Source organism: Oryzibacillus soli (genome assembly GCF_051594765.1).
Taxonomy (GTDB): Bacteria; Bacillota; Bacilli; order Paenibacillales; family NBRC-103111; genus Paenibacillus_AR.
In genome coordinates this window covers 1-57671 of record NZ_JBPPGJ010000016.1, presented here as the reverse complement: position 1 = coordinate 57671, position 57671 = coordinate 1, and the positions used below count along the sequence as shown (strand labels likewise).

General features: G+C 59.1%; 36 protein-coding genes (1 of these 36 running past the window's edge). 24 read left to right on the top strand and 12 right to left on the bottom strand.

Annotation, left to right across the window (positions count from 1 at the left end; translation table 11 throughout):
* The 3 genes in view from nadE to ACSEXW_RS20535 are tightly spaced (at most 50 nt apart) and all read left to right on the top strand, a layout consistent with a single transcriptional unit that may run on beyond the window.
* A protein-coding gene (gene nadE / locus ACSEXW_RS20545; protein WP_438448126.1) for an NAD(+) synthase crosses the window boundary here: on the top strand, positions 1-257 show its 3' end. It extends 577 nt beyond the left edge of the window; 257 of the gene's 834 nt are visible here — the last part of the coding sequence; its start codon lies off the left edge, out of view; the stop codon is at positions 255-257.
* A gap of 50 nt (positions 258-307) precedes the next feature.
* Complete coding sequence (locus tag ACSEXW_RS20540; RefSeq protein WP_438448045.1) at positions 308-1756, top strand: nicotinate phosphoribosyltransferase; 1449 nt, start codon at positions 308-310, stop codon at positions 1754-1756.
* 13 nt (positions 1757-1769) lie between these two features.
* A complete protein-coding gene (locus tag ACSEXW_RS20535; RefSeq protein WP_438448044.1) occupies positions 1770-2657 on the top strand; it encodes an ADP-ribosylglycohydrolase family protein in 888 nt (295 codons plus the stop codon).
* 51 nt (positions 2658-2708) lie between these two features.
* Here ACSEXW_RS20535 and ACSEXW_RS20530 read toward each other — a convergent pair whose 3' ends face one another.
* The gene (locus ACSEXW_RS20530; RefSeq protein WP_438448043.1) at positions 2709-3395 is read right to left on the bottom strand and encodes a YfbR-like 5'-deoxynucleotidase; all 687 of its coding nucleotides are present in this window, start codon (positions 3393-3395) and stop codon (positions 2709-2711) included.
* 382 nt (positions 3396-3777) lie between these two features.
* Here ACSEXW_RS20530 and ACSEXW_RS20525 point away from each other — a divergent pair, with 382 nt between their 5' ends.
* The gene (locus ACSEXW_RS20525) at positions 3778-11616 is read left to right on the top strand and encodes a 5'-nucleotidase C-terminal domain-containing protein (RefSeq protein WP_438448042.1); all 7839 of its coding nucleotides are present in this window, start codon (positions 3778-3780) and stop codon (positions 11614-11616) included.
* A 72-nt stretch (positions 11617-11688) separates the two neighbouring features.
* Here ACSEXW_RS20525 and ACSEXW_RS20520 read toward each other — a convergent pair whose 3' ends face one another.
* A complete protein-coding gene (locus tag ACSEXW_RS20520) occupies positions 11689-12306 on the bottom strand; it encodes an NUDIX hydrolase (protein ID WP_438448041.1) in 618 nt (205 codons plus the stop codon).
* 33 nt (positions 12307-12339) lie between these two features.
* Positions 12340-12990: a histidine phosphatase family protein gene (locus ACSEXW_RS20515; RefSeq protein WP_438448040.1), complete on the bottom strand. Its 651-nt coding sequence runs from the start codon at positions 12988-12990 to the stop codon at positions 12340-12342.
* A 157-nt stretch (positions 12991-13147) separates the two neighbouring features.
* On the opposite strand from ACSEXW_RS20515, the gene htpG reads away from it, so the two are divergent.
* Positions 13148-15019 carry a molecular chaperone HtpG gene (gene htpG / locus ACSEXW_RS20510; protein ID WP_438448039.1) on the top strand — a complete coding sequence of 624 codons (1872 nt, stop codon included), beginning with the start codon at positions 13148-13150 and terminating at the stop codon, positions 15017-15019.
* Positions 15020-15151: 132 nt separating this feature from the next.
* On the opposite strand, the gene ACSEXW_RS20505 is transcribed toward htpG, so the two are convergent.
* The gene (locus tag ACSEXW_RS20505) at positions 15152-15535 is read right to left on the bottom strand and encodes a TfoX/Sxy family protein (RefSeq protein WP_438448038.1); all 384 of its coding nucleotides are present in this window, start codon (positions 15533-15535) and stop codon (positions 15152-15154) included.
* A gap of 181 nt (positions 15536-15716) precedes the next feature.
* Between ACSEXW_RS20505 and ACSEXW_RS20500 the strand changes: the two genes are divergently transcribed.
* The gene (locus ACSEXW_RS20500; RefSeq protein ID WP_438448037.1) at positions 15717-17390 is read left to right on the top strand and encodes a PucR family transcriptional regulator; all 1674 of its coding nucleotides are present in this window, start codon (positions 15717-15719) and stop codon (positions 17388-17390) included.
* Positions 17391-17541: 151 nt separating this feature from the next.
* On the top strand, positions 17542-18672 hold the full coding sequence (gene ald, locus ACSEXW_RS20495; RefSeq protein WP_438448036.1) for an alanine dehydrogenase: 1131 nt from the start codon (positions 17542-17544) through the stop codon (positions 18670-18672).
* A 97-nt stretch (positions 18673-18769) separates the two neighbouring features.
* Here ald and ACSEXW_RS20490 read toward each other — a convergent pair whose 3' ends face one another.
* The gene (locus ACSEXW_RS20490; protein WP_438448035.1) at positions 18770-19294 is read right to left on the bottom strand and encodes a hypothetical protein; all 525 of its coding nucleotides are present in this window, start codon (positions 19292-19294) and stop codon (positions 18770-18772) included.
* A gap of 400 nt (positions 19295-19694) precedes the next feature.
* Between ACSEXW_RS20490 and ACSEXW_RS20485 the strand changes: the two genes are divergently transcribed.
* Both ACSEXW_RS20485 and nspC read left to right on the top strand, forming a co-directional pair.
* Entirely contained in the window at positions 19695-20897 is a 1203-nt protein-coding gene (locus tag ACSEXW_RS20485; protein ID WP_438448034.1) for a saccharopine dehydrogenase family protein, read from the top strand.
* An 11-nt stretch (positions 20898-20908) separates the two neighbouring features.
* Positions 20909-22045 carry a carboxynorspermidine decarboxylase gene (gene nspC / locus ACSEXW_RS20480; protein WP_438448125.1) on the top strand — a complete coding sequence of 379 codons (1137 nt, stop codon included), beginning with the start codon at positions 20909-20911 and terminating at the stop codon, positions 22043-22045.
* Positions 22046-22093: 48 nt separating this feature from the next.
* Here the strand turns inward: nspC and ACSEXW_RS20475 are convergent, their stop codons facing one another.
* The 3 genes from ACSEXW_RS20475 to ACSEXW_RS20465 are packed head-to-tail and all read right to left on the bottom strand — an operon-like array spanning position 22094 to position 23953.
* Complete coding sequence (locus ACSEXW_RS20475) at positions 22094-22459, bottom strand: GntR family transcriptional regulator (protein ID WP_438448033.1); 366 nt, start codon at positions 22457-22459, stop codon at positions 22094-22096.
* Positions 22456-23106: an ABC-2 transporter permease gene (locus tag ACSEXW_RS20470; RefSeq protein WP_438448032.1), complete on the bottom strand. Its 651-nt coding sequence runs from the start codon at positions 23104-23106 to the stop codon at positions 22456-22458. The genes ACSEXW_RS20475 and ACSEXW_RS20470 overlap by 4 nt, the downstream gene beginning before the upstream one ends.
* Positions 23099-23953 carry an ABC transporter ATP-binding protein gene (locus tag ACSEXW_RS20465; protein ID WP_438448031.1) on the bottom strand — a complete coding sequence of 285 codons (855 nt, stop codon included), beginning with the start codon at positions 23951-23953 and terminating at the stop codon, positions 23099-23101. Before ACSEXW_RS20465 ends, ACSEXW_RS20470 begins: the two co-directional genes overlap by 8 nt.
* A 239-nt stretch (positions 23954-24192) precedes the next feature.
* On the opposite strand from ACSEXW_RS20465, the gene ACSEXW_RS20460 reads away from it, so the two are divergent.
* The 6 genes from ACSEXW_RS20460 (at position 24193) to ACSEXW_RS20435 (ending at position 32584) form a co-directional block, all read left to right on the top strand.
* Entirely contained in the window at positions 24193-25185 is a 993-nt protein-coding gene (locus ACSEXW_RS20460; RefSeq protein WP_438448030.1) for a C39 family peptidase, read from the top strand.
* A complete protein-coding gene (locus ACSEXW_RS20455; protein ID WP_438448029.1) occupies positions 25182-25811 on the top strand; it encodes a non-canonical purine NTP pyrophosphatase in 630 nt (209 codons plus the stop codon). Before ACSEXW_RS20460 ends, ACSEXW_RS20455 begins: the two co-directional genes overlap by 4 nt.
* Positions 25812-25904: 93 nt before the next feature.
* Positions 25905-26123: a hypothetical protein gene (locus ACSEXW_RS20450; RefSeq protein WP_438448028.1), complete on the top strand. Its 219-nt coding sequence runs from the start codon at positions 25905-25907 to the stop codon at positions 26121-26123.
* Between the two features lie 485 nt (positions 26124-26608).
* Positions 26609-28477, top strand: coding sequence for a site-specific DNA-methyltransferase (locus ACSEXW_RS20445; RefSeq protein ID WP_438448027.1), 1869 nt, complete (start codon positions 26609-26611; stop codon positions 28475-28477).
* 17 nt (positions 28478-28494) lie between these two features.
* Positions 28495-31584, top strand: coding sequence for a type III restriction-modification system endonuclease (locus ACSEXW_RS20440; protein WP_438448026.1), 3090 nt, complete (start codon positions 28495-28497; stop codon positions 31582-31584).
* Positions 31585-31708: 124 nt separating this feature from the next.
* Positions 31709-32584, top strand: a complete 876-nt coding sequence (locus ACSEXW_RS20435; RefSeq protein ID WP_438448025.1) for a radical SAM/SPASM domain-containing protein — start codon at positions 31709-31711, stop codon at positions 32582-32584.
* A gap of 486 nt (positions 32585-33070) precedes the next feature.
* Here ACSEXW_RS20435 and ACSEXW_RS20430 read toward each other — a convergent pair whose 3' ends face one another.
* Positions 33071-37843: a tandem-95 repeat protein gene (locus ACSEXW_RS20430; RefSeq protein ID WP_438448024.1), complete on the bottom strand. Its 4773-nt coding sequence runs from the start codon at positions 37841-37843 to the stop codon at positions 33071-33073.
* A gap of 310 nt (positions 37844-38153) precedes the next feature.
* Here ACSEXW_RS20430 and ACSEXW_RS20425 point away from each other — a divergent pair, with 310 nt between their 5' ends.
* The 7 genes from ACSEXW_RS20425 to qoxD all read left to right on the top strand — a co-directional run bounded on the left by ACSEXW_RS20425 (position 38154) and on the right by qoxD (position 45649).
* Positions 38154-38759 carry a DUF2087 domain-containing protein gene (locus tag ACSEXW_RS20425; protein ID WP_438448023.1) on the top strand — a complete coding sequence of 202 codons (606 nt, stop codon included), beginning with the start codon at positions 38154-38156 and terminating at the stop codon, positions 38757-38759.
* A gap of 158 nt (positions 38760-38917) precedes the next feature.
* A complete protein-coding gene (locus ACSEXW_RS20420) occupies positions 38918-39745 on the top strand; it encodes a hypothetical protein (RefSeq protein ID WP_438448022.1) in 828 nt (275 codons plus the stop codon).
* A 17-nt stretch (positions 39746-39762) separates the two neighbouring features.
* Positions 39763-40974 (top strand): YecA family protein, encoded by a 1212-nt coding sequence (locus tag ACSEXW_RS20415; protein WP_438448021.1) that lies wholly within the window; start codon positions 39763-39765, stop codon positions 40972-40974.
* Between the two features lie 850 nt (positions 40975-41824).
* Entirely contained in the window at positions 41825-42781 is a 957-nt protein-coding gene (qoxA, locus tag ACSEXW_RS20410) for a cytochrome aa3 quinol oxidase subunit II (protein WP_438448020.1), read from the top strand.
* Positions 42771-44723, top strand: a complete 1953-nt coding sequence (gene qoxB, locus ACSEXW_RS20405; RefSeq protein WP_438448124.1) for a cytochrome aa3 quinol oxidase subunit I — start codon at positions 42771-42773, stop codon at positions 44721-44723. The genes qoxA and qoxB overlap by 11 nt, the downstream gene beginning before the upstream one ends.
* A gap of 2 nt (positions 44724-44725) precedes the next feature.
* Entirely contained in the window at positions 44726-45349 is a 624-nt protein-coding gene (gene qoxC / locus ACSEXW_RS20400; RefSeq protein WP_438448019.1) for a cytochrome aa3 quinol oxidase subunit III, read from the top strand.
* On the top strand, positions 45350-45649 hold the full coding sequence (qoxD, locus tag ACSEXW_RS20395) for a cytochrome aa3 quinol oxidase subunit IV (protein ID WP_438448018.1): 300 nt from the start codon (positions 45350-45352) through the stop codon (positions 45647-45649).
* Between the two features lie 47 nt (positions 45650-45696).
* Here the strand turns inward: qoxD and ACSEXW_RS20390 are convergent, their stop codons facing one another.
* Complete coding sequence (locus ACSEXW_RS20390; RefSeq protein WP_438448017.1) at positions 45697-45948, bottom strand: hypothetical protein; 252 nt, start codon at positions 45946-45948, stop codon at positions 45697-45699.
* A gap of 227 nt (positions 45949-46175) precedes the next feature.
* Positions 46176-51356, bottom strand: coding sequence for a right-handed parallel beta-helix repeat-containing protein (locus ACSEXW_RS20385; RefSeq protein ID WP_438448016.1), 5181 nt, complete (start codon positions 51354-51356; stop codon positions 46176-46178).
* 378 nt (positions 51357-51734) lie between these two features.
* On the opposite strand from ACSEXW_RS20385, the gene ACSEXW_RS20380 reads away from it, so the two are divergent.
* Positions 51735-54989, top strand: coding sequence for a glycosyl hydrolase 115 family protein (locus tag ACSEXW_RS20380; RefSeq protein ID WP_438448015.1), 3255 nt, complete (start codon positions 51735-51737; stop codon positions 54987-54989).
* Here the strand turns inward: ACSEXW_RS20380 and ACSEXW_RS20375 are convergent.
* Positions 54881-55867, bottom strand: coding sequence for a DMT family transporter (locus ACSEXW_RS20375; protein ID WP_438448014.1), 987 nt, complete (start codon positions 55865-55867; stop codon positions 54881-54883). The two genes, ACSEXW_RS20380 and ACSEXW_RS20375, sit on opposite strands and share 109 nt — an antisense overlap.
* 112 nt (positions 55868-55979) lie before the next feature.
* On the opposite strand from ACSEXW_RS20375, the gene ACSEXW_RS20370 reads away from it, so the two are divergent.
* Positions 55980-57389, top strand: a complete 1410-nt coding sequence (locus ACSEXW_RS20370) for an aminotransferase-like domain-containing protein (RefSeq protein WP_438448013.1) — start codon at positions 55980-55982, stop codon at positions 57387-57389.
* Positions 57390-57671: the final 282 nt, after the last annotated feature.

Below are 57671 nucleotides of genomic sequence, written 5' to 3'. Positions count from 1 at the left end.
GCAAGATGCTCCTTCAGGAGCTGGGCTGCCCGCCTGCCCTGTACCTGAAGGAGCCGACGGCGGACCTGGAGGAGCTTCGGCCGGGACTGGCCGATGAGGAGGCCCTCGGCATGAGCTACTATGAACTGGACCGCTATCTGGAGGGGGCGGAGCTGCCGGGAGAGCGGGCGGAGCAGATCGAGGCCCGGTATCTGCAGACGGAGCATAAGCGGAGAGGACCGCTCACCCTGTATGAGGATTGGTGGAAGAGGGCTTAGTGAAGGATAGCAGGCAGGAGCAGGCATTCGAAGAGAGGGGTTACTCAACCATGATGAAATCTTACGGCAATCTGACCTTGCATACGGACAAATATCAGATCAATATGATGTACGCCCATTGGATCCACGGCACCCATAACGACCGCGCGGTGTTCGACGTGTACTTCCGGAAGCTGCCCTTCGGCAACGGCTTCGCCGTCTTCGCGGGATTGGAGCGGGTGGTGGACTACATCCGGGAGCTCCGGTTCGGAGAGGAGGAGCTGGCTTACCTGGCCGAGCAGGAGGAGGGCTATGACCCGGCCTTCCTGGAGGAGCTGCGGCAGCTCCGGTTTACCGGCGACCTGTACGCTATGGCGGAGGGGACGATGGTGTTCCCGAACGAGCCGCTGGTCCGGGTCGAGGCGCGGGTGATGGAGGCCCAGCTCATTGAGACGGCGCTCTTGAACTTCATTAACTACCAGACGCTCATCGCTACCAAGGCCGCGAGGGTCAAGCAGGTGGCGCCGGACGATGTCCTGCTGGAGTTCGGCACCCGCCGGGCCCAAGAGGCCGATGCCGCCGTCTGGGGGGCGCGGGCCGCTTATGTAGCCGGCTTCCACGCCACCTCCAACCTGCGGGCCGGCATGCTGTTCGGCATCCCGGCCAAGGGCACCCATGCCCACGCCTGGGTGCAGAACCACGACACGGAGGAGCTGGCATTCCGTCGGTATGCGGAGGCGCTGCCGGACCAGGTGACGCTCCTCGTCGACACCTACGACACGCTCCGGAGCGGCGTGCCGAACGCCATCCGCATCGCCAAGGAGCTGGAGGCCCGCGGCAAGCGGATGAACGCCATCCGGCTGGACAGCGGGGACTTGGCCTACCTGTCGGTGCAGGCCCGGGAGCAGCTGGATGCGGCAGGGCTCGACTATGTGAAGATTACGGCGTCCAACGATCTGGACGAGAACATTATCGCAGAGCTGAAGGCCCAGGGAGCCCGCATCGACGTCTGGGGCGTCGGCACCCAGCTGATCACGGCGGCGGACCAGCCCGCGTTGGGCGGCGTCTATAAGCTGGTGGCGCGGGAGAAGGAGGGCGCTCTGGTGCCGGTCATCAAGATCTCGGGGAACCCCGAGAAGGTGACCACGCCCGGCGCCAAGGAGGTATACCGGATCGTCAACCGGGAGACCGGGAAAGCGGAGGCGGACTACATCGCCCTGAAGGGCGAGCCGGCGATCGGGCCCGGCATCCCCCTGACCCTGTTCGATCCGCTGCATCCGTACCTCCGCAAGACGGTGGAGAACTATGAAGCGGTGCCGCTGCTTCAGGCGGTTTTCCGTGATGGGGAGCAGGTGCTGGAGCTGCCGCCGCTGGAGCGGATCCGGGACTACCACCGGGAGCAGCTGGCCTTGTTCTGGCCCCAGCACCTGCGGAAGCTGAACCCGCAGACCTACCCCGTGGACCTGAGCCTCGAGGCGTGGGAGCTGAAGAAGCGGCTGGTGGAGGAGCATCGGATATAAAGGGGGGACGGACATGGAGCGATCAATGACCGACCGGTACAACCGCATTCGCGGCGGACTCTTCGGGGTAGCAGTAGGCGATGCGCTGGGCGGCACGACCGAATTTTTGAGCGAACGGGAGATCCGGGCGAGCCACGGCTATCTGACCGAGATCACGGGCGGCGGAGTCTGGCGGCTTGAGCCGGGGGAGGTAACCGACGACACCATGATGACCCTGTGCGTGGCGGAGGGGCTCTTGGACAATCCGTCCGAGCCGATGGAGGCCATCGGTCTTCGCTTCCTGGAATGGTACCGGTCGCGGCCCAAGGATGTGGGCAATATCATCCGGCATGTTCTGGAGCAGTACGAGGGCAGCTGGTTCGAGGCCGCGTTCCTGGCGGACCAGGATCTGGGGCAGAGCGGCGGCAACGGCTCCCTGATGCGGTGCCTGCCGGCTGCGCTTCTATACCCGAGCGGGGAAGAGGTGGAGCGGGTCTCCCGCCTTCAGTCTAAGATGACCCATTACGACGAGCGCTGCAATGAAGCCTGCATCCTCTATAACCGGATGGCATTCCGGCTGCTGCAGGGGGAGGAGCTGAAGGCGGTGGTGCGGGAGGAAATCGCCGGTACGGCATACGAGGATGTGCTGCATGCCGGTCCCCGCTGCGAGCCCAGCGGCTTCGTAGTGCATACCTTTCGATGGGTGCTGGACCATCTGCTGCAGGCGGAATCCTTCGAGGAGGTCGTCCAACGGGCGGCCAACCTCGGCGGCGATTCGGACACCATCGGCGCCATCGCCGGCGGCTTGGCGGGGGTGTACTACGGGTATGACGGGATCCCGGCCCGCTACACGGCGGCGATCCTGATCAAGGAGCGGCTGGAAGAGACGGCGCGCCGCATTTTGGCTCATCACAAGGGATAATGGAATAGACGGATGTCAGCTGGGTGTGGCCCAGCACGACCGGAGAAGCCTTCAAACCTGCTTTCGCAGCGGGATTGGAGGCTTTTTATGTTCGATTGGTTCCGGAAAGGCGAAGGCGAGCGCTTCCTCGGTGATGGTCCGGATATCGACGGAGGTGAAGGTTTCCTCATTGACCATATCAGGAAGTATCCGGTGCAGAAAGTAGTCGACGCAATGCAGCCGGATTCCCTTGATCTTGATGAGCGCGTTCCGGTACATCTTCACGAATTCCTTCTCCGTATTCCCCCTCTGCATCTCCGTGAAAGCCTCGTAGACCTGGTCCAGCTTGTCGGCCACCTCCAGGATCAGCCCCTCCACCGTATCGTCCTTTCCCTCCCGCAGCTGATTGCGGAAGATGATCTTGAACTCCTCCGGGATATACTCCTCGATGAAGTGATGGACCATACCCTCCTCAACCTTCTGAATCAGCGCCCGCAGCTCCATGGAGGAGTGCTTCACCGGCGTCTTGATATCCCCAATGAAGATCTCCCCGTAATCGTGGCTGCTCGTAATCTCGTACAGCTTCCGCCAATCGATCCGAACGCCGTGCATTTCCTCTATATTGGCCAAGGTTTTGGCATACTGCACGACTTTCCAGGAGTGTGCCGCCACCGTGTGCTCCTCGAATTTGAATTTTCCCGGGCAGCGATAGATTCGTTCCAGCTCGTTCAGCGAGCGAAAATAGGTGTGAATGCCCATGCAGCGATCATCCTTTTGAGAGAGTGGTCAAGCCCGCGTCTTGCTCTGACCCTACTATATCCCGCCTGTGTTAAGAGGGGATTAACGCAATGGCTGCAATTCTGTTAACGCCTCACTCCCGGCCCTTCCATGCGGCTGTCAGCCTTACTCACCTAGGAGAAACTATGTTTTTGTCATAAAAGACAAACCTGGAGCGTTCTATGTGTAGGGTGACAAAAATAGGGTGCAACTACTAGAATAACCCAGAATCAAATGGTATAGTACCTATCACTTTATGATCAAATTTACAAAAATTTCATGAGAGGCGCAGATGTGAATTAACAATGGGATGATAATCTATGATGTGTCTCAGATGAGAAGGAGAGAGGAGTAGATTTGCAGGATGATTCAAGCTTTGGCTAAGTCTCGAAAACGGATCAGCGCATCCCTGGCGCTGCTGCTGACCGTCGGCGCGGTGCTGCCGGCTGTGCCTGCCGCTTATGCGGCGGCGGATGGCAGCGGTGTTCTGATCTCGCAGGTGTATGGCGGCGGAGGCAACAACGGTGCCGAGTTCAAAAACGACTTCATCGAATTGTTCAATCCGACGGACCATCCGGTATCCCTGGAAGGCTGGTCGGTTCAATGGACCAGCGCCTCGGGAACCTCCTATCAAGCGACACCTCTGACCGGCTCCATCGGCGCCAAGAGCTATTATCTGGTGCAGGAAGGGAAGGGCACCGGCGGAACCTTGGAGCTGCCGGCGCCGGATTCGTTCGGCACGCTGACCATGGGGGCGGGCTCCGGCAAGGTGGCTCTGGTCACCAATGGCGATCCCATTACCGGGAAGGCGGACCCGGATGTCATGGACTTCGTCGGCTACGGATCGGCCAACGAATCCGAATCTTCCCCGACTCCCGCTCCAAGCGCCACCTTATCCGTCATCCGCCAGGAGCTTCCGGCAGGCGGCGGAAGGGGGCTCGATACGGATAACAACAGCACCGACTTCGCAACCGGTACCCCGGCACCCCGGAATTCGTCCTATGGCAAGGTGGTTGCCGATGTGACGGCCAAGCCGGGGGCAGGGGCGGTGCCTCCGGGCACCCAAATCCAGCTTCAGACCTCCACCGTCGGAGCCAGCGTGTACTACAGCGTCTACGCACCGGACGGTTCGGTAAAGAATGGTCTGCAGCCTTATGCCGGAGCCATCTCCGTCAACGAAGCGCAGACGATCAAGGCATACGCTTCGAAGCCGGGCTTCACCGACAGCCCGGTAGCTGAATACGCCTACACCCTGCTGGCCAAGACAGACCTTGCGGCCGCCAGGCTGACGCCCAAGTCCCAGTATGTCTGGACCGAGGGTGTGGTCACCCACATCGACGGTCAAGAGATGTACATCCAGGATGACACCGGCGCCATCGTGCTGTACAGCTTCCCGTCCTTCGCCAAGGCGGGAGACCGGGTCAGCGTCAGCGGCGTCATGGACATCTACAACAACCTGCAGGAGATCAAGCCGGTCACCGGCTTTGCAGCCAGCGTCGTGACCCCGGATGCGGGAATCCCTGCGCCCAAGCTGCTGACCGCTGCCGATCTTGCGGCAGGCCAAGGAGAGCAGCACGAGGCGGAGCTGGTCTATCTGGAGAATGTGACCATCGACGCCAAGAGCGGCAGCACGGTCACCGCTTCCCAAGGGGGACAGACGTTCACCATCTATTCCGGACTCTCCAAGCTGGAGGCGGGGAAAACCTTCGCCCGGATCACCGGCGTCGTGAAGCAGTTCAACGCCGTGTACCAGCTGATTCCGCTGGGAGAGAGCTCCATCGTCGAAGAGCTTCTGTCCGTGACGGCCTCCCCTCCGGCGGGCCGCATCATCGAGGGAAGCAGCGTCACCCTGGCCAGCCCGATGACCGGAGCGGTGGTTCACTATACGCTGGACGGCTCGGAGCCGACTGCAGCCAGCCCCGTCTACAGCGGGCCGATTCCGGTCAGCCAGAATGTGACGGTCAAGGCTGTTGCGATTGCGGGCGGGCAGACCAGCAGCGTGTACAGCTTCGCCTACGTGGCGTCCGAGCAGCCTCGGATCCGGGACATTCAGGGCTTGTCCCACACCTCCGAATATGCCGGGCAAGAGGTGAAGGACATCGAGGGGATCGTCACCCAATACGGGTACACCTTCGCGAATGGTGCCTATAAGGGCTTCTTTATCCAGGATCCGACTCCGGACCAAAACCCGGCCACCTCTGAAGGCATCTTCGTCTTCACGACCAACGAAGCCGCCAAGCCGGCCATCGGGGATCTGGTGAAGGTGAGCGGAACGGTGGCGGAGTACAACGAGGGCAGCAGCTCCAACCTGACCTCCACCCAAATCACCGGCCCGACCGTCACGGTGGTCTCCTCCGGCAACCCGCTTCCGGCACCTGTTGTATTGGGGAAGAACGGACGGGTGCTGCCGACCTCGGTGATCGACAACGACGGCATGGCGCAATACCAGCCGGAGGAAGATGCCATTGACTTCTACGAGTCCTTGGAGGGTATGCTCGTCAAGCTGCCGTCTCCGGTTATCACCAGCCCCTACTGGACCAGCGGAAGCGGGAACACCCTGGTCTACAACATCGCCACTCGGGTGGACAATACATCGCCCGACATTCTGACCTCCGCCGGAGGCCTGGTGCTGAAGGGATCGGGCAACCTGAACCCGCAGCGGCTCCTGATTGCCTATGGGGATCCGGGCCAAGAGGTTGGAACAGGGGACCGGTTCACCACGGACGTGACCGGCGTCATCGGCTACAATAACGGCAATTATAAGGTCATCCCTCCGCTTGGCGGCCTGCCCACTATTCAACAGGGTACCTTCCAGCAGGAAACCACTACCCTGGTGCAGGATGCAGGGAAGCTGACCATCGCCAGCTATAACGTGGAGAATTTCAACCCGGGCGTCGGCGCCGAGAAGATCAACAAGATCGCCGATTCCATCGTCCATAACCTGAAGCAGCCGGATATTCTGGGGCTGGTGGAGATGCAGGACAACAGCGGGGAAACCGATAACGGCGTCGTGGATGCGGATGCCAGCTACCAGGCGCTGATTCAAGCGGTGAAAGCCGCCGGCGGTCCTGATTATAAGTACACGGACGTCGCGCCGGTGAACAATCAGGACGGCGGGGCTCCCGGCGGCAACATCCGCGTCGGCTTCCTGTACAATCCGGCACGGGTCACGCTGTCGGCCAGCGTGAACGGCACCAAGGGCGGCTCCACCGATGCGGTTGCGTACGATGGGGCGAACGGCAGGCTGACGTACAACCCGGGCCGGATCGACCCGACCAACAGCGCGTTCAGCCGGTCCCGGAAGCCGCTGGCGGCGCAGTTCGAATTCCAGGGCGAGAGCGTGATCGTGATCGCCAACCATTTTAACTCCAAGTCGGGGGATAACGGCCCGTTCGGCAGCACGCAGCCTCCGGTACTGTCCAGCGAGACGCAGCGGCACCAGATTGCCGATGTGGTCAACGGCTTCGTGAAGGGTGTGCTGGCGGCGAACCCGGAGGCCAACATCGTGGCGCTGGGCGATCTGAACGACTTCCAGTTCACGCAGACCGTGACCCGGCTGAAGGGTCAGGAGCTGGATGACCTGATCGACAAGCTGCCGCTGAATGAGCGGTACACCTACACCTTCGACGGCAATGCGCAGGTTCTGGACCACATCCTTGTGAGCAAAAAGCTGACCCCGATGACCGCCGTGGACATCGTGCATCTGAATGCGGACTTCCCGCACAGCCGGGGCCGGGTCTCCGACCATGACGCGGTGCTGGCGCAGCTGAATCTGAAGGGCGACACCTTCACGATTCTGCATACGAATGACACCCATGCGAATCTGGATACCTCCAGTGCGCCGGACACTATTCTCCGCCGGATCACCGCCGTCAAGAATGCCCAAGCCTCCACGGCGGGCACGCTCTTGGTGGACGCGGGCGATGTCTTCTCCGGTACGCTCTACTTCAACAAGTATGAGGGCCAGGCGGACCTGGAATTCATGAATCTGGCCGGCTATGACGCCATGACCTTCGGCAACCATGAGTTCGACAAGGGCTCAGAGGTATTGGGCCGGTTTATCGACCATGCGAAGTTCCCGTTCGTCTCCGCCAACGCGGACTTCTCCAAGGATGCCATTCTCGGTCCGAAGTTCGTCGGCAGCATTGGCCAGCCGGGGATGCCCGGATCGATTTACCCGGCGTTAGTGAAGCGCATGGGCGACGGGAAAGTCGGCATCTTCGGTCTGACCACCGAGGATACGGCCAACATCTCCTCCCCCGGCGACGTCACCTTCCAGAATGCGGTGGAGAAAGCGAAGGCCACCGTGGCGGCGCTGCAAGCCCAAGGGATCAACCGGATCGTGCTGCTGTCCCACCTGGGCTATGACGAGGACGTGAAGCTGGCCCAGCAGGTGGAGGGCATCGACGTCATCGTGGGCGGCCATACCCACACCAAGCTGGACCAGCCGGTGGTGGACCGCACCCACAGCGCGCCGACTCTGATCGTGCAGACCGGCGAGAAGGGCCAGTACCTGGGCAAGCTGCAGGTCACCTTCGATGCTCAGGGCGTGCTGACAGATTGGAACGGCGGGCTCATCTCCATCGAAGCCAAAAATTCCGCAGGCGCTTATGTCCTGGCCTCCGATCCGGAAGCCAAGGCGATCCTGGGGCAATACAAGCCCGGAGTCGAGTCGTTGCTGCAGCTCGCCGTAGGCGAGACCGAGGTAGCGCTGGACGGGCTCCGCGAGAATGTCCGCACCAAGGAGACCAATCTGGGCAACCTGATCGCCGACGGCATGCTGAAGGCAGCCCAAGCGGCGGGAACCGGAGCGGTTATGGCGCTGCAAAATGGTGGCGGCATCCGGTCCTCCATCCCGGCAGGGACGATTACTCAAGGTCAAGTGATGACTGTACTGCCGTTCAACAATGATCTGGTAACCATTACGCTGACCGGTCAAGAGATTAAGGAAGCCCTGGAGAACGGCGTGTCCAAGCTGCCTGCGGCAGACGGACGTTTCCCGCAGGTGGCGGGCCTGAAGTTCACCTACGACTCCTCGAAGCCCGCAGGTGAGCGGGTCAAGAGCATCCAGGTGAAGAATGGCGGCACCTATGCGCCGATTGACTTGTCCGCCTCTTATGTGATGGCGACCAATGCTTTTACGGCCAAGGGCGGGGATTTCTACAGCTCTCTGGAGAAGGCCTACAAGGAAGGGCGCGTCAATCTGCTGTACCTGCCGGATTATGACGTGTTCACCAACTATCTGAAGTCAGGCAAGGTGACGGCGTCTACCTCTCCGGTAGAAGGCCGAATCGTAGATGTGGCGGGACAGCAGCCGGAGGGCAATATTAAGCTTCAACTGCTCAGCGTCAACGACCTGCACGGCAAGATCAATGATTCATACACGGAGAAGTCACTGAATGTGGATGTCAATGGTGATGGGGTGATCTCCCCGGACGTGCTGGTCGGCGGAATGGATTATATGGCTTATGCCATGAAGCAGCGGGAAGCGGCCAACCCGAACACCCTGATCGTGCATGCCGGCGATATGGTCGGCGGCAGCCCGCCGGTGTCGGCCCTGTTCCAGGATGAGCCGGTGGTGGAGATCATGGAAGCCATGGGCTTCGACGTGGGCGTCGTGGGCAACCACGAATTCGACGAAGGCCGGAAGGAGCTGCTCCGGCTGGTGAACGGCGGAGACCACCCGAACGGCAAGAAGGGCTACGACGGCCAGAACTTCCCGCTCTTGGCGGCCAACGTGGTGGATAAGACCACGGGGGAACCCATTCTTCCCGCCTATACGGTGAAGGAAGTGGAAGGCGTGAAGGTGGGCTTCATTGGGGTCATTACGCTGGAGACACCGGATATCGTCATGCCGGCCGGCATTCAGACCCTGCGCTTCACCGATCCGGCTGTGGCCGTGAACAAGGCGGCGGCGGAGCTGAAGGCCCAGGGCGTGAAGGCCCTTGTGGTCCTGGCCCATATCCCGGCGAGCCAATCCGGTGATGCGGCGGCAGGAGATGCGGCCGATCTGGCCAACGCCGTGGATGACGAGGTGGACGTCATCTTCGCCGCCCATAATCACCTGCGGGTGAACGGAATGGTGGACGGCAAGCTGATCGTGCAGGCATGGGAATACGGCAAGGCTTTCGCGGATGTGGATCTGGAGCTGGACCGCACCACGGGAGACATCGTCTCGAAGAAGGCGGAGCTGGTCTACAATGTGCACAACGGTTATGATCCGGCTGTAAGAGCCATCATCCAGCATTATTCGGAGCTGGCGGCTCCCTATCTGAACCGCGTGATCGGGACGGCAGCCGTCGAGATGTCCAAGGATTATCCGGGAGTGGGAATCGGGGGTTACGGAGACAAGGCTCTCGGCAACCTGATCGCTGACGGCATGAAGGCGGAGATGAACGCGGACTTCGCCCTGATGAACGGAGGCGGCGTCCGGGAGAATCTGAACGCGGGTGAGATCACTTGGGGCGAGCTGTTCGGCGTCCAGCCGTTCAACAACGTGCTGGTGAAGCTGGAGGTGACCGGCGCCGATATGGAGGCGATCCTGAACGGCATGCTGGGCTCCGGAACGACGTACGGACCGGACTCTCATGTAGCGGGTCTCAAGTACACCTGGTACCGGGATGCGCAGAACAACCGTAAGGTGGTGGACATGGTGCTGCCTAACGGCAAGCCTGTCGATAAGAACGCCACCTATACCCTGGTCGTGAACAATTTCATGCACACCTCCACGGCACCGAAGTATGTGGAGCTGGGTAAACGCGGCAAGAACCCGGTCACCGGACCGGAGGATCTGACCGCTACCGTGAATTATGTGAAGAGCTTCTCCGGTCCGATCACTTATGTGCCGGAGGGCCGGATTAAGGAGATCGCTCCGCCAGCATCGGAGCCTTCCGATGACAGCAGTGATACTCCCGCACCTTCCAACCCGGCACCGTCCAATCCGGCTCCCGCCGCTCCGCCTGCCGGAGCGGGTGTGGTCACTCCGGTAGCGACAGACACTGGAGTTGAGCTGAAGATCGACCCGAAGGGGCTGAAGACCGAGACCGGCGCGGACGGCAAAACCATGACCGTACTGACGGTGAACGCCGATGCCCTGACGAAGGCGCTGGAGATGGCGGACGGCGCCAAGAAGAACATCGTCCTGGATCTGGGCGCCGCAGGAGGCGTGAAGGTCGGACTCCCGGCCTCGGCGCTGGCAGGCTCCAACGGCGATATCCTGAGCATCCGTTCCGGCGGCATGACCTATGATCTGCCGGTCGGCATCCTGAATGCGGGCTCCCTGGGCTCGAATGCGGTGATTACCGTGTCCATCGCCCCGGTTTCCGGCACCCAGTCGGAGCAGCTGAAGAAGGCGGCCGGCACGGCCGGAGCCGAGCTGCTTGCAGACGGGGTTAGCTACACGATTACGGCACAGACCGGAGGCGGGCAATCGGAGATCAACGGGTTCGGCTCCAACTACGTGACCCGGACGATCACGATTAACCGATCTGTAGATGGCAGCGGCGCGACGGCGGTCGTCTTCGATCCCGCCACCGGAGAGCTTTCCTTCGTACCGGCCGTGTTCGAGACGGCGAACGGGAAGACCGTGGTCCGTATCATACGGAATTCCAACAGCATCTACACCGTCGTCCAAGCGGACAAAACCTTCGCGGACCTGAAGGGCCACTGGGCCCGCAACGAGGTGGAGCTGCTGGCGTCCAAGCTGCTCGTGAAGGGGCAGACGGACACCGCCTTCGCTCCTGATGCCGCCATTACCCGCGCCGAATTCGCCGCCCTGCTGGTTCGGGCGTTGGGCCTGAAGCCGGATGCGGCGGGCGCTTCGACCATCGCGGATGTGAAGTCCGGCGAATGGTATGCCGGCGCCATCGGAGCGGCGGTGAAGGCAGGCGTCATGAAGGGCTTCGAGGACGGCACCTTCCGTCCGAATGCAAGCATTACCCGTGAGGAAATGGCGGTCATGATCGCCAGAGCTCTTGCTGCAGCTGGCAAGGGAGAGGCGCAGACGCAGACCGATGCCTCCCGCAAGTTTGCAGACGGCAGCCAGATCCAAGCATGGGCGCTGGATTCCGTAGGCCGCAGCGCGGCTGCAGGCATCGTGAACGGAACGGCGGACAACCGGTTCCAGCCTTCGGCCCAAGCCACCCGCGCGGAGGCTGCCGTGATGCTGAAACGGTTCCTGCAATACGTCGGCTTTATGAACTAAGGGATTAACCAAGAAGAGGCATACCGGCAGGGAAGTTCCCTGTCCGGTATGCCTCTCTTTATTATGGGACGTTCAGTCGCATACGACCGGCAGGCCCGGATCCGCATACAGCCGGAACATCAAGTGAATCTGCTCCGCCGTATTGCGGCTGACCGACAGCTCGGGCAGCTCCTCCGGACCGAAGAAACCGACCTCGGAGGTTTCCGTGCCCCCGGAGGCGGAGCCGCCTACGATCCGGCAGGCGATGAACAGCTTATAGATGTGGAAGGCGTCCGGCGGATGGTTATGGAACTGCTTGTCCAGCACGGCAAGCAGCCGTTCGGCCTCCACCTCGTACCCGGCCTCCTCCCGAACCTCCTTCGCGGCGATCTGGAACGGGGACAGCCCGATGTCCGCCCAGCCTCCGGGCAGGGACCATGCGCCGTCCGCCTTCTCCTTGACCATGAGGATGCGTCCGTCCTCGATGATGACCGCCCGGATGTCCACCTTCGGCGTCGCATAGCCCTCATCCGAAGCGAAGGCTGTCCGCAGCTTCTCGGGGCTGACCTCCGTGTAGTGGCTCATGATCTCCACGCTCAGCTCTCTCAGCTGCTCGAACCTCTCGATATCGTAGACGTCCCGTCCATAGGCCAAGCCCGTCTGGGCTATGGCTTGAATCTGCTTGGCCCAATCCAGCCAGCGCATGTTCATCTGCAATCAACCTCCATATTGTAATAAACCCGTTCAGGTATACTGGGCGGCGGCAGGCCCGTCCGTCCGCAGTGCGCTCAGATGGCGCAGATCGTTCACGGCCAGAACATGGGTGTACTCCGGCTCCAGCTGAAGGGTGGTGATGCCGCAGTTGCCGTGGTGCACGGTGAACGGGGACTCGAAGGGAACGCGGAGCAGGTGCTTGATCAGCTCATTCCCGGATCGCCCGTGTATGACGCAGGCGACGGTGGCGTGGGCGCCTTCTCTGCACAGCCCCAGCAGCCGGTCGGCGACGGGCTTCATGCGGACGAAGGTCTCCTCCCGGGTCTCGCCCTCCCGGTGGCGGGCCCAGCCCTCTTCATCGGCTTCGTCCGGGAACGGGAGGCCGGCATATTTGCGCTCCAGCGCGGAGCGGGGCAGTCCTTTTTCCTGATAGCAGTAGCCCAGCTCACACAGGTCGGACCAGATGCGCACCGGAATGTCCGCTGCTTGAGAGATCAATTGAGCCGTGTGCAGAGCCCGGTCCATCAGGCTGCAGAAGAGAAGCTCGATTCCCGCTCCCTGCAGGGCCTCGCCGGTCAACGAAGCCTGTTGTTCTCCCAGCGGGGACAGCGTGCTGTCTCTCGAGTCAATCAGGCCCGCGTTGCTCATGGATTCGCCATGGCGGATCAGATGAACTTTCATGGAAGGTGTCCTCCTAAGAATTGTTAATTTCATCTTAGCAGATCTTCGGTCCGAACATTGACACGAAAAATGAAAATATGATATAAAAAATGTGGAGTTAGCACTCGATGTAAAGGAGTGCTAATATACGTTCGGAACGGAAGGGAGACTGTCGATCATGGCGAAAAAGCAGTTCAAGGCGGAATCGAAGCGGCTCTTGGAGATGATGATCAACTCCATCTACACCCACAAGGAAATTTTCTTAAGAGAGCTGATCAGCAACGCCAGCGATGCCATCGATAAGATGTATTACAAGGCGCTGTCCGACGACAAGCTGGTTTTTAATAAAGAGGATTACTTCATTAAGATTACGGCGGACAAGACCAACCGGACGCTGACCATCACGGACACCGGCATCGGCATGACCAAGGAGGAGCTGGACAACAACCTGGGCACCATCGCGAAGAGCGGCTCTCTGGCCTTCAAGAGCGAGAACGAGGTGAAGGACGACCACACCATCATCGGCCAATTCGGCGTCGGCTTCTACTCCGCGTTCATGGTGGCGGACGAGGTGACCGTCGTGACCCGGGCCTACGGTAGCGAGGAAGCCTACGAATGGCGCTCCAAGGGGGCGGACGGCTATACCATCGAACCGGCGGCGAAAGATACGGTCGGCACTGAGATTACGCTGAAGATCAAGGAGAATACCGAGGACGAGCAGTACGACGAGTATCTGGAGGAGTACCGGCTCCGGTCCATCGTCAAGAAGTACTCGGACTTCATCCGCTATCCGATCAAGATGGACATGAAGCGGTCCAAGCTGAAGGAAGGCACGGAGAACGAGTACGAGGACACGGTGGAAGAAGAGACCGTGAACAGCATGGTGCCGATCTGGCGGAAGAACAAGAACGAGCTGACCCAAGAGGATTACGAGAACTTCTACAACGAGAAGCGCTACGGCTTCGACAAGCCGCTGAAGCATATGCATATCAGTGTGGACGGGTCGGTGGTGTACCGGGCGATTCTGTTCATCCCGAAGAACACTCCGTTCGATTATTACACCAAGGAGTACGAGAAGGGGCTGGAGCTGTACTCCAACGGCGTCCTGATCATGGAGAAGTGCTCCGACCTGCTGCCGGACTACTTCGGCTTCGTGAAGGGCATGGTGGATTCCGAGGATCTGTCGCTGAACATCTCCCGGGAGCTCCTGCAGCATGACAAGCAGCTGAAGCTGATCGCGAAGAATCTGAAGAACAAGATCAAGAGCCAGCTGGCCAGCCTGCTGAAGGACGAGCGCGAGAAGTACGAGGAGTTCTACAAGGCCTTCGGCCGCACCCTGAAGTTCGGCGTGTACAGCGACTACGGCATGAACAAGGACGATCTGCAGGATCTGCTGATGTTCACCTCCTCCAAGGAGAAAAAGTGGATTACGCTGGACGAATACGTGGCGAACATGCCGGAAGACCAGAAGTACATCTACTACGCCACCGGGGAATCCGCGGAGCGCATCGAGAAGCTGCCGCAAACGGAGCTGGTGCTGGATAAGGGCTACGAGATTCTTTACTTCACCGACGACATCGACGAGTTCGCCATCAAGATGCTGATGAAGTACAAGGACAAGGAGTTCAAGAACGTGTCGAGCGGAGACCTGGGCATCGAGCCGGAAGCCAAGGACGAGGCGGATGCGGAGGAGAACAAGGAGCTGTTCGAGGCGATGAAGTCCATCCTGGGCGACAAGGTCAAGCAGGTCCGTGCCTCCAAGCGGCTCAAGTCCCATCCGGTGTGCCTGACCACCGAGGGCGAGCTGACCATCGAGATGGAGAAGGTGCTCCGCGCCATGCCGGGCAGCGAGGACGTGAAGGCGGAGAAGGTTCTCGAGATCAATGTGGGCCACGACGTATTCCAATCGCTGAAGGACGCCCATGGCAAGGACCAGGAGAAGCTCAGCCTGTACACCAAGCTCTTGTACAATCAGGCGCTGCTGATCGAAGGCCTGCCGATCCAGGATCCGGTGGAGTTCACCAACGATATCTGCAAGGTCATGGTCTAAAAAAAGCCGCCGCGACCCCACTGGATTCGCGACGCTATTCATAGAAGAGGCACGGCCCCTGGTTGGGGACCGTGCCTCTTTGCTGTGCAAGCGGCTGCGACGGACCGCACGTCCGCCGCCACGGACTACCCGCTACGGCCGCCGCGGCGGGGTGTCGGCCTTCTTCTTGGGGGGCAGCTTCACGGGGAGGGTCTCGGCCCAGTCGAAGGAGCGCTGGAGCCAGGCGGAGATCCGTTCAGGCTCCTGCTTCCAGGCTGCGGGCAGAACCACGTACTCCCTCATGGGTCGCTCCGGCATAGGGGCGAACGGAGAAGTGCCCTCTGTATCGAGCAGCTCCCGGCGCTCCGTCTCAGGCAGACGCACGAAGAGGTCATCACCGAACAGCCCCGCGAACATGTTTCCGTTGATGAAGGCTCCCCAATTGCCGAACATGGGACGGATCTGGATATGCGGGTCACCGGGCAGCACCAAGGAGAAGAAGGCTCTCGCCTCCGGCGTTGGTCGTGGAAAAGACATGCGGCATCCTCCCCTGGTAATCGATTTATGCCCAGCATAAGGGATGATGAATCCCATTGCAACTTTCGAGAGACGGGACGTTTCGACGGCGGTTTTGCGGGATATGTCACTTTTGGTGGAAGATAACCTACTATACGTCTCACGCCGGATTCGGTACTATTAGCATATGAGGTGAGGAACGGTGGAGACGGAGTTTAAATTGACAGTGGCCGAGGTGCTGCAGAGGCCTCTCTTTCAGGGAGTCCGCATCCTGGCCGGAGAAAAAGGTCTGAACCGCCGTGTACGCTGGGTTCATATCGTGGAGGTCTCCCATTTCGAGATGCTTATGGACGGCGGGGAGCTGGTGCTTACCACGGGCATTGCCTTCAGCAGGGAGGTGGGCTTCTCGGTCCGTTACCTGGAGCAGCTGATCCAGCAGCATGCCGCCTGTCTCTGCATCGAGCTGGGCCACTCTCTCTTCGAGGTGCCCGACCAGCTCATCGAGGCAGCCAATGCCCATGACTTTCCGCTCCTGGTGTTCCCCGGGGCGGTGCGTTTCGTGGATATTACCCAGGATCTCCATTCCCTGATCATCAACCGGCACCACCGGATGCTGCAGGAACTGGAGATCATCTCAAGGAAGTTCCACCATCTGAGCCTGGGCTCCCAGGGACTGGCCGGGGTGCTGAAGCTCCTGCAGGTCAGCACCGGGAACCAGGTGGCATATGTGCCGGTGCAGGGGGCGCCGAGCTTCGTGCCGGTCCTTCCCGCAGCCCGGCAGAAGGAGCTGCTGGAGGCTGTAACCCGCTGCGTCGGGGAGCGGCAGGGCACGGCCGGTGGGTCGGACACCTTCCCTTATCACTCCTCCCATGGGGAGTGGTCGGTGATGCTGCAGCCGGTCCGGGCGCTGGGACGGATCTGGGGGTACGTGGCGATGGCCATGAAGGATCGGCTGCCGCAGGAATTCGACAGCCTGATTCTGGACTCCGCCTCCCTGTGGGCCGCCCAGGATCTCCTGCGGAAGCGGTATGTGGAAGAGCGCCGCATGTACACGGAGAACCTGTGGGTGGAGGACCTTCTGAACGGGAGGCTCCGGGATGAGGAAGAGCTGAAGTCTCTTCTCGGGGTTCATTATAAGAGGCTGCATGGTGCAGGCTGCCAGGTCTGTGTGGTGGAGTTCGAGCACCGGGGCGATCTAGAAGCGGAGGGAGGAGAGGAGGGGGCCGAGTCCATCGGCATCCATCTGTCCCTCTTGCTCCGATCCCGGCTGGAGCAGGCCTCCTTCCATCCGCTGATGACGGTGAAGAACAACCGCCTCGTCATCGTGGCGGCGGATCTGTATCCGAAGAGCCCGGCTAAGGGCAGGCTGGGGCATATTTTGGGGCAGCTGCTGGATGGCAAGGAGGAGGAGCTTCTGCAGCAGGTGAAGCTGACGGCTGGGGTCGGCAAGCCCCAGGCCCGGCTGATGAACGCACCGGCCAGCTATCAAGAGGCTGTGCAGGCGATGACCCTGCATCCGTGTATGGGCAAGTCCGTGCTATTCTTCGATGATCTGGGGGTGTACCAGCTGATCTTCCAGGTCTCGGACCGGGAGAGGCTGCAAGCCTTCGTGAACCGGTACCTGGGGCCGCTCATCGAGCATGATGCCCAGAAGGGCGGGGAACTGCTGCTAACCCTGAAGGTGTACCTGGATTACGACGGGTCCAAGCAGATGGCCTCGAAGAAGCTGTACATCGTTCGGCAGTCGCTCTACTACCGGCTGGATAAGATTGCGGAGCTGCTGGGACCGGGCTATATGGAGACGGAGAACCGTCTGGCGCTTCAGGTGGCGCTTCGGGCATACCAGCTGCTGCATGCGGATGATTCCGAATCATAGGTGTATGTCATATTATCTAACATGAAATCGAGGCTTGTAAAAGACGGTGACAGGTTTCCCTTACACGGTGTCCAATGCAACCCGTCTTCCGCATCCGTATAGTTAATGGTAGAAGAGGAAATCTAATACCAAGAAACGGACGGTGTTGACGATGATCATAGGGGTGCCCAAAGAAATCAAAAACAATGAAAACCGGGTCGGGATGACCCCCGGCTCCGTAGCTGCCTATAAGGCGGCCGGCCACGAGGTATGGGTGGAAACGGGAGCGGGACTCGGCTCGGGATTTGCCGATGAAGACTACGCGGCAGCGGGAGCCGTCCTCGTACCGGACGCGAAGACCGCATGGTCCGCGGAGATGGTCGTGAAGGTGAAGGAGCCGCTGCCTTCGGAGTACAAGTATTTCCGCGACGGGCTCATCCTCTACACGTACCTGCACCTGGCGCCGGAAGCGGAGCTGACCCGGGCGCTGGTGGACAGCGGCGTGACCGCCATCGCCTACGAGACGATTCAGCCGGATAACGGCAGCCTGCCGCTTCTCGTGCCGATGAGCGAGGTGGCCGGACGGATGGCCGTGCAGATCGGCGCCCGGTTCCTGGAGAAGGCCAATGGCGGCAAGGGCGTGCTGTTGGGCGGTGTTCCCGGCGTGGAGCCCGGCAAGGTCACCATCGTGGGGGGCGGCATCGTGGGCACCAACGCGGCCAAGATCGCCGTCGGCATGGGCGCCGAAGTAACCATTCTCGATATCAGCGCGGACCGGCTGCGCCAGCTGGACGATCTGTTCCAGGGCCGCGTCAAGACGCTGATGTCCAATGCCTATAACTTGGCCGAAGCGGTCCGCAGAGCGGATCTCGTCGTCGGCGCCGTTCTTATTCCGGGGGCCCGCGCGCCGCGTCTCGTCACCAAGGAGATGGTGGAGCGGATGGCTCCGGGCTCCGTCATCGTGGACGTGGCCATCGACCAAGGGGGCTCCATCGAGACCATCGACCGGATCACCACCCACGATCAGCCGACCTACGAGAAGTTCGGCGTGCTCCATTACGCCGTGGCCAACATGCCGGGCGCCGTCGCCCGCACCTCGACCCTGGCACTGACCAACGTGACCGTGGGCTACGGCCTGCAGATCGCCAATCGGGGCTATGCCGCAGCGGCTCTTGCCAACAAGGCTATCGCCCGCGGCATCAATGTAGTCGACGGCAAGGTGACCTACAAGGCGGTTGCTGAGGCCCACGGCTATCCCTACACGGACATTCACTCCGTCCTGAATGGCAAAGTATCCGTCTAAGCGCCGCCACATATATATAGTAGAAGCGAGCGAGCCTCCTGCGGAATATCCTTTCCGCAGGAGGTTTTTTACGCTATTCGACCACAAGAAAGACGCCTCATGAAGAAGACTTAAAGTTCATTTTGTTCAATAGGTGGGTAAACTGCTGTTTGGTCTCTGGGGTCTGATCGTTCATGGTATAACTTATGACATAGATCGTTTTATGGGCGATCGGGATGATCCCATAATACACATGATGGGTTCCAGTTAACCCTGAAGCGGCGGTTCCGTTATCCGCATCTAATGTAAATAAAGTACAACTGCCTATGGGGATATCAATAGACTCTTCTTTGCTCACTGTACTATGGTTAGGTTTGACATGTTTGAAATCAAAATCCTGCTCATAATCCATCGCAGATATATCACCGATGAACTCGTCGTTCACATTCAAAATGAAGGCATGTCTCCCTGATTCGATACTCATACGCCATTGTGGCGGCAAGGTAACATTCAATGAAGTTACATCTGGATTATGAGGAGCCGGGGATGAAGGTTGGTTTTCGGATGCGGCGCGATCATTCGAGCAGCCAACAAGAGAACCGCCTAGCAGCATGAGCAGCATCATTTTCTTTAAGGGAAACACCCTAATCATCTCCATATTGGGATAGCTATAGAGGCACTGATTATTAGACTATAAATATCTCTGAAAAGTTAAATCTTCTTAATAAAGTTCATGAAGCCGCCAGCTATGCCGGCGGGTATGATCAGGTAAGGGATTTCCGGTTGCCAGACAGGATATAATAGAGGAATTACGGCGTTTATTGACCTGGAGTCAGTAAAAAATCGGCCTTTCCACAGCCCTGACATGCCTCGTGAAAAATGCTGGAATACGAAGCATTTCGGTGATTTTCAGAGCATTTCTAAAAGTATTATGTACTTTTGCAAGGAAGTCATGATTTTTGTCGATTTTAATTGAACTTTTCCGAGTTTTTCTGTATAATCATCCTGTTTGCTAAAGGATTCCGAATGTGGAGGTAATGGAAGTGGGGAAAGCGCTCATTATTGGCGCTGGCGGCGTAGCCAGTGTAGTCGTTCATAAATGCTGTCAGAACCCGGACGTGTTCGAGGAGATCTGTATCGCCAGCAGAACCGTGGAGAAGTGCGATGCACTTAAGAATAAATTGGCCGGAGGTCCGACCAAGATCCGTACGGCCCAGCTTGACGCCGATAAGACGGAAGACATTATCGCGCTGATCAATGATTTTAAGCCGGACGTTGTGATTAACGTGGCTCTGCCTTACCAGGACCTGACCATTATGGATGCCTGTCTGGCAACCAAAGTCCATTACGTCGACACGGCCAACTACGAGCCGCCGGAAACTCCGAAGTTCGAATACAAGTGGCAATGGGCCTACCGCGAGAAGTTCGAGCAGGCCGGCATCACCGCCCTCCTGGGCAGCGGCTTCGACCCGGGCGTTACGGGCGTATTCTGCGCTTATGCGCAGAAGCACCATTTTGACGAGATTCATTCCATCGATATCGTGGATGCCAATGCAGGCGACCATGGCTATCCGTTCGCAACCAACTTCAACCCGGAGATCAACATCCGCGAGATCACCGCGAATGGACGTTACTGGGAGCGCGGCGAGTGGATCGAGACTCCTCCGCTGTCCGTCAAGCGCACCTACGACCTGCCGGAGATCGGACCGAAGAACATCTACCTGCTGTACCATGAAGAGCTGGAGTCCCTGGCCGTCAACATCAAGGGCCTGAAGAAGATCCGCTTCTGGATGACCTTCTCCGACAACTACCTGAACCATCTGAAGGTGCTGGAGAACGTGGGCATGACCTCCATCGAGCCGATCGAGTTCGAAGGCCAGCAGATCATCCCGCTTCACTTCCTGAAGGCGATCCTGCCGGATCCGGCATCTCTGGGACCGCGCACCAAGGGCAAGACCAACATCGGCTGCATCATCCAAGGTGTGAAGGACGGCAAGCCGAAGACTTATTATGTGTACAACGTATGTGTGCATGAAGAGTGCTATGCGGAGGTCGGCTCCCAAGCGATCTCGTATACCACCGGCGTTCCGGCTATGATCGGCGCCATGATGATCATGAAGGGCATCTGGAAGAAGCCCGGCGTGTACAACGTGGAAGAGTTCGATCCGGATCCGTTCATGGACGCTCTGAATAAATACGGATTGCCGTGGCAAGAGAGCCTCTCGCCCGTGCTGCTGGACGATTGACCATGAACGAGTTGAACATCGATATCAGCTCCCTGCCGTCGCCCTGCTTCCTTGTGGATGAGAGACTTCTCACGCGCAATCTGGAGATCCTGGATTCCGTCCAGCAACGTACCGGTTGCAGCATTATTCTGGCTCAAAAGGGTTTTTCCATGCATGCGTTGTATCCGCTGGTGGGAAAGTACCTGAAGGGCGTCACTTCCAGCTCCCTGTTCGAAGCCCGGCTGGGCTTCGAGAAGATGGGCAAGGAAGTGCACACTTATGCGCCGGCTTATGTGGATTCCGAATTCGATGAGATTATCCGCTACAGCGACCATATCGTGTTCAATTCCTTTGACCAATGGAAGAGATACAAGACGAAGGTGCAGCAAGCCGGCAAGAAGATCGAATGCGGCATCCGCATCAATCCGGAATATTCCGAAGGCAAGACTCCGATCTATGATCCCTGCTACAAGCACTCCCGCCTGGGCGTTACCTACGCCAACTTCCGGCCGGAGGAGCTGGAAGGCATCGACGGGCTTCACTTCCATACCCTGTGCCAGCAGAACTCCGATACCCTTGAGCGGACGGTCCGCGTCGTCGAGGAGAAGTTCGGGGAGTACCTGCACCAGATGAAGTGGCTCAACATGGGCGGTGGACATCACATCACGCGTCCGGACTACGATGTGGACCGTCTCGTGAACCTGATCAACTACTTGCAGGAGAAATACTCGCTTCATGTCTACCTGGAGCCGGGCGAAGCGGTCGCGCTGAATGCCGGCTTCCTGGTGGCCTCCGTCCTCGACGTCGTTGAGAACGGGATGCAGCTGGGCATTCTCGACACCTCCGCGGCATGCCACATGCCCGACGTGCTGGAGATGCCGTACCGGCCTGAGATTATCGGTGCCGGGGAAGCGGGCGAGTACCCGCACACCTACCGGTTCGGCGGCCTGACCTGTCTGGCCGGCGACGTGATCGGCGACTACTCCTTCCAGGAGCCTCTGAAGCCGGGCGACCGGCTGGTGTTCACGGACATGGCCATCTACTCCATGGTGAAGACCAACATGTTTAACGGCGTGAATCTTCCCGCTATCGCAACGTATAATGAGAAGGACGGAGTGAAGGTCCTTCGAGAGTTCCACTTCGAGGACTACAGCTCGCGCTTGTCCTAGAGATACGAATGCCCGTCCGGCTTGATGCCGGGCGGGCTTTTTTGACGTCTAATAAATCTTCCGAATCAGCTCCATCACTTCCTCGACAGTGAGACCGAACGACTTGTAATAGGCAGCATCCACCGCCATTTGCCTCAAGACCATCTCATCTCGTATTCGCTGCCGCTCCTCCGGGGAGAATTCGGCCACGAAGCACCCTTTGCCCGTAATCGTATGAATCAGGCCGCTGCGCTCCAGCTCTTCCCAAGCTTTCTTGACGGTGATGATACTAATGCGAAGCTCGTGAGCGGCTTGGCGAATGGGCGGCAGGCAATAGCCGCTTGCCAGCTCGCCCTTGAGAATTTGAGCGCTGATCTGTTCGAAGAGCTGTTGATAGATCGGTTTTTCCGAAGTGTTCGAAATGATGATTTTCATTGAATTTCCACACGCTGGAATCGATGGACTGAAATGCGATAGGCGATCCAGGTGAAGACGAGATAGAACGCGATTCCTCCTGCCAGAATAGCCCCATGAAGCGCTGTATGGCCGGAGCCGTTGAAGAAGTCGGACACCTTGGCGTTCGCGATGCCCACCCATTGGATGAGCGTGGCAAACGTGAGAACAACCGTTATCGCCGTGATCTGCGCGGGGCCGTATTTATAGGCCGTCTTGTAAAACATCGGGAACAAAATGAGGTTGTAGAGGGCGAACATGATCAGGCATAGTCCCCAAAAGCCCATGTGCGGCGCGAAGAATACGTAGTCCGTGTGGGGGTATAGGCGAAAGGTGAAAAAGCCAAAGATCATGGCGACCACGATCTGCAAGCATTCCAGGATGACGATGACGGATATTCGGGCCTTCACCATGTCCTTCTTGGTCACAGGCAGGATCGCGGTAAACAGCATATCGTTTTTCGCCCGGTACTGAGCGAAGAGGTTGGGCATGGTGATCCAGAAGAAGTACATCATGGCAATCAGATAGATCCAATTCGGAATAAGCATCAAGGCGCCGTACAGGAGGGGTAGGACGAAATTCAGCCAGTGCACACCTATTTTCAATTCCTTGATCAGTAAGTTATACATGAGCATCCTCCATCTTCGAGAAGTAAATCATGATTTCCTCCAGGCTGGGTGTAGCGGCCTTGATCCCGGTATGGGGATCGAAGTCACAGGAACGGATCAGCCCCGTGAAGCCGAAGGAATGGGTCTTGTAGGAGATCAGCCGGTCCTTGACCTGGCTCAGTTCTTCTTCGCTGCCGCTTAAGAGGCGATATGACTCCTTCAATTCTTCCTTCTCAGCACTCTGAATAATACGTCCGTTCTGGATGTAGGTGATATAATCCGCGCACTTTTCCAAGTCCGAGGTGATATGAGTGGAGAACAGAATGCTGATCTCGCCGTCCACGACAAGCTCCTGGAAAATATCCAGCAGGTCGTCTCTTGCGACCGGATCAAGCCCGCTGGTCGGCTCGTCGAAGACAAGCAGCTTGGCACCATGGGACAAGGCGAGGGCCAAGCTGTACTTGACCTTCATTCCCGTCGATAAGTCCACGATCTTCTTATTCTCATCGAGATGGAATCTTCTCAAGTATCGAGTATAGGTCTCCTGGTCCCAATGATGGTAGAACCTCTTGATTACATCGGTCAGCGCCTTTATTCTGTATTGCTTATAAAAGTCCACGCCGCCGAAAGCGAATCCGATCTGCTGCTTCAATTCAAGTTCATGCTCCGCCATGCTCTTACCCAGAATGTGAACCTCACCACCGTCCAGATGAAGCATATTCAAGATCGCTTTGATGGTGGTGGTCTTACCTGCGCCATTGGAGCCGATGAAGCCCATGATATAGCCTTGCTCCAACTGGAACGAAACATCCTGAAGCTGAAAATGGGGATAGCTCTTGCTTATATTGCGAATGTCTAAAGCCAGCATAGGGAACCTCCTCTTGAGAAATTGTGATTATCGTATATACACAATATATCCCCTTGTGATGAAGGAGTCAATGGCTCTTACAAATTTTGGGCCGGAAAATCATGCTGGGATTTCAATGTCTAGTGAAATGTCTGGAAATGCCCTACACTATAGAGTGTGCTTTTAACGGGAGAGAAAGAGATGGAGCTCCAGCAGCTGCAGAGGCTGCCGGCGGCTCTTCGGAAGGAGGGGAACACCCGATGGTGTGGAAAATGACGCTGCCGTCGTGGTTAATCGCATTCCTGGTCGCGCTGGTCCTGACCGGCTGCACGGAGGCGAAGGCCCAGCACGATCGCTCAACGGAGCCGGCGGTTGAAGAAGCCGCAGCGCTGGGGAATGCCCGGCTTGACCCGGAAACCGGGGGGCTCCCGAAGGGTCAGGCGGAAGGAACGGGATCACCGGCTGCGTCCGCTTCAGCGGCAGCACCAAGTGTTCAGGCCACGCCGGGTGCGGCAAGTGCTTCGGAGGCGTCAGATGGAAGTCCGCCAGATGCGCCCGGGGCGACTGATGCAGCTGCGTCAGGCCTGCAAGCAGCGTCGGAAGGCGCAACTGCATCAGGCTCGCCAGGTGACTCCGTCCGCACCCCGCACCTGCTGGACGTGCCGCTCATCCGGCAGCTCCCGGAATACCCGAACGGCTGCGAGGTGACGAGCCTGGCCATGCTGACCGCATATCTGGGGCTGCCATATACGAAGGAGGAGCTGGAGGCGCTTCTGCCGAAGGATCCGACGGAGCCGCAGCTTGGAACGGATGGACAGCTGGAGGTCTGGGGAGATCCGGACCGTGGGTTCGTCGGCGATATCCGCGGAGAATCGATCGGCTACTCCATCAACGCCGGCCCGTTAGCCCAAGTGTTTGGGCTGGTGTATTCAGCGGGCGCCCGGAACTTGACGGGGCAGGATTTTGGCGCGGTGGAGCAGGCGGTGGACCGGGGTCAGCCCGTCATCCTATGGGTGACGGAGGATTTCCACCCGGTATCGGAATGGGTGGAGTGGCGCACGACGGAGGGCAGGGTGGTCCGGGCGGTATGGAACATTCATGCGGTGCTGCTGGTGGGCTATGACGAGGATGCCGTCTATTTCAACAACCCTCTGACCGGGGACAAGGGACAGAAGGCCGAACGCGCAGCGTTCATCGAGGCCTGGGAGCAGCTGGGACGTCAGGCTCTGACTTATAAGGAGGAACATTCATGAAGCTCTTGTACGGGACGAGCAATCCAGCCAAGCTGCGCCATATGCGGGAGATGCTGAAGGGGCTGGAGATCGAGCTGATCGGCCTGAACGACTTGGGGCAGGCGTTGGAGCCTGTAGAGGAGAGTGGCAAGGACCCGCTGGAGAACGCTGTGTTGAAGGCAAGGGACTATTACAGGCAGACGGGGCTGCCGGTGTTTTCGTGCGACTCGGGGCTTTACCTGGAGGGGGTCACGGAGGAGGAGCAGCCGGGAGTCTACGTGAGACGGGTAGGGGGCAGAGTGCTGGACGATGAGGAGATGATTCTTCATTACGCCGGGTTGGCCCGCAAGTACGGAGGGGAGCTGAAGGCCCGGTACCGCAACGGCATTGCGCTGGTGCTGGGTGAAGGGACCTGGGCGGCATATGACGGGGAGGATATTGCCTCGAGCCCGTTCGTGCTGTCTGCCGTGCCCCATGAGCGGCGTAATCCGGGCTATCCCCTGGATTCGATCTCCCTCGAGCCGGATAGCAAGCGATACTACTTGGACGTCGGTCCGAACCGGGCCTTCGCGGACAGCCGGCAGGACGAGGGCTTCCGCAGGTTTTTCGAGAGGGCGTTGGCAGCTGGCTCGAAGCGGGGATCGTGACATATGCCGACGGGCAGATGTCCAAGCGAGACGGGCCGGCGCCCCATACTATAGGGTAGCTACAAAAATCACTCCTGAAAGGAGGCCCTCTCCATGGCCTACAATCCCCAATGTCCGCCCGTCAGCCCCATCGTGTGCCCGCCGACCGTCATCAACAACGATATCTACGTTCCCCAGCTGGTGGAAGTCATCCATCCGATTGAGATCGTCAACCGTTACCACTGTGTGCCGGTATACAAGCACGTGACCACCGTAACGTGCGCAGACAGCCCGGTGTCCGTATCCAGCCGGAAGAAGAAGAAACGCCGCTAATGCAGTCGGTGCCGCCGCTCTCCCGTGAGGGACGGCGGTTTTTTCATGTGTGGCACGGAGGGACGGGCCGTTGGAATCCCGGCCCCTTCCTGTTGGCGGCCGCCGGATGCTAACGGTTGCCTGAGCCGTTATTCTCCTCCTCCGGGCAGGTTAGGGATGGCTAACGGTTGTGACAGAAGCTATGGGGCGGTTCGGGCGAATCGCATGGTCGATATTCCATCCATAAGCGCTGCTGTAACCGTTAGAATCCGATACCGTCTCCGATCGGACGAATAGCGACTCCTGTAACCGTTACATGGTTCCGTCCCATTCGAATAAGACGTGACGAACGGTCCGCGAGTTCGCCGTCCCAGGCAGGGAATCCGCAGCCCGCCGGCGAATTACACAAGGCGCAGCGCGAAGCGGTTTCGTCTTCGGATGCGCCCCATAGAGGCACAGGAACACAACCGGTGTTGTGTTTTTCTTTTGAGAGGAGCAAGGTCTAGATGGACAAGCTGACGATGCAATCCGCCGGAGGAGCCGGACGGAATCTGGAGAAGCTGGCGGAGCTCTTCCCGAACGTGATCACGGAGGCCCGGGATGCCGGCGGGCGGATCTGCAGGGCCGTGGATTGGGAGCTGTTGAAGCAGCTGCTCTCGGACGAGGTTGTGGAGGGGGATAAGGAGCGCTACCAGCTCACCTGGCCCGGCAAAAAAGCCGCCGTCGCCCAAGCCAACGCTCCGGTCACCCACACCCTTCGTCCGGTACGGGAGGACAGCGCGGACTGGGACCGGACGGAGAACGTCTACATCGAGGGTGACAATCTGGATGTGCTGAAGCTGCTTCAGGAATCTTACCTGGGGCGGGTGAAGATGATCTATATCGATCCCCCTTACAATACAGGCAACGACTTCATCTACAAGGACGACTTCCGGGATGCGGCGGACCGCTACCTGGAGCGCTCGGGCCATAGGGACGGCGAGGGAAACCGGCTGGTGGCCAATCCGGCCGCCAACGGGCGCTTCCACAGCGATTGGCTGTCCATGATGTACTCCCGCCTGCTGGTGGCGCGGAATCTTCTGCGGGAGGACGGCGTCATCTTCATCAGCATCGACGACCATGAGGCGGACAATCTCCGGAAGCTGTGCGACGAGGTGTTCGGGGGAAGCAGCTTCATCGCGCAGATCGTCTGGCAGAAGGTGCATACCCGGAAGAACTCGGCCCGGTTTTTCTCCGAATCCCACGAATACATCCTCTGCTACGCCAAGCGCAAGAAGCTGGACGCTGCCGACCCGGGCTGGGAGCGCAATCTGCTGCCAAGGGAGAACAACGACGCCTACAAAAATCCTGACAACGACCTGAAGGGTCCTTGGAAGCCCGACCCGATTACGGCCCATAATCCTTACAGCGCCGACTATACGATTACGAAGCCCAACGGGATCGTGCTGTCCCGCCCTCAGGACCGGTATTGGGCCCTCTCCGAGGAGAGCTGGCTGCGCAAGGTCCGGGACAACGAAGTGATCTGGGGCGAGGGGGAATCGTATCCGATGGTGAAGCGGTACCTGAGCGAGGTCCAGAACGGGCTGGTGCCGGTGACCCTGTTCGACCGGGAGTTCGCCGGGGACTCGGCGCAGGCCAACCGGGAGCTGAAGGAGCTCTTCGGTCTGGGCGCTCTGTTTCCTTACCCGAAGCCGTCCAAGCTGATCCGCCGGCTGCTGCAGATCGCCACCGGTCCGGACGACCTGGTGCTGGATTTCTTCTCCGGATCGGCGTCGACGGCCCATGCGGTCATGCGGCAGAATGTGGAGGACGGAGGCCGGCGCCGGTACATCCTGGTCCAGCTTCCGGAAGTTGCGCCGGAGGAATCGGAAGCGTACAAGGCCGGCTATTCCACACTTTGCGAGATCGGCAAGGAGCGAATCCGCCGGGCGGCCGCCAAGGTACGGGAGGAGACGGGAGCGGAGCTGGACTACGGCTTCCGGGTGTACCGGCTGGACTCCTCCAACATGAAGGAGGTCTACTACCGGCCGGAGGAATGGAGCCAGCAGGACCTGTTCGACTATGCCTCCAACGTCAAGGAGGACCGGACGGGGGAAGACCTGCTGGTCCAGGTCATGCTGGAGAACGGACTGGAGCTCTCCCTTCCGATGGAGACCCTGCAGCTGGGGGGGAGCACCGTCTACCTGGTGGGCGGCGGAGAGCTGATGGCTGCCTTCGAGCCGGAGCTCGAAGACGCGGTGTTCCAAGAGATTGCCGGGCGCAAGCCTCGTCGGGCCGTTTTCCGGGACGCCTCATTCCGGGATGATGCGGCGCGGATCAATGCGGAGGAGCTCTTCAAGCGGAGCTCCCGTCATACGACGGTTCAGGTCCTATAAGGCGGGTGGACAACAGGATGAGAATTCGGTATAAGCAGCAGCCGTTCCAATGGGAAGCGGTGCGTAGCGTGGTAGACGTCTTCAGGGGGCAGACGCCGGCCGGTCCCGGCCGGGCTGGAGCCTTCGCTGAACCGGGGTGGGCACTGGGCACAGGGAATGTGTCCAACCGTCCGGTGGAGGTGCCGGAGGCGGACCTGCTGCGCCAGCTGCAGGAGGTGCAGCAGCGCGGTGGACTCCCCCGTTCCGAGCGGCTGGAGGGACATTACAACCTGACGGTGGAGATGGAGACCGGCACGGGCAAGACCTACACCTACATCCGGACCATGTTCGAGCTCTACCGGGAGTACGGGTGGGGCCAATATATCATCGTCGTGCCGTCCATCGCGATCCGGGAGGGGGTGCTGAAGACCTTCGAGATGACGGAGGACCACTTCATGGAGCAGTACGGCATGAAGGCCCGGTGCTTTGTCTACAGCTCCAGGCAGCCCCATCAGATCGCCCGGTTTGCCGCCGATGGCGGCATCCAGGTCATGATCATCAACTCCCAGGCCTTCGCCGCCCGGGGGCAGGATGCGCGGCGGATCTATATGGAGCTGGATGATTTTCAGTCCCGGCGGCCCATCGACGTCCTGGCGGACACCCGCCCGATCCTGATCATCGACGAGCCCCAATCCGTCGAGGGGGCCAAGACCAAGGAAGCGCTGAAGGATTTCCGGCCGCTCTTCACCCTGAGATACTCGGCGACCCACCGGGCGGGAGAAACCTACAACAAGGTGTACCGGCTGGACGCCTTGGACGCCTACAACATGAAGCTGGTCAAGAAGATCAGCGTGGTCGGAATCACCACCCGGCAGACCGCAGCCGGAGAGGGGTATCTTTATCTCGAGGGCGTCGATCTGAGCCGGCGCAGCGAGCCTGCCGCCCGGATCGAATTCGAGCATAGGACGGCCGGCGGAATCCGCAGGACGGTGCGGAAGCTTCGTGAAGGCGACAGCCTGTACCGCATGTCGGCTCTGGAATGCTACCGGGACCACACGGTGGCCGAGATCGACGGGCGGTCCAATACCGTCCGCTTCACCAACGGGGTCAGCCTTCGGGCGGGAGACGCCCTCGGCGCTCCGGACGAGGCTCATCTCCGGCGGCTGCAGATCCGCGAGACGATCCGGGAGCATCTGATAAAGGAGCGGCGGCTCTATCCCATGGGCATCAAGGTCCTGTCCCTGTTCTTCATCGACGAGGTGGCCAAGTACCGCCGATACGGGGACCAGGGACAGGAGCTTCCGGGCGAGTACGCGCGGATCTTCGAGGAGGAGTATGCGGCACTGGCGGAGGAAGCGGCATCGGAGACGGAGCTGGTGGCAGACGGCGGGGATGGCTACAGCCGTTATCTTCGGGAGATTGCGGCGGCCTCCACCCACAAAGGCTACTTCTCCATCGACCGGAGAAGCAGCCGTCTGACGGATCCGAAGGTCGGGGCGAAGGAGACCGATTCGGAGGATGCGGACGCCTATGATCTGATCATGCGGGATAAGGAGCGGCTGCTCTGGCTGGAGGAGCCGACCCGGTTCCTCTTCTCCCACTCGGCGCTGAAGGAGGGCTGGGACAACCCGAACGTGTTCCAGATCTGCACGCTGAAGAGCAGCGGGTCCAGCATCCAGAAGCGCCAGGAGGTGGGCCGGGGCCTGCGCCTCTGTGTCAATCAGGACGGTGAGCGGATGGATGCGGACATCCCCGGGCTGGACGTTCACGGGATCAACCGGCTGACCGTGGTGGCGAGCGAGTCCTACGAACAGTTCGCCAAGGAGCTCCAGAGCCAGATCGCCGAGACGCTGTCGGACCGTCCCCGGAGGGCGGATGCGGGATTTTTCACGGGGAAGGTCCTGTCGGATGGCCGAGGAGGAACGCTACGGCTGGATGAGGTGCTGGCGGTTAAGCTGCACCGGCTGTTCATCCGTCAGGGGTACGTGGACGACGCCGATGGGCTGACCGGCACCTATTATGAAGCTGTCGAGGGCGGTGCTCTCGTGCTGCCGGAGGAGCTGGAGCCGTACCGGGAGGCGTTGGCCGCCTTGATCCGCTCGGTCTACACGGAGGGCCGGACGGAATGGGTGGACGATGGGCGGGGACGGAACCTGCTGAATCTGACGCCCAACGACCAGTTCTACAAGCGGGAGTTCCAGGAGCTGTGGAGCCGGATCAACCGCAAAAGCGTCTATACCGTCCGGTTCGATTCGGACGAGCTGGTGGCAGGCTGCATCCGCGCGCTGGATGAGAAGCTGACGGTGCCGCAGGCGCGGTATTGGATCCGGCAGGGCGAGATGGAGCGGATCGAGTCCAAGGCGCAGCTGCAGGCGGGCACGGCCTTCCGTACCCGGGAGAGCCGGGTGGAGTACGGGGGCGCCCGGCCTCTCCCGCAGGGGGAAGAGGGCTCCGGCAGCGAAGAAAGCGGGAGAAGCGAGACGGCGGTGCGGGCTCCCCGCTTCGATCTATTGGGGAAGCTGGCGGCGGAGACGCTGCTGACCCGGCGGACCGTGGCCGCCATCCTGTCCGGTATCCGTCCGGACACCTTTCGGCTGTTCGCGCGGAATCCCGAGGAATTCCTCCTCCGGGCTGCCAAGCTGATTCGGGAGGAGAAGGCATCGGCCGTCATTGCGTCCATCACGTACGACGTGACCCATGATACCTTCGATTCCGGCATTTTCACGCGGAATTCGCTGCAAGGCCAACTGGGACGCAATGCGTATCCTACGGAAAAGCACGTGTTCGACTATGTGGTCACCGATTCCAAGGTGGAGCAGGAGTTCGCCCGGAATCTGGATGCCGGCCAGGAGGTGCTGGTCTACGCCAAGCTGCCCCGCGGCTTCTACATTCCGACTCCCGTCGGCGAATACCACCCCGATTGGGCCATTGCGCTGAAGGAGGAGAGCCGGAGCTTCGTCTATTTCATCGCGGAGACGAAGGGGACGCTGGACACCCTGGAGCTGCGTGAGGTGGAGCGGGTCAAGATCGAGTGTGCCCGCAGGCATTTTGCCAAGCTGAATGACGGGCGGGTGGCCTACGGTGTGGTCGACAGCTACGAGAAGCTGCTGGAGATCGTCCGCGGATAAGGCTGTGGTGAACGGAGGCTATCCCCGCCTGCCGGAGCTTGCCAAGGGACGGACATTCCACAGATTCACCGCATCCATGATACAATAAGGGCTTGAAAGCGGAAGGGGGAGGAGCGGAAGGCTCATGAAACGGTTCAAGAAGGTTTATATCGAGATCACCAGCGTCTGCAATCTGGCCTGCAGCTTCTGCCCGCCGACCGAACGGGCGGCCAAGTTCATCAAGCCCGAGGATTTCGCCCATACTCTGGAAGAGATCAAGCCGCATACGGACCATATCTATCTTCACGTGAAGGGAGAGCCGATGCTGCATCCCCGGCTGGAGGAGCTGCTGCAGCTGGCCCACGACAAGGGCTTCAAGGTCAACATGACCACCAACGGCACGCTCATCCGCAAGGTTCAGGACAAGCTGCTGGGCCACCCGGCCCTCCGGCAGATCAACTTTTCCCTCCACAGCTTCGACGGGCACGAGGGCTCGGAGGACAAGGAGGGGTACCTGACCGGGATTCTGAGCTTCGCGAAGGAGGCGGTCCTCCGGTCTGGCATCGTCATCTCGCTCCGCCTGTGGAACCTGGACGAGGACAACTCCACCAACCTGCAGCGGAGCCGCAACCGGGAGCTGCTCGGGATGATCGAGCAGGAATTCGGGCTCGACTTCAAGATCGAGGAGCGGATCGAGCGGGGCAAGGGCATCAAGGTGGCGGAGCGCATCTTCCTGAACCTGGACCACGAGTTCCAGTGGCCGGACCTGAAGGCACCTGCGGACGACGGCAAGGGCTTCTGCTATGCCCTGCGCAGCCAGGCCGCCGTCTTGGTGGACGGCACCGTGGTGCCCTGCTGTCTGGACGGCGAAGGGGTCATCGCGCTGGGCAACCTCCACCGGGAGGCCTTCTCGGACATCATCGAGAACGAACGGTCCAACGGGCTGTACGACGGCTTCTCCCGGGGGGAAGCGGTGGAGGAGCTGTGCAAGCGGTGCGGCTACCGCCAGCGGTTCGGCTGATCCGGGCCTAGCGGCGGGACGAATCCCGTCACATCTATCAGCAGGGGTGGCTCTATCCGCTAACGGTTGCCAGCGGGGCTATTCGCTGGAGGGAAGCAGCTTTGTCCGCTAACGGTTGCCAGCGGGGCTAATCGCCTGAAAAGGAGCTATCGTGAGCTCTAACGGTTGCAGCAGCGCTTATGGCCGGTAATTTGGTGTTCTATGCCTCCGAACAACCCGTTTTGCGCTTCTCGCAACCGTTAGCACTCCCAACGTGGCATAAGGAGCAGCATAACGCTTCTCGCAACCGTTAGCACTCCCATTAGTGGCACATGGAACCCATTAGCACTTCTCGCAACCGTTAGCTACCCCAACGTGGCATAAGGAGCAGCAATTGGCTCCCACAACCAACTAACTATCCCCCAAGCACAGAAAGGCTGGACTCCGGTGACCCGGGTCCAGCCTTCTTGATGTTGTTGGGGTTTCCCTCCCGCTTATGCTTACGGACTAATGCCTGGCGACTTCGTAGATATAGAGGGCAGCGCCCGGGATGCCGCGGATTCGGATGTAGGAGGCGTCCACCGGGTAGGGAGCGTGGTAGATGGCCTTGGCCCCCTCGATGGGTATTTCGGCGCTGCTGTATGGCTGGAGCTCGTCGTTCAAGTAGTCCACCGTCACCGTATGGGCGAGTCCGTCCGAGGAGCCGAGCAGGAAAGTGGCCTGCCCGGTAGGTTCACAGCCGCAAGGGCCCAGGTCCGACGCCCGGAAGATGATGTAGCCCTCTGCACTGAAGATATTGGCCGAGGTGGTATCCCTCGAATCATATCCGTCCTGCAGATTATTGGCATCCTTGAACAGCGCGGAGGCGCCGCCCGGGACAGGGACCGGGACGGTCGGAGCGCCGCCTCCCGGTGCTCCGGGCGCGATCTCATAAATGTACAGGGCCGCTCCCGGCAGGCCGCTCACCTTCACGAATACCGTACCGGCCGGCACGGTGCCTCCGGCGTAATCGTTTTTGAAGCCGTCGATGGGGATGGAGCTCATGCCGACGGTGTTGAAGCCGGCGTCTAGATACCGGACGTTGGTCGTATAGCCCAAGCCCGTGCTGGTGCCCAGCAGGAAGTGGACCTCGCCTCCCGGGGCCGCCCCCGCATCGGAGAGGGTGTACACGATATAGCCCGTCTCCGTGAAAATATTCGCCGAGGTGGTATCGATGCCGTCATGGGCGTGCGTCAGATTGTTGGCGTCTGCGGAGCTTCCCGCCGATGGCGCCGGAATCGGACCGGAGCCGGTATGGCCGCCACCGATTTCGTAGATGTACAGAGCGGCGTTGGACAGCCCCTTCAGCTTGATGTAAGCCGCCTGCCCGGGAACGGAGGAGCGGTATTCGTTCTTGAAGCCGTAGACCGCCATATTGACGGTGCCGGTGACGTTTCGGCCTCCGTCCAGATAATCGATGCTGAGCGGATACTCCAGCCCCGTGCTGGTGCCGAACAGGAAGCGGATGCTGCCGCCCGGCTGAATACCCAGCTCCGGCAGCCCGTAGATGATATAACCGTCAGCTGTGAAAATATTAGACGACGTCGTATCCCGTCCGTCATAAGCGTCCGCCAGGTTGTTGGCGTCCTTGCTCCACTCCAAGCCCGATCCCCCTGTCGGCAGGCCGGCGCCGTTGGCCAACTCATAGATATACAGAGCGGCGGAGGGTAGGCCGCTGACCCGGACATAAGCCGAGCCGGCGGGAACCGGGGCCGTATACGCGGACTTGAACCCGCTGATGTTCAGGACGGCGGCGCCTGTTCCAGCGAAGGTGGCGTCCAGGAACGTGACGTTCGCCTCGTAGGAACCGCCGGTGCTGGTGCCCAGCAGGAGCTGCATCTTGCCGCCCGCGGGGATTCCCAGGTCGGAGAGGGCATAGACGATATAGCCGTCTCCCGTGAAGATATTCCCCGATGTGGTGTCGATGCCGTCATGGGCATGCTCCAGATTGTTGGCGTCCCTCGAGAGACTGTCCGTTCCCGATCCTCCCGGGATGACGACCGAATTTGCCCCGATCTCGTAGATGTACAGGGCGGCGAGGGAGATGCCGTTGATCCGCACATATACGGCATCCGCCGGGGCTTCCGTACGGTAGACGGACTTGAAGCCGTCGAGGTTCAGTGTGCTTACGCCGGTCACGGCGAAGCCCGCGTTCAAGTATTCGATAGTCGCCGTATAGGCGTGCCCGGTGCTGGTGCCGAGCAGATACTGGATGCCGGTTGCGCCGGCAAGGCCCAGATCGGACAAGCGATAGACGATATACCCCTCTGCGCTGAAAATATTCCCCGACGTCGTATCCACGCCGTCATGGGCGTGCTCCAAGTTGTTGGCGTCCTTGGACATTTCCGGGGTGGCTTCCGGCGGCTTCACGACATACTTGGAGATCTCGTACAGATTGAGCGTTGCCTGGTCGACGCCGCTGATCTTCAGATAGGCGGTTCCTGCCGGGGCAGCCGCGTAATAACAGTTGTTCCGACCGGTAACGGGGAACGATTTTTTGGCCAGCAGAGTCATGTCCGCTTGGTAGTACTCCACCTGGACCGTATTGGTGTCCCCGGTGTTGGTGCCCATCCGGTATTGGATCATGTCTCCCGGGATGAGTCCCAGATCGTGGAGGCTGTAAATGATATAGCCGTTCCTGCCGTGGATGCTGGCGGCCGTATCCTCCTGCTTATCGTAAGCGCCGGCGATGTTCTCCGCATCCTTGTACAGAGGCGTGCCTGCGGTTCCTGCGATGGAGATGCTGACGACAGCCTCCGCGCTGGTCAGCCCGCCTCCATCAGAGACGGTAAACCGGAAGCTGTCTGCACCCGTATAGCCTTGCGCCGGCGTGTAGACCCATTGGCGGCCTTGACCGCTCAGCGCTCCGTGGGCCGGTGGCGCGGTCACTTTATAAGTCAGCGCGGCGGCCGGGGTTTCCACGTCGCTTCCGTTCAATGTGATGGAAACGGCCTTGCCTATAGTCGTGGATACGGTAGGCGCGATGGCGGACGGCGGGTCGTTCATCTCCCGGATCGTCAAGGTGACGGCGGCTTCGCTGCTGGACAGTCCGCCCGCATCCACCACCTTGTACTTAAAGAAATCCGTCCCGCTGTAATTGCTCTGCGGCGTGTAAGTCACGTTCCTTCCACTGGCGGCCAAGGTTCCGTGCGCCGGCTCCGACGTCAGGATATATTGGAGCGCCTGCGGGGTTTCCTTGTCCGTGCCGGACAAGGCGATAACCGTCACGGTATCCTCGTTCAGCTGCACGGACAAGTTCCCCGCCGACGGCGGCGTGTTGGGACCCGTGAGAACGGGCGTAACGGCCGTAGAGGTTCTTGCAACCGCTGCCTGGCCGGACTGGCCGCCGGAGGCGGGGGTGACGCTGAAGAAGATATAGGACCCTTTGTCCGATTCCGTGAGAACGTAGGAGAGCGTTTGGGCGCCGTCTATGGCGGTTTTGTCCGATCCGTCCGGAGCGGTTCCCCGGTACCACTGAATCAGTGTTCCGGCTTCGGCCTCGCCGTCCACATCGGTGAACGTATAGCTTCCGGTCAAGGTTTGCCCCACTGCCGGAACGCCATTCACCGTCACGTTGGCCGCCACCGGCGCGTCGTCTACCGACGTCACCGTAATGCGAACGGCAGCCTCTTCACTAACCGCTCCGGCCGCGTCGGTGACGGTATACGTCAAGCTGTCGTCCCCGTAATAGTTAGCGTTGGGACGGTAGACCAGGTGGGGGGCCTCCCCCGATAAGGAGCCGTGGGAGGGCGGGGTGACGATGGCGTAGACGAGCTCCGCCGCGGGTGTGGCATCATCCGTTCCCGATAGGGTCAGGGACACGGAGGTGTCCTCTTCCGTGGAGACGGTGAGCGGGGCTGCCTGGGGGGCGGAATTCTGTGCGGACGAGATGACCGGTGTCGGTGCGCTTACCGCTTCGGCCCCCTTATCCGGTCCGGCCGCTGGCGTAACGCCAAAGAAGAGGTGCCGGCCCAAGTCCGCCTGTGTCAGACGATAGGTCGGAGAAACGGCGCCGCTGACGGGAGTACGGTCCGAACCGTTAGCCGCCGTGCCCCGGTACCATTGGAACACGGTTCCGGCTTCCGCTTCGCCGTCTGCATCGGTGAACACATAGCGGCCGGTCAGGGTCTGCCCCACCGACGCCGTGCCGGTAACGGACACTTCCGTAGCCTGGGGCGGATCGTTCACCGGGCGGACGGTGATGGTCACGGCAGCCTCGCCGCTGACCGCTCCTTCTTCGTCAGTGACGGTGAAGGTGAAGCGGTCGGAGCCGGAGTAATTCGCATCCGGGGTATAGATCATGTTCCGCCCCTGGCCGGATAACGTGCCGTGTGCGGGCAAGGCGGCGACGGTGTAGCGGAGCGCAGCCGGATCCGTCCGGTCATCCGAGCCGCTCAGGGTGAAGCCCACATCCGTATCCTCATCGGTGGCGGCGTATTGGGCCGCAGCTGTCGGAGCCTTATTCGGCACGGTTGGATTCATCTTCACCACCGGACTGGTGAACTTGCCTCCGGCGGCGCCGAAATCGATGGAGAAGTCCCGGGCGTCTTGGGTCGTCGCGGTCCGCCCGATTTTGAAGGTGAGGGTTTGGACCGGATCGTCATAGTTCAGGATGACGGCCGTCTTGTCTTGGAAGGGAATCCCGTCCACGTTGTCGCCTGTTCCCATAAACCGGGTACGTCCCTCCTCGGCGGAGGATACGGTTATACCTGTTCCGGCATCCACCGAGTAGCTGGAGAAGCCTCCGAATTCGGCGTATTCCTTCATCTCCGCGGAAGCACCGTCCAGATCCGCAACCGTCGCGTGAAAATTGGAAAGGGCCACGGGATTGCCCGTCCCCGCTTCGACAAAGTCCACCCGCAGCAGCACGGAGCCCTTGCTTCGGAGGGTCGGGGTGAACTTCCTCTGGAGCTGGGGATCGCCCTGCCACTTCTCGAATTCATCCAATCCGGCGGGGTTGTAAGGGTCCTCGGAGACGATCCGGTCTACGGTGACGATGGCGTTGACGGTGACGCTTTCCTTCTTCAGGACTTCCTTATACAGGAAGGAGCGTCCGATCTTGTCCTGATAGACGTTGGTGCTGCCTCCCTCCGGCCAGTTGAAGATCATTTCCTTATGGTCCACATTGACGACCGTAGGGGATGGTGTGGAGGCGAAGGCGGCCGGTGCTGCACCGATAACAAGGCTGGCGGAGAGTAGGGTGCTGAGTCCCAGCTTGGCGGGGCGGTTAAGTCGGTTCATAGCAAGCATCCTTTCATTAGGCTTGTTGGTTAAGTTACAAAATGTATCACATAAATCGACAATGTATGCCTTCTTTCATGTTCGAAACGGGTAACGTACCAGACAAAAGGACTATTTCGAATGTGAAAGGAGTCATATATACAATTTGTATCACCATTAATTGTTTTGGGCAAGCTAACTTTTGTTAAAGAGTAGGTAAAGTTTGAAGCGGTGATCTGGAGGGGATTGACATATATATGGAATTTGATTATTATCTAATTAGATATTTGTAATATTAGATGTTCATCTAATTGAAAGGAGGGCCATCAGGATGCAGCTGGAGAAAGTGGTAAATTTCCACAAAGCACTCGCAGACCCGACCCGGCTCAAGCTGCTGATTCTTCTGGGAGACGGAGAATGGAGCGGTCAGGTGCTGGCGGAACGGCTGGGGGTGACTCCCGCCACCGTTACGCACCATGCTTCGAAGCTTCGTGCGGCTAGTCTGGTTCGGGAGCGCCGGGACAAGAATACGGTGTTCTTCTCCTTGGATCGGGAGGTTCTTCACAGCTTCTCCGGTGCCGCGGCGGAGCTGATCACCCGCGGTGAGAAGAAGGGGGATGGGGAAGAGATGGAGGAAGCGAATGTCCGGCTCCGGAATTCGGTGTTGAAGAACTTCTTCACGCCGGACGGAAGGCTGAAGCAGGTGCCGGTGCAGCTGAAGAAAAAGCTCATCGTGCTGGAGCATCTGGTCTCCCGGCTGGAGCTGGGACGGCGTTACACGGAGAAGGAGATCAACGAGTATATCAAGGGGTTTCATGAGGACTTTGCGACGATCCGAAGGGAATTCATCATGCATCAGTTCATGTTTCGGGATCCGTCAGGCTACGAGATGAATCCCCGGGAGCTGTGGACCCATTGGGAGACGCTAACCTCCTAGCAGCGTCCTCTTGACCGGCTTTGCGCCTATGAGCGAAAGCCGTTTTTTTTGCGTGAGCGGATAGAAGGTTATGGATTGGAACATGTGAGAAAGTTCGCTGCCCAGGTGAATGCGTTATGGGAGTATATCCATATAATGGAATATGGAGGCGGATACATATGCTCGAATGGCCTGAGGCGGCAACCCTTGCGGGACAGATGAACCGTGTGCTGGCGGACAAGCGCATACGGAAGGTAACGACGGGGCACAGCCCCCACAAATGGGCTTGGTTTCACGGAGATCCGGGAGAGTACGGGGGACGGCTGGAGGGCAGACGGATTCAAGATGCAGCCAGCTACGGGGGGATGGTTGAGATCCGTGCGGAAGGCGCGTACCTCCTCTTCGGGGAAGGTGTTTCTCTCCGCTACCACGAGGATGGGGCTCGCAGGCCGGACAAGCATCAGCTGCTGGTGGAGCTGGAAGACGGCTCCGCCTTGAGCGCCTCCGTTCAGATGTACGGGGGACTGTGGTGCTTCGAAGAGGGGACTTTCGACAACCCGTACTATCGGCTGGCCCAGGAGAAGCCTTCTCCTCTATCGGATGCGTTCGATGCCGCTTATTGGGAGCGGCTGGTGGAGGAGCCGGCGGTGCAGAAGCTGAGCGCCAAGGCATTGTTGGCGACGGAGCAGCGGATTCCGGGGCTGGGCAACGGCGTGCTTCAGGATATTCTGCATCATGCAGGCATTCATCCGAAGAAAAAAGTGCTGGCCTTCTCCAGCGCGGAGAAGTACACTCTGTATATTGCCGTCCGGACGATTCTCGGCCGGATGGCGGACCAGGGAGGCCGGGATACCGAGACGGACCTGTTCGGCAGCCCCGGGGGATACGCCACCGTCATGAGCAAGCGGACCGTCGGCGGAAGCTGCCCCCGATGCGGCGGAACGATCCGCAAGGAGGCCTACCTGGGGGGCGCCGTGTATTATTGCGGAGACTGCCAGACTATATAGACGAAGAGGGATAGACGTTGTTTACGAGTCAGGATATGCAAGAAATCATGATGATGGAGCCGAAACGTTGGAAGGAGCTGTCCGCAACGGTAACCCTTCCGGAGGCGTTGAACCGGCTCACCAAGGACGAGCTCACCGTGATCCGGCAGAAGCTGGGGCTGTACGGGGCCAGCTCGTTGAAGAAATCGGAGCTGGTTGATTTTTTGGCGGAACGGATTCCCGGGGCGATGGCCTACATGCTGGAGCTGTGGGATGAGGACCGTCTGAAGCTGTTCCAAGCGTTGATGAACCGACGTGGAGAGGTGCCGCCCGGGACGGAGCCGCAGCAATGGGAGTACTTTGCGGAGCGGGGGCTGCTTGTGACGGGGACCCGGCCGAATGGCGCTCCGCTGCTGGTCGTTCCGGACGAGGTGCAGACCGCCTTCCGCAGCTTGGACCTGTCCGCGCTTCGCAAGACCATCACCCGGAACACGGAGTGGCTCCGGTTGACCCGCGGCCTCCTGTTCCATTACGGCGTTATGCCGCACGAAGAGCTGCACCGCCTGCTGGAGGAGTTGACGGAGCGGGAGCTGGATTCTGCCGACTTCGGCCGCGTGGTGGAGGATAACGGGTGCTTCGACGATACGGTGCAGGTTGCGGAATCCTTCTACTATCATTTTGACGTGGAGGATCCGGAGCAGGTGCTGCGCGAGCAGAGGAAGCGTCCGGAGCTGAAGCTTCGCGCGCTGACGCGATCCATGGCCTACGAGTCGGGTGCACGGAACTATAATGATGAGAACCCGGAGTTTAAGCAATTCCTCCGGTTTTTGCGGGCGCATTATGAGCTCACGGTGGAGGAAGCGGAGGAGACGGTGGTCCAGTCGGTATACGCCTTCCAGAACGGGGAGCATCCCGGTCAGGTGGTCCATCTGTTCCGCAATGAGTTCGAGCTGATGGACAAGGCGGATGTGGAAGGCTTCATGGAGCACCTGGTGAGCTTGTTTAATGGTACCCGGATGTGGGTGCTGAAGGGGCATACGCCGCGTGAGCTGGGGCTTAAGGAGCGAGGGACCGCTGTGGGGGTCAAAAATAGTCCTGCCGCAAGAGCCGGCTCCGGCTCCGGTAATGTCATCCACTTCCCGGGAGGGGCATCTCCCGCCACCGCTGCTGCGAAGCCTACCGCGCCCGGACGCAATGACCCCTGCCCCTGCGGCAGCGGGAAGAAATATAAGAAGTGCTGCATGAGCTGACAGGTGTGTGCAGCCCATACGGCAGGGCCGTCCCCGGCCGGCTCATGGCCGGGGACGGCTCTTTTTTGCGGAAAGAATAAGCATGGCTCCGAGGCCTTATCGCAACCAAAGGCAGAAATGCCTTTGAATGCGATAAGGCCTCGTTTTTAACGAGATCAAAGGCAAATATGCCGCTCATTCACTCAAAGAAGGGAAAAGGGAATTCCTATTCCCCAATCAACGGCAAATGTGCCTTTCATCGAGTCTGATGTAGATAAACATGAGGAACCAAAGGCAATTTTGCCGTTGATCAGACAAGGAGCTACATGTGCCATTAGGCGCCGAAGGAAAAATGAAGGCCACTGGTGGCCTATAATGGGTCGATTCACACCCTCCGCCGGGATCAAGGCCGTGTACGGCCTTAAATCACTGCTCGCCCCGGCCGGAAAGCTTCGGCCTACATGGATCCATGCCCGCCGCCGCCCCCAATTAGGCCGCTGCAGCATCAGGCCTCGCCCCGCTCCAAAAGCCCGCCGCTGCGCGCTTCTGCGCAAACATTTTACCCCGTTATTTCTACACCCGGCCAACAACTTGCAGTATTAATTAACCAAATTCTGCCTTCTCGAATCTGTAACATTCTTTTCAGACATTTCGTGTTATTATCTTTAGTACATAAGGGCCAAGTGATAAAAATCACAAAAACGGCGATAAATTTGAACGATATGTGAAATTTTTCGCAAAATTAAGCGATGTGTACCCGGTTTCGCATTGACAAAGCCGGTCACCCCTGTTACTTGCCCCTTCGAGTACCCTTGGCAAGCTGTATTTTATGACCTGAAACATCCCAAGCCAACAAAAGGAGAGAAGACAGATGAAGCACACAAGGCTATGGTCGCTGGGAGCAATCCTGTCGGTTGTGCTGTTCCTGAGCGGCTGCGAATCCAACCTTCTGGTGCTGGAGCCGAAGGGCCCCAATGCCAGGGCTATTGCGGACCTCATTAACTGGTCGCTGGTGTGGATGGCGCTCGTTGTCGTCGTTGTCGTCAGCCTGTTCGTCTATATCGTGTGGAAGTACCGGGAGAAGCCCGAGAATATGGATTACGAGCCTCCGGAGGAGCACGGCAGCACGATCCTAGAGATCGTCTGGACGGCCATTCCGATTCTGATCGTCATCGCCCTGACCATTCCTACGGTGAAGACCCTATACGCCCTCGAGAAAGTGCCGGAGGGCTATGAAGACAAGAAGCCCATCGTCATCCACGTGACCTCGGCGGACTGGAAATGGATCTTCAGCTACCCGGAGCAGGGCATCGAGACCGTGAACTACGTCAACATCCCGGCCGGCGTACCGGTGGATTTCCGCCTGACCTCCGCCAGCACCATGCAGTCCTTCTGGGTACCCGCCCTGGGCGGCCAGAAGTACACCATGGGCAAGATGGAGACGCAGCTGTATCTGACGGCGGACCAGCCGGGCTCCTACTTCGGCCGCAACACCAACTTCAATGGCCGCGGCTACGCGGATATGGAGTTCGAGGTACTGGCCCAAAGCCAGACCGAGTTTGACAAATGGGTCAGCGAAGCGAAGAGCACCGCTCCCAAGCTGACCGAGGACCAGTACGCAGACCTTCTGAAGCCGACGCACCTGGGACGCATGACCTTCTCCAATACGCATCTGGCCTGGGTAGATCACGCGCAGATGGATTCCAAGACCTACACCTATCCTGAGCTGTACCGCATCCATGGCTACCCCGGCAAAGTCTTCGAGGATCCTGAAGCCGGCAAGGCCCCATCCACCACCGGAGGTGAGAATCATGCCCATGGGCATTAAGTGGAACGAGATTCTGATCACCGGCGATCCGTTGATCGTCGGCTCCCAGATCGCCATCCTGTTAAGCTCGATCGGCATCGTGGCCGGTCTCACATATTATAAGAAGTGGAAATACCTCTGGACCGAATGGCTGACCACGGTCGACCATAAGCGGATCGGGATCATGTACATCCTGGCGGCCGTGCTGATGTTCTTCCGCGGCGGCATGGACGGCCTGATGATGAAGGTGCAGACCTCCCGTCCCGAGATGAAGTTCCTGGACGCCCAGCATTACAATGAGGTCTTCACGACTCACGGGGTCATCATGATCCTGTTCATGGCCATGCCTTTTCTTATCGGACTGATGAATGTCATCATCCCGCTTCAGATCGGCGCACGAGACGTAGCGTTCCCGCAGCTGAACGCACTCAGCTTCTGGCTGTTCTTCGCCGGCGCCATGCTGTTCAACCTTAGCTTCGTCGTCGGCGGCTCGCCGGACGCAGGCTGGACCTCTTACTTCCCGCTGGCGGGCAAGGAATACAGTCCGGGCATCGGGAACAACTATTATGCCGTCGCGCTTCAGATTGCCGGTATCGGCACGCTGATGACTGGCATTAACTTTATCGTTACGATCCTCAAGATGCGGACCAAGGGCATGACCCTGATGCGGATGCCTATGTTCACCTGGACCACACTGATCACGTCCGTCATCATCGTCGCCGCGTTCCCGATCTTCACTGTGGCGCTGGCGCTTATGACCTTCGACCGTCTGTGGGGCACTCACTTCTTCACCCTGTCGGCAGGCGGCATGGATATGCTGTGGGCCAACCTGTTCTGGCTGTGGGGCCACCCCGAGGTGTATATCGTGGTGCTGCCGGCGTTCGGGATCTTCTCGGAGGTCATCTCCACCTTCTCCCGCAAGACCCTGTTCGGCTACAAATCCATGATCGTCTCCATCGTCGGTATCGCCTTCTTGAGTATGGTGGTTTGGGTTCACCATTTCTATACGATGGGCGCCGGACCGGCGGTGAACTCGGTCTTCTCCATCACCACGATGATGATCTCCATCCCGACGGGGGTCAAGATGTTCAACTGGCTCTTCACCATGCGCAAGGGCCGGATCAAGATGACCACCGCGATGCTGTGGGCGCTGGCTTTTGTCCCGTGCTTCGTCATCGGCGGCGTCACCGGCGTCATGCTGGCCATGGGCGCGGCGGACTTCCAGTACCACAACACCCTGTTCCTGGTGGCGCACTTCCACTACGTGCTGATCCCGGGCGTCGTGTTCGCCGTCTTCGCCGGCCTGTACTACTGGTGGCCGAAGATCTTCGGCCATATGCTGAACGAGCGTATCGGCAAGTGGCACTTCTGGCTGTTCGTCATCGGCTTCAACCTGACCTTCATGCCGATGTTCTTCCTGGGCTTGAACGGCGCCGTGCGCCGCGCATACACCTATTCAGCGGAGTCGGGCTTCTCGCCGCTGTTCGGATTGTCGGCCGTCGGCGCGCTGATCCTGGCGGCAGGCTTCGGAGCACTCTGCTACAACATCTACTGGTCGGCCCGTTATGCGGACCGCAACATTTCGCATGATCCGTGGGATGCCCGGACGCTGGAGTGGGCCACCGCTTCTCCGGTTCAGGCGTACAACTTCGCCACCCTGCCGGAGGTGAAGGGACTCGACGCCTTCTGGCACATGAAGAAGAGCAAGACCGGGCTGACCCTTCGCAAGGCCGACCTGGAGGAGATCCACATGCCGAGCAACAGCGGACTGCCGTTCGTCATGTGCGTCATCTTCGGCATCGCCGGCTTCCTGCTGGTCTTCGAGTGGCATATTGCAGCCCTGATCGCCACCCTGGGCATTCTGGCCGGATTGGCCGTACGGTCCTTCGACTACAACGAGGGCTACCACATCCACACCGACGAAATCTACGAAACCGAGCGCACCTGGCGGAAGGAGGAATAACCATGGCGGCACATGCACATGCCCACGGGCATGAAAATACATCGGTTCCCATGGAATACCGGACCGAGCAGAGCAAGATGAACATCCTGGGCTTCTGGATCTTCTTGGGCGCCGAGATCGTCTTGTTCGCCACGCTGTTCAGCGTGTATTCCGTCCTGCACAACCGCTACGCCGGCGGTCCGACCCAAGCCGACATGTTCGAGATCGGCGGGGTCATGGCCCAGACGCTGCTTCTGTTGACGAGCAGCTTCACCTGCGGCATCGCCATTCTGGAGATGCGCAACAACAACCTGAAGCGACTCCTGGTCTGGATGGCCGTCACGCTCGTCTTGGGCGCAGGCTTCCTGTTCATGGAGATCAGCGAGTTCCGGCATTACGTTCATATGGGCGCCACCATGCAGACCAGCGGCTATCTGTCCGCCTTCTTCGTCCTCCTGGGTACACACGGACTTCACGTGACCATGGGCATCGGCTGGGCCGTCCTGATCATCATCCAACTGCTGAAGCGGGGCTTGACGCCCGTTACGGCGCGCAAGACCTTCATCATCAGCCTCTATTGGCACTTCCTCGACGTGGTGTGGATCTTCATCTTCACCTTCGTCTACCTGAAAGGGATGGTGGGCTAAATGGAAAAAAGAACGCACCCGTTTCCCACGAAGCACGTTCTTGGTTTTCTCGTTTCGCTGGTCATGACCTTCGGTGCGGCCATCGTGGCGCTGAAGACGTCGCTGTCCTTCGATGCCGTCATGTGGATCATCGGCACCCTGGCCATCGTCCAGGCGGGACTCCAGCTCTTCCTCTTCATGCACGTGAAGGAAGGGGAGGATGCCAACTCCCAGGTCATCAACATCGCATTCCTCGTCTTCTGCGCCGTCGTCATTGTGGCGGGTACCATCTGGGTCATGTCCTTCGGCATGTCGCACTGACGACAGAGCCGCCGGGAAGCCGCAGAAGCTTCATCATCGTCTTACCTTCAAGCCGTATTCCGGTCCCGTTGGGGATCCGGGGTACGGCTTTTGATGTCTTCCATCAAGGCCAGCACCAGGCCGAATCCGAAGATCATCATGGACGCAGCCATAATGCCCAGTCCGATGGAAAAGACATATTCCATGATTAAACCGCTTTCATATACACCGAACACAACGGCCATAAAGCCGATCAGCAGTCCGGGAATCGAGATCCGCTTGGCGAGGAGCAAGGGAGGCAGTCGCTTGGTTTGCATCATGATCATCTCCTTTACAACTAGTATATCAAATTTGTTCACAAATTTGTCAAAGATTTTTCGAAAATTTGCCCAAATTGAAGAATTTCACGGCAGGGGCTGAAATAATCTTTCCTTGTTGGAATGCCGCGGGATACGGAAGGCGTTTCATTTAGGACTTGAACAAAAAGAAAGAGCCCAAGGGGCTGGACTTCGGATACTCCTTAGTCCGCCTCTCGGGCTCTTGGTTTTTAGTTCTGAATAAAGTCGGCGGCCGACAGGAACCGCTTCAGCATGACAGTTGCCTCTGCGCGGGTGGCGGTGCTGCCCGGTGCCAGATGGTCAGCCGTTTGGCCGTTGACGATGCCTGCATTCAGAGCTGCGGACATCCCGTCGCGCGCCCATACAGAGACCTGATTTTGGTCGGCATAACCGGCCAGCTTGCCGGCATTCGTGTTGCTTCCGACTCCTGCGAAGCTCATGGCACGGACGAGCATGACTGCCATTTCTTCACGGGTAACGGGTGCATCCGGCCGGAAGGTGCCGTCGTCGAAGCCTTGGATCAGCTTCGCCTTGGAGGCGGCGCCTACGGCTTGAGCGTACCAGCCGCCCGCTTTCACATCGGTGAAGGCCGGTGCAGCTTCACCGGTCAGCCCCAGACCCCGCACGAGAAGCGAGGCGAACTCTGCCCGGGTGACGGAAGCATCGGGTTCGAACCGGCTGGCGGACGTGCCGTTGACCAGTGCCTTGGAGGCCAGAAGTTCGAGATCGGCCTTCGCCCAGTGGTTGGTCAAGTCCGCGAACGTTTTGCTGGATTGAACGACGGTATAGATGCTGTTGCCCGGGCGTTTCAGCGTTGCGGTGGTTTTCCCGCCAACGGTTGTGAACTTCGTTGGCACGAAGGTCATCTCTCCCGTCACCGGGTTGTAGAGTACGCCGGTAGCCTTGGTGATATCGACCGTACCCGGAAGCTCTATGGTTCTCGTAATATAGGTGCTGCCAAAGTCGGAAATGGTGCTCGTCTTCCCGTTCGCTTCAGCCGTTACGTTAAAGTCCACGGCCTCTGCAAGGAGGGTGAATCCTTTGGCTTGTGCATGGGCCCGGATGGCTTGCGCGGCTTCCGAGGGGAGTGCGCGCACCGTAATGCCAATTTCCACATCCTTCGGCTGTACGCCGAGCGTTGCAGCCAAGGCAGCCGTATCGATGGCCTTAGCCGGGAGGGTATAGCTTACGGCTCCTGCTTTGACCGTAACGGATGCTTGGCCGGAGGCCGCTGCCGCATCGGTCAACGTGCGGGAAGGAAGCTTCACCACGCTGATGCTTTCGCTGCCCTTCAGCTCGATGGTTACTTTGGAAGAGCCGTCCTTAACGGCCTTGAAGGCTTGGGTCAAGGAGTCGGAATCCACAACAGCTTGATTGGCAGGCTTGCCGTCCAACGAAGTCTTCTGCTCCACCGGAACGATGACGGAGCCGTTCACGACCGGCGCAGGGCTGCCGGCAGGAGCAGGAGCACCGGCCGCAGGAGTCGTCGGAGTGGAATCCTCGGACGAAGAGGACGGTGCGATGAATTTCAGGAAATCTCCCCAGAGGATGTTCCCAGCGGAATCTCTCGCATAGGGGATCACAGGGGTTAAGCTCTTGAAGTTCACATCGCCCAAGATTTCGCCGGTGGCATTCTTGGAGATCGTACCATCGAACAGGTAATTATCGTTCGAGACCAGGTTGGAAGGATAATTATCCTTGGCGGTGATGCCCTTCTGGTAGGAAATGAAGCCGCCCAACCGGAAGTCCGTCTGGATTTGGGAGTAGGTCACGAAGTTCAGATTGCCGCGGGCGTTATTGAAGGCCACGTTGTTGTAAGCCTGCACACCCGGATTACTGTTGCTCGCGAAGCCGTATGCGCCGTTGCCGAAGGCGATGCTGTTCCGGATTATGTGAGGCACATGGATGCCTTCTCCGCCCAGCTTGAAGCCGTTCTTGTCGCCGGCGCCGACGGTTCCATCCGTCAGAGTGCCGTTGTTGTAGGCGATGCAATCCTCCAGCAGCACGGCCCCGATGGCTCCTGTACCGGACTTGGTATACAGATCCCAGCCGTCGTCAATATTGTTGTGCGAGATATCCCCGCGGAAGATATTGCCGACTCCACTCGTCAACTTGGCGGCAAAACCGTCCGCGTTGTTGTTGGAGGGGTCTTGGTTGTCGAAGGACTCATTATTCAGAATCAGATTATAGGACGGCCAGGAGGATTTGTCGCTGGAGCCGTCGGTGCTGCTGATCTGTAACCCGGTGTCCCCATTGGCGTAGAACCGGCTTCCCTCTACGATGTTGTGGCTTCCCCCTACGGTGAAGCCCTTGGTATTTCCGGCAGTCCGGGTTACTTCAATGCCTTTGACGTGCCAATAGTTACCGCTGAGAACCACTCCTTCGGACAGGAGTCCGAAGTCCAGGATCGGACGGGCGCCCGGGGCGGCCATTAATTTCTTCATGGCTTGCTCGGTGCCGTCGTTGTATTTGCGGATATCGACCTTGGTCTTGCGCAGGTAACGTCCGTCCTGTAACAAGATGGTTTGACCCGGCTTCACATAAGCGATGGCCGTATCCAGGTCAAGAGGGCTCTCGACTGTACCCAGTCCGGTTTCCGTACCTGTGGGAGAAACGATGATATCCCCGCCGTCAGCATAGGATTTCATATTGACGGTAAAGTTGCGCACCATCTTGGCCGCGCTGGTCAGAAGCTGGCTGTCATCAGGTACGAATACCGCGCTGAAATTGGTATAAGTATTGGCCGTAACCGTCGTTGGCATGATAAACGTTTGGTTGGCCAGTACGGTCCGGTCCGAGGTTATGACCTGACCGTTCTGTTTCAACGTTACCCAACCGTTGACCGTAGGCTTAACGCCCAGCACATAGCTGGAGTTAGATGTTTTATCCAGTGTGGTGAATTGAAGATCCGGCGAGGCTTTTTGTTTAGGCGCTTCCACCTTAGGGGCGTCCGCTGCGGAAGCCGTAACACTCATCTGGATGTTGCTGACCTCGATGGTAGCGACGCGGGCAGTATAAAACCCGACATACATTTTGTTGTCCTGCACGTTCAGGATCCCGGGGACGTAGAGCGTCTCCTCCGGTCCGTTGCCGATTCTGCCGGTAAAGCCGCTGTTGGTCTTGGACAGCGTCAGACGGTACGTGCCCGAAGGCTTTGAATCGTTCAGCATCACATTTTGGATGCCTTTGCTGCCGGTCCCGTTAGGTGCTTCCACTCCAGTTCGGGCCAGAAGCTGGGTGCCGTTCGGCTTGGTGGTTCCCCCGCTATAGCCGCCGATGGCAGCTATGTTGGAGGCGAAGACGGCGGAGTCATTGGCATTGCCGATAGCGTCCCTCGCGGTAATGCCGAAGGCTTCTTGGCCGTCATGCGGATTCTTGGCGTACTCGATGACCTTGATATCGGCGGAAAGCACAAAGTTGTCGGCATCCGCATCCAATTCCGTATAGTAGAAGCTGATTCCGTCATGGTCTCCGGTAATTTTGCCGGCTCCGTCTTTGGCTGCCAGCTGGATCACCCGTTCTCCGAGTGTCGCACCGTCCTTAAGCACCGTTACCGTATTATTGGTGTTGGAGGTGGATTGGCCGAAGCGGATGGATTTCCACTCCAGAACCAAGGGCTCCCGAACGGCAGCTTTATACGATATAGGCGTTAGGGAAGTGTCCTTCGGAATAATGGCAATGTCATACACGCCGGGTTGGCTGGATTGGAAAGCATCCGATACCACATCATATAGTCCGGCGTCCAGTACAACCAGGTCTCCGTTGTCGTAGACCTTCGACACCACGAGATTGGAGCTGTCGAAAGCATCGCCTACGGTAAAGGTCGTTTTCGGATATTTCGTCACCTTGATGCCGCTGAGTGCTTTCTCGCGGACCGTTATATTCAAGGAGGCCTGCAAGTTCTTGTAGGTCAGAGTAACTGTCTTCGGTCCGGCGGATGAGCTGCTGAATCCGGAGATAGCGTATTCTCCCTGCTCCGCAGCCGAGGCGCGGTTGCGGAGACGGACCTCCGACCCGTCGCTGTAATGAGCGTAGACGGCCAATCCGTTCGGCTCGAATGCTTCGCCCAGGAAGTAGCTGGTCTTCGCCGGCTGCTGACGGATCTCAAGCCCGGTTAGCGTTGCATCCTTAACCTGGACGCCGAATGTGGTGTAGGTGGAGGTGGTTACAGTGGAGCGGACCGTCACCTTCTTCAAGCCGGGGGTGTCCAGCCGGTAGGTGGCTCCGGTTACGGATACCGCGTCGGTAACCTCCAAGGTGTATTGATTGCTGGCAAGGGTCTCGTAACGATAGCCGTTATTGAAATTCCCGATGACCGTCAAACCGTCCGGATCAAACAGATCGCCCGGGTAATAATCCGTCTTGGCGGGCAAATACTTCAGGTCCAGAGCGGTTGCATCAAGCTTCACAACGGTTGTGCTAAATTCAGCAATGGCTCCGTTATAGTGGACCTTGGCGGTCTTCACCCCCGGTTCCTTGCTGCTGAACCCGGTCACGATATAGTCGGACGGCTGCAAGGTCTTTTCGCTGCCATCCTGGAGAGTAGCTTTGACGACGAGCCGGGAGAAATCCGGTTGCTGGTCCACCAGATACTCGTTTTGCAGCCCGCTGGCATCCACCGTAAGATTCGTAACCACGTCGGTGTACGAGGTAACGGCGTATTTCGTGAAGGTGACGTCCACGTCTCTGGCCGCATACAAGCCGGCATAAATTTGGTTGGCGAACAGGACTCCGCCGGTAGCGGTCGGTGTCAGGTATTCCGTCGTCCCTTTGCCATTCACGGTCATCGAGTAGGCATTTCCCCTTTTCTTGATGACCATATCGTACTCAGAGTCGGCAACTGGAGCGTCGACGGCAGGGCGCGAGGTTTCCGTAAAGCTGGTCCCCGTGGTGCTGGTAGGGCTGATAATGTTCTGCTTATAAAACGTTCGGAAGAATCCGCTCGTTGTGGTCGGCCCAAAGCCGCCAACGGCTACGTAATTCGCCGTTTGGGTGGTGGTCGTATTGTTTGTTCCGATATGGGAGCGCAGCATGATTCCGAAGGAGTGTTGGGTATTGGTGCCCGTACCGATCCGGTTCACCTTCACATGGGCTTTCAGGTCGAAATGGGCCGTTCCCGGCATCTCTTTATAATAGAAATCCATTCCTTCGTTGTCGGAGGCGACCTTTCCTCCGCCGTTATTGCTCATAAGCTTGACGAATTCACCGGGTACTGCAGATTCTACGATGCTGTTCTTGGGAGTAGGTGTTGTCGTTACTGCAGTGCTGGTACTGTTACCAAATATTACTCCCGTCCACCCACCTGTGTCCGCCGACGCCGTAATTGGCAGCAGCGGAACGGCTACCAATACGGATAGCACGGATGCCAAGATCTTCTTGCGAGTTTTCATGCATACAGCTCCTTTGTTCACTAGTCCCATCATGGTAATCTCATTTCAATTCGTACTGGATGATTCCCCCAAATTCGCCTCCCAAATGACAAGAATAGATAAGAATAACGAATATAATCTTACTATAAGCGGTTACATTTCATCAATAATCATTAGCCTTGGTGTTATTTAATATAAGAGGTCTGCGCGTGCACAGCAGGTGACAAGTTCTATACTTTACTAAGCAGGCCCTATAGTTTCTCTTCTGGGAATCGCCCTGTGCCTAGCGGTACAATGGACCCATTCCACACGGATGGCTTGCATATCCGCGGATAATCGCGAAGCCGCTTGAAGAGGCAGACCCGCGGTTATCTATGATTACGGAGGGGGCATAAACGGATGTCATTAGTTCGATGGGTTCAAGACACCTATACGGGGAACGAGTTTCCCTTATTTCACGGCGGGTTAGCAGTGGAGCTCTGCGTTTCGGAGGAGGATTACCCGGGAGTAGGACGTGCGGCAAAGGATTTGCAGATGGACATGAAGCGGGTGACCGGCCGGATGCCTAGGCTCAGGTATGGGTTGCCGGAATCTGAAAGCGCCGTCATCATCGGCACAGTCGGCCGGAGCCCGGTGATCGACGCTCTGATCGATGCGGGCAAGCTGGACGCGGGGCACTTGCCCGGCAAGTGGGAGTCCTTCGTACTGCAGACTGTGGAGGATCCGGCGCCGGGAATCCGGGAAGCGCTGGTCATTGCAGGGAGTGACAAACGGGGCACCATATACGGGATCTATGAGCTGTCGGAGCAGATCGGCGTGTCTCCCTGGTACTGGTGGGCGGACGTGCCCGTCCAGAGGAAGGAGACGCTGGCGGTACGGCGGGGGGTCTACAAGCAAGGCGAGCCCTCGGTGAAGTACCGGGGCATCTTCCTGAATGATGAAGGACCGTCGCTGATGACGTGGGCGAGGGCGAATTTTCCGGACTTCACCCATGAGTTCTACGAGAAGGTGTTCGAGCTGATTCTGCGCCTGAAGGGCAACTACCTGTGGCCCGCCATGTGGGACAGCGCCTTTAACGAGGATGACCCCTTGAACCCGGCGGTCGCCGACGAGTACGGCATTGTGATGGGCACCTCCCACCATGAGCCGATGGTCCGATCCCATGGAGAATGGAAGAAGCACGGCCGCGGGGCCTGGGACTACTCGGTGAACGGAGAGTTCCTGCACCGCTTCTGGGAGGAGGGCATCGAACGGAATCGGGCCTACGAGAGCATCGTGACGCTGGGCATGCGCGGGGACGGGGACGAGGCGATGGGCGGCAAGCTCACCTTCCAGGAGAAAATCGAGCTTCTCCAGCGCATTGTCGAAGACCAGAGAAGGATTATCGCGGATAAGATGAATCCGCAGGTGGAGCGGGTGCCCCAGCTATGGGCCCTATACAAGGAGGTTCAGGAGTATTACGAGAGCGGCATGAGGGTGCCTGATGACGTGACCCTCCTCTGGTCCGACGACAATCACGGCAATCTGCGGAGGGTACCGACGGAGGAGGAGCGGAAGCGGTCTGGCGGTGCCGGCATTTATTACCATCTGGATTATGTCGGGGGCCCGCGTTCCTACAAATGGATCAACACCGTGCCTCTGCCGAAGATCTGGGAGCAGATGCACAAGGCGTACGAATACGGAGCGGACCGGATCTGGATCCTGAATGTCGGAGACCTGAAGCCGATGGAGCTGCCGACGGATTATTTCCTGAGGCTGGCATGGAATGTGCAGGACCATACGGCAGACCAGATCGGGGCATTTACACTCCATTGGGCCGAGCGCCAGTTCGGGCCGGAGTTTGCGGCCGATATCGCTTATATGCTAGAGCGTTACACCAAGCTCAACGGCCGACTGAAGCCGGAGCTCTTGAACGCCGTGCCGCTCTACAGCTGGACGGACTACCGGGAGGCGGAGCGGGTGCTGGCGGAGTTCCGCGAGATTGCGGAGCTGGCGGTTCAGGTCGGGGATCGGGTGCCCGAGCCGCTGCAGGACGCTTACTTCCAGCTGGTGGAGTACCCGGTCCGGGCCTCCGCCGTGGTGGTGGAGCTGCAGCTGCGCGCCGTGCAGAACAGGCTCTATGCGGAGCAGGGGCGTGCGGCTGCTGCCTGTCTGGCGGCGGACCGGGTCGAGGCGCTGTTCGAGGAGGACGCACGCTTGTCCTTCTATTACAACAAGCGCCTCTCCTTCGGCAAGTGGGACCACATGATGGACCAGACCCATATCGGCTACACCTATTGGAACCAGCCGGAGCGGAATACGCTGCCGGAGCTGCTCCGGCCGGAGGTTCCGGCGGAAGGACGGCTGGGGGTAGCGCTGGAGGGCTCCGCTTCAGCCTGGCCGGGAGCCCACGAGCCCTGTGTGCTCCCGGCCCTGGATGCCTACGCCCGGGAACCCCGGTATGTGGAGCTGTTCAACCGGGGGGCGGGTGCCCTAACGTTCCGGGCTTCCGCCGACGCCGGCTGGATTAAGCTCAGCCTTGTAGAAGGCCCCGTCGGGGCAGGAGTACGGCTTACGGTGGATGCGGACTGGGATACAGCTCCAATAGGAATGGACGTACGAGGGAGCGTACATATCACGGCTTCCTGCGGTACCGAGGTCCGGGTGGAGGTCCGGCTGTTCCACCCGTCAGCTCCTGCCCGGGAGGAGCTGACAGGCTTCGTGGAAGGAGCCGACGGCTGTATCTCTATAGAAGCCGAGCATTACAATGCTTCGTGGGATGCAGGAGGTGCCGGCTGGCGCCGAATCCCGGATTACGGCCGAACCTTGTCCTCTATGGCGGTGTTCCCCGTAACGGCTCCGAGCGTGAATCCGCCGCATCATTCACCTTGTCTGGAATACCAGGTCCACCTCTTTACGCCCGGAGAGCTCCGGGTGACCGCCTATCTGGCGCCTTCCCTCGATTTTGTTCCGGGGCAGGGGCTGCGGATCGGCGTATCCGTCGACGGCGGTCCGATCCAGGTGGTGAATGCCGTCGGCAAGCTTCCGGAGGTGGGCTTCGATGAGGGGGAATGGAGCACCAGCGTCATTCGGAATATCCGGACGGTGGAGACGGTGCACCAGGTGGAGAAGCCGGGGGCCCACACCCTGAAGGTCTGGATGGCGGACCCCATCGTCGTCCTGCAGAAGCTGGTTCTGGTTACGGAGGGAGGCTGCTTGAAGAGGAGCTATCTGGGTCCGGCGGAGACTTATTACGGGGGCAAACCGCCAGTGGCACTGCCGAAGGAAGCAGTCCTTCCGAAGGGTCCGGACAGCCCGGCAAAGAGCGGCTTCGACCTAGATCCGGACCTTCGCTGGGACGGCGTGTTGGATTCCAAGCCTCTTGCGCTTCAGCTGGGCCTCTTCAATCGGGAGCGGATCGGACGGCGCTATTCGATCGAGGCCGTACTGCAGGATGACGGGGAGCGTCAAGTGGACGCCGCGGCAACGACGGGCTACATCCGTCAACAGGAGCGGCTGCTCTTGGTCTTCAACCTGGCGGACTCCGGCTCAAAGGACCTGCAGTTCTATACCTTGAAGATCCGCTTGGTATCCGGAGAGGAGTCGAGCGTTTTCAGCTGGAAGCTGGCGGCTCCATCTGTACGAGGTCTGCCCGGCCGGAGCCGGCTGAAGTAAGGCTTCAGCAGCCCGAAATTGACGAGGATAATGCCGAAGAGAATCGCCGCAACCCCCGCTGCAGTCAGCCAGGACAGCGGTTCTCCGTAGATCAGCCACCCGAGCGCCATGGCAATGGGCGGGGAGACGTACAGCCAGGTGGAAGGGAAGACAGGGTCGCTCTTCGAGACCAGCCAATAAAAGAGAGTATGCCCCACCATGGACCCGGCCACTATCAGGTAGAGCAGCGAGCCGGCAGCGGCTGGAGACGCATAAACGGAGAGATCCGGCTTCTCCGCGAAGGCGGAGAGAACAAGCAGCAGCACCCCGCCAGCGGTCATTTGGGCAGCGTTCAGCGCAACGGCGGATACGTCCGTAAAATGCTTCATCACCCGCTTCGAATACAGGGCGCCGGAGGAATAGCAGAGCTCGCCGATCAGGACGGCGGCGCAGCCGGCAACCCACAGCAGGCCGGCCCCCACGGATAATCCGGGAAGCAGGATCAGGGCCACTCCTGCGAAGCCGATCAAGCATCCCGCCACTGCCCGAGGTGCTGCTTTTTGACGGAGCACGGCAGCCTGCAGCACCAGGATCATGATCGGCCCCGTTGCAGAGAGGACGGCGGCCAGGCCGGAGGCAATATACTGCTCCGCCCAGTATAAGGAGGAGAAGGTGCCGAAAGTCAGGCAGGCGCCGGTCACGATCGATTCCTTCTTCCATAGAAGAGAGAAGGAGCCTTTCTTTTGCCAGACCATGACGGACAAGAGGATGAGCCCAGCTGCCGTGAAGCGGATGCCTGCCGAGAAGAAGGGAAGAGAGCCGGCGTCGATGCCGGCTTTAATCGCCAGGAAAGTGGTGCCGAAGATCAGACACATAATCAGATAGCCGAACAGAACCATGAGGAACGCCTCCTTTTCCATTCATCATAAGGGGAGGAGGACAGAACAGATATAATTCCATAGAACAGATTCCTTCCGCTTCGGTTACAATGGGGAAAAGGAGGGAGCGTACATGAAGCAGGATTCCGTCTCCGCCGGGATGAACGGCGGCAAGCGTTTTGAACAGGTGGTATCGGGCATGCAGGCCCGTATGGCGCGGGGAGAGTGGAAGCCACATGACAAGCTCCCGTCCGTCCGGATGCTGGCTGCGGAGCTGGGCTGCCACCGGTTGACCGTGTTTCGGGCCTATCAGGAGCTGAAGCATCTGGGCAAGGTTTACGTCAAAGACAAGTCAGGCTACTATGTACATCCCGGCGGCGTTATGGAGGAGTCCGGCTCCGGAGGTATCCGGAGCTTAGGGTATAGGGCGCGGAACCGGCTGTCCGAAATTCATCGGCTGCCGGCGGATTATCAATTCTCCGAGGCCGTGATCGACCCCGGCTTACTTCCCAATATGTATTTCTCCGATTATGTGAAGAAGGTCTTCGATCTGTATCCCCGGGTGTTGGCCACCTACGCCCACGTTCAAGGTGATGAGGAGCTCCGCGAGTCGTTGAGCCGGTATCTGGTCCGTAGGCATCGCCTGCACGTATCGCCCGGCGAGCTTCTGATCACCTCCGGCGCCCAGCAGGCTATCGACCTTCTGTGCCGGGTACTGGTCCGGCCGTTGGACACGGTGATGATGGAGCGTCCGACATATAGCTCCGCCGTGGACCTGTTTCTTCAGCAAGGAGCGAGGATCGTTCCGGTGGATATCGGTCCCGATGGGTACAATCTCGAGCAGGTGGATTGGTGCATGGCCCACCATAAGCCTCGGCTGTTCTATATGAATCCGACCTTTCATAATCCTACGGGCTATTCCGTGCCGGAGGAGCAGCGCAAGCGGCTCGTCGAGCTGGCGGAGAAGCACGGCTGTCTATTGATCGATGATGATACTAGCTATGACATCTACTTCGGCGGGCAACCCCCGAAGCCACTGTTCGCTTATGATACCGAAGGAACCGTGGTGTATATCCGCGGCTTCAGCAAATATGTATCCCCGGGATTACGGATCGCCGTAGTTTCTTGCAGGCAGCCGCTGATGGAGCAGCTGGTGACGGCGAAGTCTCTTACGGACAACGGCACCCCTCTCTTGAATCAAAAAATCTTCCTTCACTATTTCGGTTCGGACCGGCTTCAGCAGCATCTGGAGAAGCTCCGGATTGCGCTCCAAATCCGCAAGGACGTCATGGAGGAGGAGTTGGCGGCCTCAGGCTGGAGCTGGACTAGTCCCCAGGGCGGGTTGAATCTGTGGATCCATCTAGGGGAGGGGGTCTCGTCCGAACAGCTGTTGGAGAAGGCCAGGCAAAGATCAATTTCCTTTATTCCCGGAATCCTCTGTGATCCCATGCGGAAGCTGGATTCCTGGGCACGACTTAGTTATTCGTACGCCAACGAACAGCAGATCCGGGAAGGCATACGGAATCTGATCCGGTGCCGGTAACGGAAGAAATTCAGAACCGGGGTTGCTTTTATTTTTTTCGTATGTTATATTCTAATTCCTGTCGCCGACGCGACGGGGACAAGCAAGGAAGCTTCGCACGAAAGATGCAGCGACTGTAAGAAATTAGATGTTGCAAATGATGTCGAAGCGTGCTATATTAGTCTTCCGGCCGCGAGAGCGACGGTGAGAGTAAGTAAGTAACTTCAAGTTAGCTCCTTGAAAACTGAACAACGAGTAGTAACAACAAACACAGCCAAGTGTAATGAATGAGCTATATCGAAC

What these genes read in the sequence shown, in the direction of transcription:
- ACSEXW_RS20540 (WP_438448045.1), top strand. Translation starts at nt 308, where the DNA reads ATGATGAAATCTTACGGCAATCTGACCTTGCATACGGACAAATATCAG.
- ACSEXW_RS20535 (WP_438448044.1), top strand. Translation starts at nt 1,770, where the DNA reads ATGGAGCGATCAATGACCGACCGGTACAACCGCATTCGCGGCGGACTC.
- ACSEXW_RS20530 (WP_438448043.1), bottom strand. Translation starts at nt 3,395, where the DNA reads ATGGGCATTCACACCTATTTTCGCTCGCTGAACGAGCTGGAACGAATC.
- ACSEXW_RS20525 (WP_438448042.1), top strand. Translation starts at nt 3,778, where the DNA reads ATGATTCAAGCTTTGGCTAAGTCTCGAAAACGGATCAGCGCATCCCTG.
- ACSEXW_RS20520 (WP_438448041.1), bottom strand. Translation starts at nt 12,306, where the DNA reads ATGAACATGCGCTGGCTGGATTGGGCCAAGCAGATTCAAGCCATAGCC.
- ACSEXW_RS20515 (WP_438448040.1), bottom strand. Translation starts at nt 12,990, where the DNA reads ATGAAAGTTCATCTGATCCGCCATGGCGAATCCATGAGCAACGCGGGC.
- htpG (WP_438448039.1), top strand. Translation starts at nt 13,148, where the DNA reads ATGGCGAAAAAGCAGTTCAAGGCGGAATCGAAGCGGCTCTTGGAGATG.
- ACSEXW_RS20505 (WP_438448038.1), bottom strand. Translation starts at nt 15,535, where the DNA reads ATGTCTTTTCCACGACCAACGCCGGAGGCGAGAGCCTTCTTCTCCTTG.
- ald (WP_438448036.1), top strand. Translation starts at nt 17,542, where the DNA reads ATGATCATAGGGGTGCCCAAAGAAATCAAAAACAATGAAAACCGGGTC.
- ACSEXW_RS20475 (WP_438448033.1), bottom strand. Translation starts at nt 22,459, where the DNA reads ATGAAAATCATCATTTCGAACACTTCGGAAAAACCGATCTATCAACAG.
- ACSEXW_RS20470 (WP_438448032.1), bottom strand. Translation starts at nt 23,106, where the DNA reads ATGTATAACTTACTGATCAAGGAATTGAAAATAGGTGTGCACTGGCTG.
- ACSEXW_RS20465 (WP_438448031.1), bottom strand. Translation starts at nt 23,953, where the DNA reads ATGCTGGCTTTAGACATTCGCAATATAAGCAAGAGCTATCCCCATTTT.
- ACSEXW_RS20460 (WP_438448030.1), top strand. Translation starts at nt 24,193, where the DNA reads ATGGTGTGGAAAATGACGCTGCCGTCGTGGTTAATCGCATTCCTGGTC.
- ACSEXW_RS20455 (WP_438448029.1), top strand. Translation starts at nt 25,182, where the DNA reads ATGAAGCTCTTGTACGGGACGAGCAATCCAGCCAAGCTGCGCCATATG.
- ACSEXW_RS20450 (WP_438448028.1), top strand. Translation starts at nt 25,905, where the DNA reads ATGGCCTACAATCCCCAATGTCCGCCCGTCAGCCCCATCGTGTGCCCG.
- ACSEXW_RS20445 (WP_438448027.1), top strand. Translation starts at nt 26,609, where the DNA reads ATGGACAAGCTGACGATGCAATCCGCCGGAGGAGCCGGACGGAATCTG.
- ACSEXW_RS20440 (WP_438448026.1), top strand. Translation starts at nt 28,495, where the DNA reads ATGAGAATTCGGTATAAGCAGCAGCCGTTCCAATGGGAAGCGGTGCGT.
- ACSEXW_RS20435 (WP_438448025.1), top strand. Translation starts at nt 31,709, where the DNA reads ATGAAACGGTTCAAGAAGGTTTATATCGAGATCACCAGCGTCTGCAAT.
- ACSEXW_RS20430 (WP_438448024.1), bottom strand. Translation starts at nt 37,843, where the DNA reads ATGAACCGACTTAACCGCCCCGCCAAGCTGGGACTCAGCACCCTACTC.
- ACSEXW_RS20425 (WP_438448023.1), top strand. Translation starts at nt 38,154, where the DNA reads ATGCAGCTGGAGAAAGTGGTAAATTTCCACAAAGCACTCGCAGACCCG.
- ACSEXW_RS20420 (WP_438448022.1), top strand. Translation starts at nt 38,918, where the DNA reads ATGCTCGAATGGCCTGAGGCGGCAACCCTTGCGGGACAGATGAACCGT.
- qoxA (WP_438448020.1), top strand. Translation starts at nt 41,825, where the DNA reads ATGAAGCACACAAGGCTATGGTCGCTGGGAGCAATCCTGTCGGTTGTG.
- qoxB (WP_438448124.1), top strand. Translation starts at nt 42,771, where the DNA reads ATGGGCATTAAGTGGAACGAGATTCTGATCACCGGCGATCCGTTGATC.
- qoxC (WP_438448019.1), top strand. Translation starts at nt 44,726, where the DNA reads ATGGCGGCACATGCACATGCCCACGGGCATGAAAATACATCGGTTCCC.
- qoxD (WP_438448018.1), top strand. Translation starts at nt 45,350, where the DNA reads ATGGAAAAAAGAACGCACCCGTTTCCCACGAAGCACGTTCTTGGTTTT.
- ACSEXW_RS20390 (WP_438448017.1), bottom strand. Translation starts at nt 45,948, where the DNA reads ATGATGCAAACCAAGCGACTGCCTCCCTTGCTCCTCGCCAAGCGGATC.
- ACSEXW_RS20385 (WP_438448016.1), bottom strand. Translation starts at nt 51,356, where the DNA reads ATGAAAACTCGCAAGAAGATCTTGGCATCCGTGCTATCCGTATTGGTA.
- ACSEXW_RS20380 (WP_438448015.1), top strand. Translation starts at nt 51,735, where the DNA reads ATGTCATTAGTTCGATGGGTTCAAGACACCTATACGGGGAACGAGTTT.
- ACSEXW_RS20375 (WP_438448014.1), bottom strand. Translation starts at nt 55,867, where the DNA reads ATGGTTCTGTTCGGCTATCTGATTATGTGTCTGATCTTCGGCACCACT.
- ACSEXW_RS20370 (WP_438448013.1), top strand. Translation starts at nt 55,980, where the DNA reads ATGAAGCAGGATTCCGTCTCCGCCGGGATGAACGGCGGCAAGCGTTTT.